Here is a 57671-nt window from a genome sequence, read left to right as displayed (position 1 = left end):
CTCTTTATAAAAGACCCGCAGCTTCTTAAACTTCAGTTCCGGGTTGTCCGGCCGGCCGAACTCGATGCGCTCATCGCCTACCTGCGAGTACATCGTGATGCTTGCCTTGCTGTCCATGTCGAGCTGAGCGATCTGGGCATTCCAAAACTCGTCTTCGCGGATCGTATTGATCAGCGCGATCAATTGCTTGCCCTCTTCTGTATCGTTAACGTTCTTTTGCTTCAGTAATTGCCGCACAAATCCGCCGCTGATCAGCACCACCCGGGAGGTAAACTTCTCCGACACCGGCATGATCGTACCGTCTTCGGCGATATAGCCATCAGGCCCATCGTTGCGGACAATACGTGCAATGGGCCTGCGAAGTTCCACGCGAATGACCATATTTCCCTTCAGATCGCTATAAAGTTCACCTTCTTTCACAAACGGCTCGCTCTTCACGCGCTGTTCGATCTCTTTCAGGTTGACTTCGTTCAGACCGGTACCCCGCAGGTTCTCGAGGTTCAGCTGCATGAGCTTCATCACATCCGCTTCGTCCAGGAAGTGGTTCTCCTGTTCGTTCTCGATCTTTACCGTAATGTCGCGTACGGCGATATCCCCCTGCCGGCGTTCCGTAAAGGCAATAAATATCCCGACCACGACAACCGCGGCGATGATCTTTACTTCGCGCTTCAGGTTAAACTTAAACTTCATACTTCGTTTCAACGAGCTTCTTGATAGGCTCAATAAAAGTATCTATATCGCCGGCACCCACCGTCACGACCACATCGAGGTCGAGCGACGCCAGCTTGTCCATCAAATCATTTTTGCTGCAGCGGATCTTGACCGGGCTGGTGATGTCTTTCATCAGCATGTCAGCATCCACCCCCGGTATCGGCAGCTCCCGTGCCGGGTAAATGTCCATCAGCAGCAGCTCGTCGGCCAGGCTCAGGCTGGTCGAAAAGCCTTCGGCGAAATCGCGCGTACGGCTGAAGAGGTGCGGCTGGAAGATGACCGTCAGCTTCCGCTCCGGGTACATCGACTTCATCGACCGGAGGAACGCCTCGATCTCCGTGGGGTGGTGGGCATAGTCGTCTACGTATACCACTTTCTTACCCTTCACGATATATTCAAAGCGGCGCTTCACGCCTTTGAACGAACCCAACGCCTCGACAATCGTCGCCGTCGGAACACCGCATAAATGCGCGGCCACCGAGGCGGCAATCGCATTTTCGATGTTATGAAAACCTGGGACACCGAGCCTTACGTGTTCGACCGAACCCAGTCCATGGAGGTCGAACTCAAAAAATCCGCTACTCGCGGTAATGTTGCCGGCAAAAAATTGTCCCCGGCTCATGCTGTATACATATTTGGTCACGTGATCCATACCCGCCGCCAGTTGATCGGCAACAGATTCATGGATGATCAGTGCACCGCCTGTGTTGATCTGTTTAATATAATCCCGGAACGACGTGATCAGGGCATTGTGGTCGCCGTAAATGTCCAGGTGGTCTGCATCGGCAGACGTAATGATCGCGATCTGCGGAAACAACCGCAGGAACGAACGGTCAAACTCGTCAGCCTCTACCACCACCGTCGTGTCGGGCGTTACGTCGCCCTGCATGATCAGGTTCGAGCGATAGTTGGTCGTGATCCCGCCCAGGAAGCCCACCATGTTGCGCCCTGCGGTATGCAAAATGTGCGACACCATGGACGACGTGGTGGTCTTACCGTGTGTACCGGCTACACCGATGGTCTTATACCCTTTGGTGATGAGCCCCAATACTTCCGAGCGTTTCAGGATGGTATATCCCTGCTCCTTCAGGTACGCATGCTCCCGGTGATCTTTGGGAATGGCGGGGGTAAATACCACCAGCGTTTTGTCTTTCTGGTTGCGTACTTCAGCCGGGATAGACGTCACGTTGTCATCGTAGTGGATCGCCATGCCTTCTGCTTCCAGCGCCGCCGTCAATGTGGTGGCCGTACGATCATACCCCGATACCTTCAGGCCTTTTTTCATAAACCACCGTGCCAGTGCGCTCATGCCGATGCCACCGATGCCGAGGAAATAAATATTATCGTATTGCTCTATCTTCACTTGATCAGCTTTTCAATTTGTTGTACGATGTTCGCCGTCGCGTCCGGCTTGGCCAGCCGGCTGATGTTTGCCCGCAAGCGGGCCGCCCGTTGTTCGTCGAAGAGCAGCTTCAACGCCGTCTCTACGAGTGTTGCACCCGCGTCCCGGTCGGTGATCAGGATGGCAGCATCCTGTTCCGACAACGCCAGTGCGTTTTTCGTCTGGTGGTCTTCCGCCACGTTGGGCGAAGGCACCAGGATACATGCTTTCCCGGCCACACACAGTTCGGAAACCGACAGCGCTCCCGACCGGGAGATCACCACGTCGGCGACCGCATACGCCAGGTCCATCTCGCGCAGAAAGTCGTGCACACGTATCTTGCGCAGATCGTACTTGCCCAGCTGGGCTTTGTACGTCTCGTAATATCCTTTGCCCGTTTGCCAGATCACCTGCACCCCTGCGTCGACTAATTTTTCGATGCCGTGCAAAATGCTCTCATTGATCGTACGGGCGCCGAGGCTCCCGCCGATGATCAACAGCGTGCGGATGTGTCCATCGAAGCCAAAATGGCTCAGGCCCTTGTCGCGTTTTGTCGCCACCGTCAGGATATCTTTCCGTACGGGGTTGCCGGTAAAGACGATCTTCTCTGCCGGGAAGTATTTTTCCATGCCGGCATATGCCACGCATACTTTCGACACTTTGCCTGCCACTTGCTTGTTGGCCAGGCCCGCATAGGAATTCTGTTCCTGAATGAGCGACGGTACGCCCAGGCGTGTAGCCGCCAGCATCACGGGGCTGCTCGCAAAACCACCCGTGCCGATCACCGCATGCGGCTGAAAGTCTTTTACCAGGCGGCGGGCTTTCACCAGGCTCACCAGCACTTTCAGCGGGAACAAGAGGTTCGACAATGTCAGCCGGCGCTGTAGCCCGCTGATCCAAAGACCGACGATCTTATAGCCTGCTTCCGGCACACGTGTCATCTCCATCTTGCCTTGCGCCCCCACGAACAGGATCTCCGCATCGGGATGCCGTTCGCGAAATGCGTTGGCAATCGCCACCGCCGGAAAGATATGGCCACCGGTGCCGCCGCCGCTGATGATGAGTCGATATGGTGTTGACTTCGTCTGCACTATTACTACATACTATCTTACGCCGCTTTCGCAGCCGGTACGTTTTTCGGTTGTTTATGTTGTTCGCGTTCTTCGCCGCCTTCTGTGTGTTGCTCCCAGTGGGCGTCTTTCTCACCGCGGCTTACGCTGAGCACAATACCCAGGGCAAGTCCCGTAAAGACCATCGATGTCCCCCCCATGGAGATGAGTGGCAACGGCTGCCCCGTGATCGGCCCGAGGCCCACCACCACGCCCATGTTCACCATCGCCTGACAGACCGTATCGAAGCATAGCCCCGCCGAGAGTAATCCGCCAAAGGCCCGCTCGCTGGCATACGACGCTTTCATGCCGCGATGCAGCAACAGCAGGTACAAGGCCAGTACAACGATGCCTCCTACCATGCCATATTCCTCGATGACGATGGCATAGATAAAGTCAGAGTACGGGTGCGGCAAAATGTTGCGCTGGTCGCTGTTACCCGGCCCCTTGCCCAGTATACCCCCGGTGGCCACCGCAATGCGGCCCTGTATGGCCTGGAACGGAAGGTGTGTGCCTTCGATATAGCTCTTGATCCGATTCTTGGCCGTTTCACCGCGTGAACCGAACTTGAGGGCTAATGCGCCGAACAGCAATCCCACAAACACCAGCATCGCCAGGTACTTGGTCGGCACGCGGCCGATAAACATGATCAGCATACAGGTCACCAGCAGCAGCACCGCCGTCGACAAGTTCGTCAAGGCGATCAAACCGCAGATCACGCCGCACCAGAACAGGATCGGAATGAGCGACTCTTTAATATCGTCGATGTTCTGCTGACGCTTCGACAGCATACTGGCCAGGTTTACGATCAATGCCAGCGACGCAAAATCAGAAGGCTGGAACGAGCCCACGATCGGAATATAGATCCAGCGCGCAGCGTCGTTCAGCGATACACCGTTGGTGAACGTATAGATCAACAGCGGGATACTGATCCACAGGGCAAACTTGGAGAGCTTGGAATAATACCGGTAGTCCACACGGTGCGCAAACCACATCGCCGCCAGGCCGATGAATACGTGCATGGTGTGCGTCAGCAGGATGCGCTCGGGCATGGTCGAATGTTTGTACGCCAGCGTACCGATGGAGCTATAGACCACCAGGATGCTGATAGCCGACAATGCAAATACAACCGCCCAGATGACCTTGTCACCTTCGAGGTTTTTGTCCGCCCACTCTTTAACCTTGATCATCATTACCCCTCCACTTCTTTTTTCAAATCCAATACAGCTTTTCTAAACTGATCACCCCGGTCCTCGTAGTTCCGGAAGAGATCAAAGCTTGCACACGCGGGAGACAGCAGCACCACGTCGCCGGGCTTTGCCTCCTGCAGGGCCATCTTCACCAGCTCGGGCACGCTCTGTGTCTCCTGTATGACAGGCACCACGTTGCCGAAAGCTTTCTTCAGCTTCTCATTGTCCTTGCCCAGACAGATCAGGGCACGAACCTTTTGCCTCACGGCATCTTCGATCAGGCCATAGTCGTTGCCTTTATCGACACCGCCAGCAATCCACACCAGCGGCTTGTCATAGCTGCCGAGCGCATATACGACAGAGTCCACGTTGGTGGCCTTCGAGTCGTTTACAAAATCAACCCCGTTGATCGTCGCCACCGCCTCGAGGCGATGCGGGGCGTTTTTAAAGGTTTTCAGTCCCGCGCGGATCGCCGGCACTGAAACACCCGCCAGGTAGGCTGCCGATACGGCGGCCATGGTGTTGATCAGGTTGTGCGGGCCCTTCAGGGTCGTGTCCTCCTGGGCAATGCTAAAGTGCTCGCCGAGATCAAAGCGCATCACCGAGCCGTCATAGTACGCCGGCGCCGCCTTGTCGCGCTGCAACGATACCGCCACCTGCTTGGCGGCGATCTCGCGTTTCTTCAGCTCGGCCGAAATGACCACGTCATCTGTATAGTAGATAAAGTGGTTCGGAACCTTCATGTTCCGGATCAGCTGGAATTTCGAGTCGACATACTTCTGCATGCTATACTCGTAGCGGTCCAGGTGGTCGGGAGTAATGTTCAGCAGCACACCGATGGCCGGTGAAAAATCACACGTACCGTCCAGCTGGTAGCTGCTCATTTCCAGTACATACCAGTCGAACTTCTCGGTTGTGATCTGGCGTGCCAGGCTAAAGCCTACATTGCCCGCCAGCGCAACCTTGTGGCCGGCACTTTGCAGCAAGTGATATGTCAGCAGCGTTGTTGTCGTCTTGCCGTTGGTACCCGTGATGGCGATGATCTTACCATCGATGTACCGCGAGGCAAACTCGATCTCGTCGATGATCGTGATGCCGGCCGCCTTGATCTTTTTGATGATCTCGGCCTTATCGGGAATACCGGGGCTTTTGATCACCAGGCTGGCCATACAAATCTGCTCTTCGGTGTGCTTGCCTTCTTCGAACGGAATACCGGCAGCCGTCAACTCAGCCTTGTACTTGTCTTTGATCGGACCCTGGTCTGACACGAAGACGTCGTACCCCTTCGCTTTCGCGAGTATGGCAGCACCCGTTCCGCTTTCTCCTGCACCTACAATGGCAATCCGTTCAATCATTTTTTGCTTTTTATACTCAAGCGTTCTTTCAATCTCTGTTAGCGGAGCTTCAGGGTGGCCAGCGTCAGGATGGCCAACAAGATGCCGCAGATCCAGAAGCGCGTCACGATCTTTGCTTCGTGAATGTTCTTCTTCTGGTAGTGGTGGTGCAGCGGCGACATCAAAAAGATGCGACGCCCCTCACCGTATTTCTTCTTGGTGTACTTGAAGTACGACACCTGAATGATCACCGACAGGTTCTCGATCAGGAAAATGCCGCACAACACGGGTATCAACAGCTCTTTGCGTACGGCCAGCGCCAGCACAGCAATGACACCGCCCAGCGTCAGGCTACCCGTGTCGCCCATGAATACCTGCGCGGGATATGCGTTGTACCACAGAAAACCCAAACATGCCCCCACGAACGCCGTACAGAAAATCACCAGCTCGGCCAGGTTCGGGATGTACATGATATTGAGATAGCTACTAAAGTCTATGCGTCCTGACAGATACGCCAGGATCGCCAGCGTGATCCCGATAATACCCGAGGTACCTGCGGCGAGGCCGTCGATCCCGTCGGTAATATTCGCACCGTTCGACACCGCCGTGATGATCAGGATCACCACCAGCACGTACAGCACCCAGGTGTACTGGCGCAGTGCCTCGGGCAGGATCTTACCATAGTCCAGCTCGTTGTTCTTGACAAACGGCACGGTGGTGATCGTCGTCTTTTTGTCTTTATAATGCACCTTGTCCGTGGTCGGTCCCGTCTCCCGCTGGAAGTCCTGTACCTCCCGCGTGGTGAGAGACGATGCATTGTCTATTTCGCGCACCACTACAAAGTCGTTGAAGTACAGCGTCAGGCCCACGATCAACCCCAGGCCCACCTGACCTACGATCTTGAAACGACCCGCCAGGCCCTCTTTGTTCTTGCGGAATACTTTAATATAGTCATCCAGGAAACCGATCAACCCCAACCAGCATGTGGCGATGATGAGCAGCACTACGTAGACGTTATCCAGCTTGGCGAACAACAGCGTGGGCACCAGGATGGCCGCGATGATGATTAGGCCGCCCATGGTGGGGGTGCCTTTCTTCTGCATCTGCCCTTCCAGGCCGAGGTCGCGAATGCTTTCGCCCACCTGTTTGCGGCGCAGGAAGTTGATCAGGTTCTTGCCGAAGGTGATCGTAATGAGCAATGACAGGAATGCCGCCATGCCCGCGCGGAATGAAATATACTGAAACACCCCCGCTCCCGGGAAGTTCAGCTCATTCAGATAATCAAATAAATAGTAAAGCATTCCTCGATCAGTATCGCTAGTGTGTCATCAGTTTTATCATACGGGCCACCACCTCGCGGTCGTCAAACGGGTACTTCACCCCTTTGATCTCCTGGTAGTCTTCGTGTCCTTTGCCGGCCACGAGTATAATGTCGTGGTCTTTGGCCATCATGCAAGCCGTTTTGATGGCCTCCTCGCGGTCGGACATCACCAGGGTCTTGCGTGTTTCTGTAGGCGTTACACCGGTCTGCATCTCGCGGATGATCTCCATGGGGTCTTCATCCCGCGGGTTATCCGACGTCAGCACAACCTTGTCGCTAAAGCGGCAAGCGATCGAAGCCATCAGCGGCCGCTTCGTCTTGTCGCGGTTGCCGCCACAGCCCACCACGGTAATAACCTGCTCGTTACCGGTGCGGAATTGCGCGATAGTTTCCAATACATTCTTCAATGCATCGGGCGTGTGGGCGTAGTCTACAATGGCGGTAAACTTCGAGCCGGGCATGACCAGCTCAAACCGGCCCGGGGCACCCTTCAGCGACGAAAGCTGTGTCAGCACCTCTTCGGAGTCCTCACCCAACAACACCGCCGCGCCATAGACGCCCAGCAGGTTGTAGGCGTTGAAATCGCCGATCATCTTAAACCATACATTCTTACCGCCGATCTCCAGCTCGAGTCCTTCGATGGAATTGGTAATGATCTTGCCTTTGAAGTCGACCATCTTTTTCAAGCCAAAGGTGTGCTTGGCCGCGCGCGTGTTCTGCAGCATGACCATGCCGCGTTTGTCGTCGGCATTGACCAGGGCAAACGCGTCGCTGTTCAGATCGTCGAAGTATTTCTTCTTGGCTTTGATATAGTTCTCGAACGTTTTGTGATAGTCCAGGTGATCGTGCGTGATGTTGGTAAAAATCGCGCCAGCGAATTTTAATCCGGCAATACGCTCCTGGTCCACCGCGTGCGAGCTCACTTCCATAAATACATGCGAACAGCCGGCCTCCACCATGCGCTGCAACAGTGCGTTGAGCTGAATGGGGTCCGGTGTAGTATGTGTTGATGGAACGATCGTGTCATTTATACGATTCTCAACCGTCGAGATCAGGCCTACGGCGTATCCCAGCTTGGTAAAGAGCTGGAACAATAACGTCGCCGTGGTTGTTTTACCATTGGTGCCCGTCACACCGGTGAGCTTGAGTTTATCCGAGGGGTTGTTGTGGAAGTTTGCAGCCATTACACCGAGTGCATGCGCGCTGTTTTTTACGGTTACATAGGTTACCGTCTCCGAGATCATCTCCGGCAGCTTCTCGCACACCACGGCCACGGCTCCTTGCGCTACGGCCTTTTCGATATACACATGTCCGTCAGACTGTGTGCCGCGTACCGCTACAAACAATGTTCCAGGCGTTACTTTGCGCGAGTCAAAGCAAAGATTCGATACTTCCACGTGCATATTGCCATAGCTGGAAGTCAGCGAAACTTTATAGACGATATCTTTGAGCTCTGCCACGTTTATAATCCGGTATATTTTTTTCTACGGTCTCTCCCGAAGTATACTTCTAAAGTTATCCACAATTTTTATTCACAATTCCACATTGAGAATATTTTACCCCAGGCGTATATAAATCCTGGCGCCTTTATTTACGCGTGCCCCGGCCGTGATCGACTGTTGTTGCACACGTCCTTTGCCCTCGTAAAACACATTTAAACCCGACTTCTCCAACAAGAAGATCGCATCGCGAAATGTCATGCCCATAACATCGGGCACCAGGTCGCGACCGCCTGCAGCCTTCTTCCAATTCACGCCGTCACCGGTGCGAGATGATCGTACCCACTCCTCTTCCGTCTGCGAGTGGTTTGAAATACCCAGTTCGTTGCAAAGCATGGTCAGCTCCTGCTGGTTACCCGCACGGATCACCGGCAGCACATCGGTCTTCGCAAACTTCCGCACATCCATCGGCTCGTGCAGGTTGATGTCACGGGCGTAGATGTTGTCGGCAATCTCTTTAAACACCGGCGCCGCCACGCTGCTACCGTATTGATACCACCCACGCGGATTTTTGATCAGCACGATGGCGCTATACTTCGGACTGTGTGCCGGAAAGTATCCCACGAACGACGTGATATACTTCCGCGTATAGCGGCCGTTCTCCAGGATTTGCGCTGTACCCGTCTTACCGGCAATGCGGTAGTGAGTCCCCCGGATGTTCTTGGCCGTGCCTTTTTCAACAACACCCTCCAGCAGCAGTTGCAGCTTATCGAGTGTTTTGCCCGAGCAGATCTGGCTGTTCAATACTTCTGTTTCAAACTTTTCCTCCTCTTCGTCGGCACGGCTCACCGAGCGCACAAACACCGGCTTGATCATCTTGCCGCCGTTTGCCACGGCATTGTACAGGGCCAGCGTGTGCAGCGGCGTGATCTCAAAACCATAACCATAGGCCATCCAGGGTAAGCTGATCCCGCTCCATCCTTTTTGTCCGGGGCGTTTGATCTTCGGCATCGGCTCGCCTACCAGTTGCACACCGAGAGGCTTCGACAGCTTGAGTCTATCTATATAGTCTACAAACTTCTGCGGCTTCAGGCCAAAGTGTTTGTCTACCAGCCTGGCCATCGCTACGTTGGAAGAATGCTCGAACGCCTGCTGAATAGAAACACGGCCCAGGCCGTTTTCTTCGTGGTCGCGTACCGTGCGGTTATAGAAGGTGTACTCACCGTTGCCTACGTCTATTGTGTCGCTCAGCTCGATGTTAGTGTCTTCCAGCAGGGCCATCATTGTTACCAGCTTGAAGGTCGATCCCGGTTCGAACAGGCCGCCGGCCGCAAAGTTGAACTTCTCGTAGAAGCTACCCTGGCCGTTGCTGCTCAGGTTGGACACGGCCTTGATCTCGCCTGTGCTTACTTCCATCACCGCCACCACGCCGTCGTCGGCATTGTGTGCTTTCATGGCCTTGAGCAGTGCCGTCTCGGCAACGTCCTGCAGGTTTATGTCCAGCGTAGTTTGCAGATCCAGACCGTTAACAGCCTTTACGTTGTTAGCATCCTGCACCGGCATCCATACACCACCGGCCAGTTTCTGGTAATAGGCATAACCATCGGTACCGCCGAGCTGCTTGTTAAAGCTGTATTCCAGGCCTGCGCCGACTTCGTCTTCATTGACATACCCAATGGTACGGTCGCTCAGGTTTGAGAACGGCCGGTAACGGCGATCGATCTTTTCGAAGATCGCGCCACCCCGCAAACGTCCTTCGCGGAAGATCGGCCAGGCCATCATCTCTTTTTTACCCTGGTAGTTGATCTGCCGGCGATTGAGGATCACGTATCGTTTGTTTCCCTTCCGGGCGTCGATCAGCATCCGGCGATAGTCTTCCGTCGACTTGTCTTTAAAGAACAACGACAGATGTCTTGCCAACGAATCGATACCTTTCTTAAAAACCTCTTCCTTCACCACGGTAGCATCAAACGCCACTTTATAGAAAGGCAACGATGTAGCCAGCAGGCTGCCGTTGTCGGAATAGATGTTGCCCCGCGTGGCTTTCACGCGCCGGTAGTCGAATGAAATGCGCTCGCCCATCTTCGCCCACTTCTCCCCCTCCACAAACTGAATATGTCCTGTTTTAATGACCACCGCAATGGCAAACAGGACGACAAACAGAAATGCGATCCGTACTCTTAATAATATGGACTTCTTAATATTCACCGTCTCTTACTACTATCTTATAGGGTGGAGTCAAGCTTTCTTCCAATCCATGGTCTTTTACTTTACGCGCTACCTCCGATTGTTTGCTGGCAAACATCAAGTCGGCCTTCAGCGTGGTGTAATCCGCGCGCAGATCCTCTACCTCCGCCTGTATGGCGTTGATGCCCCGCACGGTCTTTTCTGCATAGTGCGTGTTGCTGATATACAAGATGCCCAGCGCCAATACAAACAGGATCTTCGGCAGATACTGCACCGGGAAACCTTCTTCGAAGTAGGTTTCCAGTTTGATGCCGCGCTCCAGGGCAGCAAACAAACCACCACCACCGTTGCCGGCGGTTACGGACGGGTTCTTGCTGGGGCGGATCTTAAATTTGTTTTCGCTCATCGTATTACCGGGCGTATGCTTTTTCGTATTACTTCCTGTCTTCCAGTCTCTCGGCGATCCGCAGTTTTGCGCTGCGTGCCCGCCGGTTTTGTTCAGTTTCTTCTTCCGATGCTTCGATCGGCTTCCGGTTCACCGCCTCAAAGGGTTTCAGCTCGTGGCCGTAGAAGTCTTTCTCTACTTCGCCAAACACTTTTCCTTTGTTGATATAGTTCTTCACCATTCTGTCTTCCAGTGAGTGATAGGACATCACCACCAGCCGGCCTCCGGTATTCATGACTTCGCCACATTGGTGCAAAAAATCTTCAAGAGCTTTCATCTCTGTATTCACTTCGATGCGGAGCGCTTGAAACACCTGGGCGAAATATTTATTCTCCTTGCCGCGCGGGGCTATGCTTTGCAGCACCGCCTTTAGGTCTTCCGTTCGGACGAAGGGGCGATTGGCGCGTTGTTGGGTCACCAGCTTCGCGGCGGTCCGGGCGTTTTTGAGTTCGCCGTACATGCCGAAGAGCTTGTGCAGGTCTTGCTCTGTATATTCGTTCAACACCCGTGCTGCGGTAAGCGCCAGGTTCTGATCCATGCGCATATCGAGCGGGCCGTCAAAGCGGGTAGAGAAGCCACGTTCCGGTGCGTCGATCTGGTGTGAAGAAATGCCGAGATCGGCGAGAATGCCGTCAACCTTGGTAATACCGTTTAGCTTCAGGTACTTTTTCAAGTACATGAAGTTTGCCTGACAAAATGTAAAAGAACGATCCGTGATGCCGGCGGCTTCACGCTTGGCATCTTCATCCTGATCGAAGGCTACCAGCCGGCCGCCCTGGAGATTCTCCAGTATAACCTTACTGTGCCCCCCGCCACCGAACGTCACATCGACGTAGGTGCCTTCGGGTTGAATACGCAGCGCTTCGATACATTCGCGGAGCATGACAGGTTTGTGATAACCTTCTGTCATAGCTACTCGCCCAGGTACTTCTGCGCCAGAGTCGACAATTCACCTGGATCTTGAATCAGGTGCTTCTCGTAAAGGGCAGGATTCCATACCTCTACTTTGTTTCCCATACCGACCAGGATAATGTCCTTTTCGATCTGGGCGTGCGCCAGGTATTTCTTGGGGAGCAGGATCCGGCCGTTGTTGTCCATTTCGACCTCCGTGATCCCCGCGAAAAAACTGCGCTGCAGCGGTACAGCCTCTTTGTTAAACTCATTTAACCCCGAAATCTTCGAGAAGACCTTGTTGAACTCCACCATCGGGTAGATTATGAGGCAAGGATCGAGCGACTTACGGATCATCAGCACATTGCCGTCAGTCTCAGGCAATTGCGCCTTGATCCGCGCAGGCAGGACAAGTCTGCCCTTCGCGTCAAGTTTGCTCTCATATTCACTGGTGAAGAAAGTCATAGACGTGTAGTGGTTGTCTTTTTCTCCTAAGCAAACATAAGTATTTTCATACCACTTTCAACCACTTCCTACCACATTTTTGCATTTTTAACGAAAAAGCACCCGAAAACGCACTTCAAAAGTCATTTTAAGTGGCTAAACGACATGAAAGAAAGTGTATGGACCCTGCGTTTTTGGTTCAAACAGCGGGTTTCTGACAGGCAGAAATGCCAAAGTGGAGTAAAGTGGTTTAAAAAAAGCGCTTGATGCGATCACAAGGAGCAGCAAAGCTTGCTTCAGCCAGGGCCATAAAAAAAAGGCCGCCTCACCTTTTGTGAGACGGCCCCTACCTAACCCTCTGCCCCTTTCCCGAAGGGGCTCTAACCTAAAACCTAAAACTATTTAAAAGCGTTTGCGCGGTCTATGCATTATTGACGTTCCGCTTGCATGCGGGCTACGCCCTTGGACACAACCCAGGACGGTGTGCCGCCGGTAACAACACGCACTGCGGGACGGGCCGTGCGGCGAGTGCTCGCGGCCGCTACACCCTTCGATACGACGGGACCAGCAGCACCCGTAGTGACAACGGCAGGTGTATAGCCCGTTTCACGGAATTGCAATCGTTGTACATCTTTTGAAATCCACACCGGAGCGCTGTCTTTTTTCTCACCTGTCTGTGCCGACGCCGTAAACATCACACAGCCCGCAAAAAACATCATTAACCCTAGCTTTTTCATATGTATTGATCGTTTGTTTCCTCCCCCAATTTTACGGTACACACGCGGTAAACGATATTAGGATCCACTTATAACCCGATTAGAATTATATTAGGACATTAGAAATGCATTAGGATGTCAGTATTATCCCGCAACAACTCGCATTAAATTCCGAAACCGTTTATTATAGGGGTGTTATGAGAATATTGGTCGTCGAAGATGAAACAAAAGTCGCCGAAGTATTAAAGCGCGGCCTCGTAGAAGCCGGGTATGAAACCGACGTTGCCTACGATGGACAGATCGGATTGCGTCTGGCCAAGAGCGGCAGCTACGACCTCATCGTGCTTGATGTGAATTTACCGTTGCTAAATGGCCTGGAGCTCTGCAAACAATTGCGTGAGAAAGATGAGCTCACACCCGTGCTGATGTTGACCGCGCTGGGCATGAGCGATGACATCGTCGCCGGACTAGAGGCAGGCGCCGATGACTATTTGCCCAAACCTTTTCGCTTTAACGAGCTGTATGCACGCATCAAAGCGCTGACACGCCGCCGGCATGTACAGGCACCGCTGGCCGTGGCAACCGATAGCGTCACACCACCGGAAGAGAAGCTCATACTGGCCGACCTGGAAATCGATTTCGACGCGCGCGAGGTAAAACGCGCGGGTAAATTGTTACAGCTTACGGCAAAAGAATATGCCTTGCTGGAGTACCTGGCCCGCAACGCGGGGCGTGTGCGTTCGCGGCTGGAAATTGCCGAGGCCGTGTGGGGGCTGAACTTCGAGACAGGCACCAACTTTATCGATGTATACATCAACTACCTGCGCAATAAGATCGACAAACCGTTTACGCCCAAACTTATCCATACCATCACAGGCTTCGGCTACGTGCTAAAATTACCGGAGTTGTGAAAATAAGACAGCGCCTTGCCCTGCGTTTTATGATCGTGAGCGCACTTGTAACCGGTGCCATCCTGATCTTTATTTACCTCTTTACCCGTGGCTTTGTACATGCCGACTTTGTCGATCGCCTGACACAACAGTCCAGCCTGGAAGTATTACATTATGCCACACCGCATGTACGCGACGTGATGCCTGCTGGCTCGTTCAACCTGGTAAACCCATCCGTATCCATTTATACCCGCGACGGGAAGACGCTGTACAGCCGGGGCGAATACAACATTCCCCCTACCTGGCTCACCTTCCTGCAACAGAACGATGTCTTTAATGCCGAGCGTGGTGAGTATACCACCGCCGGACGCAAGCACGTAGTGAACGACGTCTTATATTTTGTTTTTGTCTCCGCCAAAGACTTGCCCGGCGAGCGCGAGCTGACGTTCCTGCGCAAAGCGACCGTTACGGGCTGGATCGTCAGCCTGGTCCTCTCCTATTTATCGGGAGTATATTTCTCCGGGAAAGCGTTGCAACCGGTAACACGCGTCGTAGAAGAAGTGAACCAAATCACGGAAGACAATCTGGGCCGGCGCCTGGAACCCGACCGCAAGGACGCGGCGGTAGACGAGATCGACGAACTGATCCTAACGTTCAACGCCCTGCTGGGGCGTATCGAGCGCGCCTTTGTCAATCAACGACGGTTTGTACAAAACGCCTCGCACGAGCTAAAGACACCCCTCACCGCCATCATGGCGGAAGTAGAGCTGGCACTTACCCGGCAGCGGCCACCTGAGGAATACCAACGCACCCTGCACGTAGTCTTGCAGGAAACCGAACGACTCGCTACGATCACGCAAGGGCTCCTGACGCTGGCACGCCTGGAAGAAGGACCGAAAACCGAAATGAACACCCTTGACGTGTCAGAGCTGGTAGACCGAACGCTGGCGGCCTTCAGCCTCCACCACCCCGAGCGCACGGTGATCCGTGAAGGGAAATTAGGCTCGGCGCCGCTGCAAGGCAACTTTCACCTGCTGCAGACCGCGTTGCTCAACATCCTGGACAATGCCTATAAATACTCCTCCGGCGACATCTCGGTCATCCTGAGCAGCACCGACCGCGACGTGACCATCGTGATCCAGGACTACGGCATCGGCATTCCGCCCGACGATCTGCAGCGGATACGCGTGCCGTTGTTCCGCGCCTCCAATGCATGGTCCATTCCGGGGGCAGGGCTTGGATTGTCCTTAGTCGACCGTATCGTGTGGGTACATCGCGGCACTTTTCAGATCGCCAGCGAAGAAGGCGAGGGCACACGCTGCACCGTGCGACTGCCCCTGACTTCGTAAACAAATCCGGCAATATATAGTAAAGCACTAGTCCCTTAGGGACGCAACATATCAGCCCAGGCTGAAGGCCTGGGTCTGTGATGCACGAATACGCAGCCCTGTAAGGGCGTAACAATTTTTTACTCCGCCGCCAATACCTCGGCCGGGTTCGTCACCGCGGCGCGAATGGACCGATAGCCGACCGTGAGCAGTGCAATGATCAGCGTGACAACGACCGCCAACAGGAACACCCACCACGGCATGTCGATGCGGTAGGCAAAACCTTGCAGCCAGTTGTCCATGAAGAAATAAGCCAGTGGGGCGGCCAACGCAAACGCTATCAGGATCAGCTTGATAAACTCGCGCGTAAAGAGCATGACGATGCTGGCCACCGACGCGCCCATGACCTTGCGGATGCCTACCTCCTTTAGCTTCTGATTCGCCATGAAGGAAATCAGGCCATATAATCCCAGACAACCGATAAAGATGGAGATGCCCGCAAAGATCTTGAAGAGCGTAAAGGTGCGCTCGTCCTGCCGGTATTGTCCGGCGACTTCCTCGTCGAGGAACGTATACTCGAAGTAGAAGTCGGGGTATACACTTTCCCAGGCCGTCCGGATGGCGGCAATGGTTTGCGATAGGTTCTGGCTGTTCACTTTGATGCCTGCATCATAATAGAACCTTGGAAAGTTCATCATGATCACGGGCACTATGGGTTCGTGCAGCGATGTGGTGTGATAGTCCGCCACGACGCCCGCGATCTCCGCTTCGATGCCATATACGCCGGTGATGATCGTTTGCCCGATGGCCGCCTGAGGATTTGGGAAGCCCAGCCGCCGGATCGCCGCTTCATTTAAGATATACACGTAATGCCGTTGCTCCAGGGGTAAATCCAGGCCGGTTTGTTTTTCGTCCGTATCGTTCAGCCAACGGCCGGCCAGCAGCTTGATGCCGTAGGTCTCCAGGTAATGCCAGTCGACGGGCTTGACGGTGGTGGTGTATCCTTCACTCGACTTTTCGTTCCGCTGAAAATTTGTCCGGAAGACATTGTCCGATGTGGGCGGTCCGAGGGAAAGCGATACATGCTGTACTTCGGGGATGGCTTCCAACCGGGTGCGCAACGACGCCTGCAACGATACGTCCGGTTTGGGCAGCGGCACGTTGATGATAGCCTCCTGGCTAAAACCGAGTGATTTGTCGCGGAAGTAGGTCATCTGCCCGGCAATCACCAGCGTACAGATGATCAGCACCTGGGCAATACCAAATTGAAATACCACCAGCACCTTTCGTACGCCGGCGCCCGACGTGCCTTGCGCTGTCACTTTACTTTTAAGGACTGTCGCAGGATTAAAGCCCGACAGGATAACGGCCGGGTAAAATCCCGAGAAGACAGTTGTAAAAAGAATCAGCACCAACAGAAAAACCAGCAGCATACCGTTCGACAGCAAGTTCACGCGCAGGCTTTTTTCAAGAAATCCATTCAACCAGGGCAACGTCCACTCAGTGATGCAGAGCGAGATCAATACGGCGATCAGCGTAATGAGGAACGTCTCTCCTAAGAAATACAACGTCAGCTGCCGGCGGCGTGCGCCGAGCGTTTTGCGTACGCCGATCTCCTTTGCTTTGCGCATAGCCAGCGCAGTGGCCAGGTTGATAAAGTTTACACATGCGATCATCAGGATAAAGATCCCCAGGATCCCCATCACCCACAGATTAGACGCGTCGATGGCTTTCGTCACCGTGGCATGATCCGTAAACTGCGTATCGAAATGTATCGTGCGCAGCGATTGCAGTTCGAACACACGATTACGATTATGCTCCTTTTCGTCCTTCTTGTAGTATTTGTCGATAAATCCTTCCAGTCCTTTTAAAACTGTCTCGGGCGTCATGTTATCCGGCAAGACAAAATACGTATAGCCGGCCGCCGTCATGTCCCACGAGTCGAGCGGAAACCCGCCGAAGATATCGCTCTTCAGGGAAGCCATGGAAATGACCATCGTGAACTGGATGTGCGACTCGGGCACGGGGTCCTCGATAATGCCCACCACCTCCAGATCTTCCACACCGTTGTACCGGATCGTGCCGTGATCCTGCCCCTTCAGCAATTTGTCAGCCGTGGACCGGGTCAGAAATACTTTGCCCGGTTCGCCCAGCTCAATTCTGGGGTTACCCGACAGTACCTTGAAATCAAATACCTCAAAGAATAACGAGTCGGCGTATACTATATCTTTCAACATCCGCTTGTCGTCGCCCACGGCCACCAGGCTTTCGTCCTGCACGTGGATCTGCGTGACCAGGGGGATTTGGGAAAAGTCGTTGCGAAATGCTTTGGCGACGGGGTACGGGGTCGCGGCATTCAGCTCTTCGCCTGACGACGAACGGGTACGCTGTGTAATGCGGTAGATGTTGTCATAGTGTTTGTGAAAGCGATCGAACCGCACCTCATACGAGATCAACAGGAAAATGATGATGCAGGCCGTCAGGCCGATAGTCAATCCCAGCACGTTAATGAGCGTATAGCTCCGGTTGCGGAGGACGTTTCGAAAGGCAAGCAGCAGATAATTCTTGATCATAAAGCCGAAAGTTAGTGATCCAGGTCATCCAAATGCAGTGCCACACTCGCAATTATCTATTCTCCAATCAATTACACATAAAGCACCATAAATTCACACAGTAAAGTGTATCACTTCCGATACACTCATTTGTTTGTTTCCGATACAATTCTCTACCTTTCCCGACGACAAAAACACGCGTATGACCACCGCCTCGGTATTGATTGTTGATGACGAACGGGACATCCTGGAAACCGCGCGGATGTTCCTGAAGCAAGAGCTGAGCACCGTACATATCGAAGGCGACCCCACACAGTTGCCGGCGCGGATGAAAACAACGGACTACGACGTGATCCTGCTCGACATGAATTTCACGCGCGGCGTGAACGACGGTGAAGAGGGATTTTACTGGCTCAGCGAAATTCTACGCCTCGATCCACAGGCGGTTGTCATTCTCATTACCGCCTACGGCGAAGTGGATCTGGCGGTAAAGGCGATGAAGAATGGCGCGACGGACTTTGTACTTAAACCATGGAAGAACCAGAAGCTGCTGGGCACCATCCTCTCGGCCTTGCAGCTACGCCGTTCGAAAAGGGAAGTTGTCCGGTTAAAAGAAACACAGGAAAAACTTAGCGGCGACCTCGATCATCACTATCATGAGTTCATCGGCACCTCACCCGCCATACAGCGCGTCCAAGAGCTTATTACACGGGTGGCCGCGACCGACGCAGACGTGTTGATCCTCGGTGAAAACGGCACGGGCAAGGAGTTGGTCGCGCGGGCCATTCACCGGCAGTCCGCACGGCGTGACCATGTATTTATCAGCGTAGACCTGGGGGCCATTAGCGAGACGCTTTTTGAGAGCGAGCTGTTCGGACATGCAAAGGGCGCCTTTACCGACGCACGCCACGACAAGGCCGGCCGCTTTGAGATCGCCGCGGGCGGCACCATCTTCCTGGACGAGATCGGCAACCTTTCCCTCGCCCTGCAAGCCAAATTGCTGACGGTGCTGCAACACCGCCGGATACAACGGGTGGGCTCGGCTAAAGAACTGGCGGTAGACTTCCGGCTGATCTGTGCCACGAACATGCCGCTGCACGAGATGGTCTTCGACAAGAGATTCCGGCAGGACCTGCTCTATCGCATCAACACCGTTGAGATTCGCGTGCCGTCGCTGCGCGAGCGGACCGACGACATCCCCCTGCTGGCCGAGCACTTCCTGGCGCGCTATGCACAGAAGTATAAGCGACCGGGTATGAAGTTCGATAAAGCCGTGTTAAGCCGTTTGAAGAAATATGCCTGGCCCGGCAACATTCGCGAACTGCAGCACGCGGTAGAACGCGCAGTGATCCTTACCGAAGGTAAAGTTATCGCCTCCGAAGGGCTGCTTACCGGCGGCGTCACGCGCCAGCCCGTTACGGCTGCTCCGCAGACGCTCGACGAAATGGAGAAACTGTTTATTCAGCAAGCGTTGGCCAACCACCAGGGCAACGTCAGTACCACGGCCCGGACATTGGGCCTTACACGCACTGCACTTTACCGCCGAATGAAACGCCATGGCATTTAATCAAAACTTTACGGTACAGATCGTGATACGCACGACACTGCTGCTCATGAGCATGGTAGCGTTTGCCTGGCTCTTGCAGTATCCTCACATGCGGTTTAACCAGCTTACCGTTGCCCTGCTCGTAGTGTTGCAAGCCGGCGGCCTGATCTGGTACGTGCAAAAGACCAACCGCGCGCTGGAGCGTTTTTTCCTTGGCATCCGTCACGGCGACCTGACCATGACCTTTCAGCAACCCTCCGGCGGCCGCAGCTTCCGCGCCCTGGAAGCAAGCATGCAACAGGTACTGGAAGCGTACCAGCAGGTAAAGGTCGAAAAGGAGGCGCAGTATCGTTTCCTGCAAATGCTCGTGGGCCAGTTGCCGATCGGCATTCTCACCCTGGCGGGTGACGAGCTGGTGCTCATGAATCAAACGGCCGCCAGCTTGCTCCAAGTCGACGACACCCGCGATTGGAAGCACCTGCAGGCACAGCACCCGCACCTGACAAAAGCACTCGAAAACCTCGGTGACCACGGGCGCACCCTGGTAGCGCCCGCGCAGGATGCCGGCACCGGGCACCTGGCCGTGGCCGTAAGTACGACCATCATCCTGGGCAAGCCACACCGGCTGATCAGCCTGCAAGACATTCGCACCGAGATCGAGCAGCAAGAGATTGAAGCCTGGCATAAGCTCATCCGTATTCTCACCCACGAGATCATGAACTCCGTTACGCCCATTGCGTCGCTGACGGAAACATTACAAGATATGCTCACCGATGCCTACGGGCAACCCAAGCCGTATACCACTGTAACAGCCGACAACCTGGACGATATCCGCTTCTCGCTCAACACCATTCACAAACGCAGTGAAGGCCTGCTGAGCTTTGTCGACAAGTATCGCACGTTGTCGCGCATACCCCGGCCTGCCATGGGCTCCATTCACCTCCCCACATTCTTCGACCATCTCAGCAACCTCCTCACACCCGATCTACAACGCCAGGGCATTACACTCACGACAACGGCAGACGATACAGCCTTGACGATTGCCGGCGATGCAGCGCTGATCGAGCAAGTCATTATTAATTTGGTGAGCAACAGTACGTATGCGCTACAGGCCACGCAACAGAAGCAGATCTCGCTCCGCGCCTATGCAGGCGACCGGCACACGATCCTGGAAGTGACCGACAACGGCAAGGGCATTCCGCCGAAAGAGATCAACGATATCTTTATACCGTTCTTCTCCACACGGAAGGAAGGTATGGGCATAGGGCTGAGCTTGTCGAAGCAGATCATGAGCCTGCATGGTGGAACGATTCGGGTACAGTCCGTACCCGGCCAGGGCGCATCCTTTCAGCTATACTTCAAGAAACAATCTTAGTTGGAGTGAGGCGTTAAAAGTAAAACCTACAACAACACATTATCCCGATGCAGCACCTTCAGCGTACTATTCTTGTAATTCCGTCCAATCGGTATCTCCAGACCCCCTACCCGCACCGAGTGCACCGTAAACGAAGACACATGGTCACACGCCACAATAAACGACCGGTGTATCCGCACAAACTTGCTCTCCGGCAGCTTCTGCTCCAGGCAACTGATCTTCTGGTAGGTAATGATCTGACGCTGCTCGGTTTTGATGCGAACGTAGTCGCGCAGACTTTCGATGTATAGTATATCTTTCAGAAAGACCTTGATCATTTCGCGATCCTCTTTTACATAGATATACGCACCGTCAAAAGATTGCACGCCGGGCAATACTTCTTCGGTCTGGGCAATGGGCTGACGGAGCTGGTATATCTTGCTGATGCTGCGCAGAAAGCGATCGAAAGAGATCGGCTTTAACAGGTAGTCTACGACATCCAGGTCGTAGGCTTCGAAGGCGTATTCACGGTAGGCAGTGGTGAGTATCACGCGGGGGCGCTGCTTGAGGGACTTGAGCAGCTCGATGCCGGTGATCTGGGGCATCTGTATATCCAGGAAGATCAGGTCTACGGGCCGGTTCTGGATAACGGTAAAGGCGTCGATGGAATTCTCTGCACTTTTTACCAGGGTCAGGCCGTTCACATTGGCGATGTAACGCTCCAGCAACTGCCGGGCCAGGGGTTCGTCATCCACGATCAGACATTTCATACGCTACGGGGCTAGGGTTCAATTCTGTATAGGAGTCTTCTTCTTTTTCTTCGAGGGTCAATCGCAATACGACCAGGTAGGAGTCTTCTTCGTCCAGCACGTCCAGGTGGTAACAGCCGGGGTACATCAGGTCGAGACGTTTTTTCAGATTATCCAGGCCAAAGCCCGAATGAAGGTTGGAGCGATAAGGGCGCTCACTTTCCGGGGGCTTGCTGTTCTCGACTTTAATGATCAGCACGCCGTCTTGAAAGCCGATGTCGATGCGGATCCACGCACCGGTCAGCTGGTGGCTGACGCCGTGCTTAAAACCATTCTCCACAAAGGGCAGCAGCACGAGCGGTGCAACTTTTAAGTGCCCTACATCATCGTATATATTAAAGGCCACCTCCAGGCGGGCATCGTAGCGGATCTGTTCGAGGGCAATGTAGTTGCGGATGTAGTGTATCTCCCGTTCGAGCGGTACTTCGGCGTGATTGCCTTCGTAGAGCATGTAACTCATGAGGCTGGAGAGCTTATACACGATCTCGGGTGTCTTCTCGGATTGCTGCAGGGCCAGCACGTATAAGTTGTTGAGAGTATTAAAAAGAAAGTGAGGATTGATCTGCGACTTGAGCAGCTTGAGCTCGGCTTCGAGCATTTCTTTCTGCAACTGCTGCCGCGCGTCTTCGAGCGCCCGCGTGGCCTGCTCGTGCCGGTACCACTGCCGCACCAGGTGAAAGGACGCCAGAATGCCCACCACGGAATAGATCGAGAAGATGGTGATCAGGATCTTGGGTGTAAAAAAGACGCCCACGCTCATCGCTTCCGGGTAATAAAGCGGATAGATAACATAATACCCCACAACACGGGAGATGATCCCAAAGACCGTCATCGACAACAGCAGCAGGAAGAGGAACCCAGCATACCGGCGCTGAATGAAGAAGCGGTCGATCAGTACATAGAGAGTATAGTACGCCGCCACCAGCTTGACCGGCAGATCGATCAGCGAGCACGCCAGGCGGCGCGCGTAGTCGCCATCGACGCGGCCCCAGACAATGCCCTCATAGAAGACGTAGGCCATCCAGAAGATCACGTGCAGCCAGATGCGGTAGCGATCTTGCCGGAGGTCAAAAAAGGACATTTTTCTATCCATGGCAGGCATTATCTCTCAGCATATACTGTGAATGTCTGAAATAGGTTATAGAACTGCATTCTTTTTAGACAAACGACACTACCGGCCATACAAACGACTTTAGTCGACCGCTGCGGGCTTTTGTGCGGCCCAGGCGGTATGTAACGTTGCGCACGTAACCTTGGTCTAATTGGGCAGTACTGTAAGAAACCCGTTGCTTTTCTTCGCAGTACAATGTCTCTAAAAACAAACTGTGTATGGCACCAACTCTTTACCGTCATGATTCCGGCAAGTGGCTCGCGGGGCTGCTGCTGATCGCTGTTCTCACACGCTGTGCACCGCAACATACGGACATCTCCCGGAAAGAAGAGGAATATTTTTCCTTTCGCATGGTCAACCGCATACCGGTAGTAAGCGGGCGTATCAATGGCAAACCTGCGTGGTTCATCATTGATACAGGCGCCTCCGTTTCGGTGCTGGACGCCCGTGAAGCCGAGCACTTCGGTTTTCAAGTAGCCAATACGGTGTACCACGAAGGGCTTTCGATCAATGGCCTGGGTGGGCGTACCAACGTATACCAGGTGTCAGGATGTGATCTTGCGATTGGGCGGCTACCGTTGAAATATGTCGCCTGGCACAGTCAGGACATGCACATGTTGTTCCGGACGATCCATGATCACGAAGAGATCCGCATCGCGGGCATCATCGGATCGGATGTGTTATCGAAATACCACATCGGCATTCACTACAACAAGCTCGCCCTGTCATACCGGCTACCACGTCGCGCCGTCCCCATTCCGATGACGACCGATACCCTCTCGATCGCACCGGCCCTGACCTCACTCGTCACACCCCACCTGCCATGAAGCCCACACCTGACAATACCGTCAAACACACGACGGACACGCTGGAGCAAAAGCTACAGAAAAAGAAGGCCCAGCTTCGCCTCGCACACACCCGGCTGAAGGCCGCCCGGCAAAAGCTCAAGAAGCTAAAGGCCGTTGTGTTTTACCAACGGCAGCGTATCCTGGAGCTATACCGTGAAAAAAACATCACCGACGACAAATAGGGGTTGCCGCCCGGGGGACGGGTTGGGTATTTGAACATAATTTCCCGTTCTTTACGCCAACCTGAAACTATGGCACAACCATCTTCACAAGGACAACTCGTCCGCTCGCTGGGGCTCTTTTCGGCCTTCATCCTGACCGTCAGCTCCGTTATCGGCTCAGGCGTATATAAGAAAGTAGCCCCCATGGCCACCGAGCTGCTCTCGGCCGACCTGGTCCTTCTGGCGTGGATCCTCGCCGGCCTCATTACGCTGTGCGGTGCGCTCAGCAACGCCGAAGTAGCGGGCTTGCTGGCCGACTCGGGTGGTGAGTTTGTATACTTCCGTAAGCTATACAATCGTTTTTTTGCATTCCTTTTTGGATGGACAACCTTTACCGTGATCCGCTCGGCGGCGGTAGCCTCCATTGCCTATGTCTTCTCGCAATCGTTCAATGCCCTCGTGCCTCTGCCCATGTTGCCGGCCGAGTGGGCCTCGATTTCCATCGGAGGTGTCTTTACTCCTTTCGACAACTTCGGTGTAAAAGTACTGACCGTCCTGCTGATCATGGCGTTGTCGTACAATAACTATATCGGTCTGAAATTTGGCGAAGGCCTGAGCAAGGCCGTGCTGATCATCGTGGTGTTCAGCATCTTTATGATCGTCATCCTCGGGCTCACCATCGGCGGCGGCAGCCTGGAAACATTCCAGACACCGTCCGTCAACTTCCAGCCACGCGACTGGATGAGCGCCTCGTTCATTCAAAGTATGTTTGCCGCCTTGCTCGGTGCCTTCTGGGCGTACGAAGGATGGAGCGCGACCGGCTATATCGGCGGTGAGATCAAGAATCCCAACCGCAACCTGCCGCTGGCCCTCGTGTTCGGGGTCATGTTTGTCATGGTGGTATACCTGTGCATCAACTTCACCTACCTGTACATCCTGCCGGTAGACCAGATCATCGCCTCCAAAACGTCGCAGAATACCATTGCCGCGGTAGCCGTGGTCCGCCACTTTCTCGGCGAGCCCGGGGCATTCTTCATTGCAATCCTTATTTTGCTCACCACCTTTGGCTGCACCAACACCACCCTGCTGGGCCCGCCACGGTTGTACTATGCGATGGCCAAAGAAGGAATGTTCTTCAAAGCCGCATCGTACATTCACCCGAAGTATAATACGCCCTCGAAGGCCATCTGGATCCAGGCCGTGTGGTCGTCCATTCTGGTGTTTTCCGGCAGCTTCGATCAGCTGACCGACATGCTCATCTTTGCCGCGTTTATCTTTTACGGTGCCACCACCCTGGGCGTATTTGTACTGCGCCACAAGATGCCCGACGTACCCCGGCCATACAAGGCATGGGGGTACCCCTTGGTGCCGGCCATCTTTATACTTTTCTGTATCGCATTGATTGTTATCACACTGATCGGCAAACCGCGCGAGGCGCTGATAGGATTGGCACTGATGTGCAGCGGTCTGCCCTTTTATTGGTATTGGAGCCGGCAGGAAAAGCAGCAGGCTTAAAAAACAGAAAGGGTGTCTTTCGACACCCTTTCTATTAACCTATAGACCTAAACCAACTACGACATATAAAGACAGAAGATTTTATAGCGTTTTGATGGGTCAAAGGTACACGTCATGACGGGAAAGGGTAAGAGGAGAAGTACCCATGCTAAAGGGGAAAATCACCCTTGAAGACAAGGGGCAGAATGCTCCATCTTTGTATCACGCAAAGAGAATCCCTCTCTCGAAAGCACAGGCCAAGGATTTTTGCAAACCCCACAGTTGCAAATCTTTGGCCTCGTTTTTTGTATAGCAGCACGAATCGTCCGACGATTTCTATGGCTTATGCAAGGGTTATAAGCTCTCCTAATTTCAGCCAGCCCTGTAAGGGCTATATAATGCCTATTCTACCTTATAAACCTTATTCTTAATAGCATAGATAACAAGCCCGACGCGGCTCTTGATCTGAAGCTTTTCAAAAAGCGCCTCACGGTACCCGTCGATAGTCTTTGGGCTCAGGAACATCTCCGCAGCGATCTCTTTATAGGTCTTCTCCGTGCAGACAAGCTTGAGGAACTCGATCTCGCGGTCCTTCAGGACCATTTCTTCTTCGGCCCGGTGCAGGGAGCTGAGGACCGTATTGGTGATCTTATCGGAGTAATAGAAGCCCTTTTCCAGCACGTCGCGGAAGGCATCCTGCAACACGGTGGGATTGATGTCTTTCAGCAGGTAGCCGTGGGCACCGGCCCGCAGCATGCGGATCACGGTGGTCTCTTCGTCGTCCATGGACAGGGCCAGGCCCTTGATACGGGGCTGGTGACGGGTGAGCCACTGCATGGTCTCGATGCCGTTCATCACAGGCATGTTGATGTCCAGGAGGCAAATATCGGGTACATTCTCGGGAATGCTCAGCTTTTCGATCAGCTCCTCGCCGTTCTTGACGTGATAAAGTACGGTGTACCTGTCAAATGTATTGATAAGGGTCTTTAAAGCCTGGGCGAAGAGTGCGTGGTCGTCGACAATTACAATAGAATACTGGTCAGGCATGCGCCGTTTTTTTAAAAGTGTACCCTAAAGATAGGTGAACGCCGCGATTTGGGGAAGTTTCAAGGTCATAAGTAGCACCAATGAGGGACGCCCGGCGCTGCATATTGTCCAGGCTGGAGGTGCCCGGCACCCCCCGGGTGCCATTGTGATAGGCGTCTATCAGCAGGCTATCAGCGTGGTAGCTCAGTGTCACCTGCAATTTGCTGGCGCCGGATTGCTTGACAACATACAGAAAAAACTCTTGCAGTATCCTGAATAAAATGATCTCTTCCTCCTGCTCCAGCGAGGTTTCCTCGCCGATAATGGTCATGTTGGCATCCAGGAACTTGAGCCGGTTAAAACGCTGAAGCTCGACATTGATGGATTTGATCAGACCCGCCGCGCCCAGGGCTTCGGGGCTCAGGGTCTTGGACAACAGGCGGATCTCCTTCAAACTGGCGCCGATCAGGTTGTTGACCTCCTCGACGTACTGGCTGTCTTCCTCCGACAGCCGGGGCTGCAGCATGCTGAGCTGTAACTTGGCAATGGACAGCAACTGGCCGACATGGTCGTACAGCTCCCACGACACGTTTTTCAGGCCCTGCTCGCGGATCTCCATTTTAGACTTCGCCAGCTCATCGGCCAGGCGCTTCTCGGCCTCGATACGGGCCAGGATGAATTGGTTCTTTTTACTCTGAAAAATCACAAAAAAGATAATGATGATGACCACCAGCGTGATCAATGTAAGGGTAGCTGCCAAAATTACTTCGCGTTCCATCATCGTTTCTCTCGTTAATCTCTCCTCAATCCCGCCCTAAAAAAATGTGCCGTGCCGCCTGTTTGGTTATGCCGCCCGTCGCATTAATCCGTATATGTGTTGGCTAACGCGAACCCGGTGATAAAGCAACTATACATCACCAGGTTCAGTGTAAAGAATATGATCGACAACATGTCCGAGCTCAGCAACAGCGGCATAAAGTTCACCCCTACCATAAACGGAATGATCCCCGTATAGAACAGGAACAACCCGATGCTGATCCAGAACATGAGGTAGCGCTTAAAATACAATACTTTCTCGGTATTCAATATTTCGGCAAAGAATAACCCAATCGTTACCATCAGCAGAATGGCTCCCAGGGTAAAGGTATAGGAATGAAACGGCGCCGTGAGCGTAAGCCGCTGCATCCACAAAAAATTGATCGTTACGGCTACTGGAAACGCTACCAGAAAGCCCGCCACGATTTTTTTGTACCGCTGGGTCTTCAACGTATAATAATACACGAAAAAGAAGTACACATATTGTACCGACGTCAGCAGGTTATACACAAAATTGTTCTGCACGACCACACCTTCATATAAATGCTTCACCTCAGCCATCGTAAATTCCACGACCGCCACACCCCACAATAAGTATACAAAATGCCGCAGGTGTGACGTGGCGTACTTGCGATAGTACAGCACCGCCACCAGGGCCGCCAGCAGCTCCAGGTATTTGATCAGTCCGAAGAGGCTCATGACCGCCTGTTACTCCGAGCAGTTTGGCTTACACATCTCGCCCATGTTCCCGACCGAGCCCGGCGCCACCGACATCAGCAGGCCTGCCTTGAGGAACATCGCTTCCTTGCTTTCGCCCTTTGTGATCAGATCGTGCACCGGTATAGGCTTTCCGTCTTTATCCAGGTACAGCGGGTCGAAGGCAATATGTTTATCCTGTTTTTTATCGTAATACGTGGGGAGGTATATAAAGGTCTGGTAGCCGCGCTGGTTTTCAGACTCGGCGTCGTCAGGATAAGCAACATAATACAGGCGCAGGCCGGAGACCTCCACACCGATCTTTTTACTCTCTTCTTCGAGGTAGGCAATGTATTCCTTGTAATAGTCCAGCGAGTGCCAGCCATAGCGGGCGTCTTCTTTGCCTTCGCGGAATTTCGTGACGGCGTCGAACCGCGGCTGGTAAGCCTGGTACATTTCGCGCGCGCGCTTTAAACTGATCAGCCCCGAGGGCTTGGGCGGGTGACCGTGGTCTTTCTGACAGCCGATAGACAACATGCAGAGCACGAGCACAAACGGGAGGGTCCCCGTAAAACGTCCAGTTTTCATGGTATAACCGTTAATGAGTTCGCTGTGTTTAACGACTAAACTATACAGAAAACCAGCACCAGAAAACTAAGGGTGCCCGAAAGGGTATTTTTCCCCCCTTCTCCCACTCATGAACACCCCGGAAACAGCGCTAATTCTTACAAATCGGGGTTTTCACGGATAACGACGGAATATTGATAGTATAGCGTTATCGAATGGAATTGATTATACGAGCCGGCCGTATCCTAGCCGAATTTATTCCGGCTGTCATACGCTAAGCCGAGCCCGACAGACGAAAGTTTGTTTTCATCCGCCAGCGCAGCATTGGGAAACAGGCGGCGAAATTCCGCTTGTACCCGCGGCACCTCCGTGGAGCCTCCCGTAAGGATCACCAGCTCGATCGCTTCAGCACCCACCCCGGCATCGTGGATACACTGCGTGGCAGCCTGCGCGATCTTTTCAATCTCGGTACGAATGGCCTCCTCAAAAAGTTGACGCGACACATCGATGAAAAAGCCGGACTCTATAAATTCAAATGGTGCCTGATAGGTGGCGGCCGATGTCAATGCGATCTTGGTTTCCTCCGCGGACGCCAGCAGCGCATGGCCGGTCTCCTGTTCCAGCACGGTGAGCAACCGGCCGAAGCGTTTTTTATCATGCGATTGGTATAACAGCTGACGCGTCTGCGCCACCGTCTTGGTGGTATAGAGAAAGTTCACCTTGCTCCACTCCGCCAGATCGTGATAGGGCTTGAGCGGCACCTCCAGATGTTTCTCGCCATAGGTGCTTCGGTAACCCAGCTCGGGCAGGATGAGCGACAAGCTCAGGTCCTTATCAAAGTCGTTCCCGCCGATGCGCACGCCCGTGTTGGCCAGGATGTCGCCCGTGCGGTCGGTCTTCTTTACGTAAGCGTTAGAGAGACGGATGACGGTGAAGTCGGACGTACCACCACCCAGGTCGGCCACGAGCGCCAGCTTCTCGCCCGCCAGGTTCACCTCGTGGGCAAACGCCGCGGCGATGGGCTCGAACTGAAAGTCTACATACCGAAAGCCCACAGCCTCGGCCATGGCCTTCAGCTCGGCCTGCGCGCGGCTGTCGGCGTCGGGGTCGTTATCGACAAAGTGTACGGGCCGCCCCATCACCACGTGCTGCAGGTCCAGGCCGCTGGCGGCATCGGCTTTGTCCTTGAGGTTTTTGAGGAAGGGCGTAATGATCTTTTCAAACTTCATCACCTTACCGTTGACCATGGTACCCTGCTTCATCAGCGAGGTACCCAGCACACGTTTTAAACTGCGCATAAAGCGCCCCGGGCGACGGGCAAAGAACATGGCCACGGCCTCGCGGCCATAGGTGGGAATGTTGTCTTTGGCGTGAAAGAACAACGCGCTGGGAATCGTCACGTACGTGCCTTCCACCGGCGCCAGCCGTATGCCCTCCGGCGTCGCCAGCGCAACGCTGGAGTTGGACGTTCCAAAATCGATTCCACAGGAAGCATTCATGAGGCAGGCCGTTTTTTGAGCCTGCAAGTATCTGTCAATTTTTCTTCCCCTCCTACTCCTTCCTTTCGCCGGGTAATATTTCCCGGCACAAAACAGTTTTCCGCGTGCCGGCGGCGCTAGCCGTGATGCTTCAGCGTATAGGTCCAGACAATGCGGTCGGTGTGATTGGCCACCGCTTCGGCCAGGCTGCCGTTGACGATGTGTGCCAGACCGGTGCGGCCGTGGGTACCCATGGCGATCAGCTCGGCATCCGTCTCCCGCACAAACTGGTTGATGCCCTCCTCGACGTCGGCATGGTTGTACACGTTCAGCGTGTAGTTGGCCAGCTGGTGCTGCTGCGCAAACCGGTTCAGCCGCTCGTGCGTTACCGAGTCGTCCAGAAAGTTGGCGGGCGTATTGATATATACCAGGTGGAGCGTGGCGCGAAAGAACTCCTGCAGCGCCTTTACTTTACGCATCAGGTCGTCTTGCAAGGTAGGCTCCAGCGTGTTGGGGAAAGCGATGTTGCGCACGTTCCCCAGGAACTTGTCTTTGATGACCATGACCGGCACGGCAGCATGGCGGATGATCTTCTCGGCCGTAGAACCGATCAGCAGCTCACGCAGGCCGCGGGCACCGTGCGAGCCCATGATCACCACGTCGATACCGGCGGCCTGAATATATTCCAGCAACGACGCTTCGGGCGCCCCATACGCCAGCCTGGCTTCAATGTGTATACCCGACGACCGGTGTTTATCGATGATCTTGCGAAACTCCTCTTCGGCTTTCGCTTCCAGCTCCGTATACACGGTGCTGTCAGGAGGTATCGCCGGCACAAAAGCGGCATCGTATACGGCGGGCACGTCGATGACGTGCACCAGGTGAATAACGGCTTCCGAGCGCTCTGCCACGTCGAGGGCAAAAGAAAATGCGTTGAGCGCAGTTTTGGAAAAATCGCAAGGCACCAATATGGTTTTCATAAAATTGTCGTTAAAAGGTTATACAGAGATGACCGGGGAGTATGTGGTCATTATCCGCTCCCTGACCAAAAGTATAGCGTGGCAACCGATAAAAATATGAACTACCTCAGGCAAGGGGGTGACTTTCGTCATTCCGGGCACGTGCTTTTACATATAATATTATTAGCTTTAGCGATCAGACGTACACACGCGTTTGTCGTGCGGCTACAGTGTAAACAGTTATTCCAGTGAAAACGTTTTGTATGAGCTCCCCCAGGCGGATGACAGGTTCGGAAAAGTTGGTGCGGTTATTTATCGTTCTATCGTTATTGTGCCGGTGAGATGGATCCGAACGAATTATTGCAATCGGGATTATTAGAGCTTTATGCGCTCGGTCAGCTGGAAGGCGACGAACACGACAAGGTGCGACACGCCATCGCACACCATCCTGCCGTTGCACGGGAATTCGAACAGATCGAACATGCATTATTCCTGCTGGCGAAAGCACACGCCATCGAGCCGCCGCCGACAGCCAAGCCCCTGCTCATGGCCAGGATCGATTTCCGCGAACGGGTCCGCGGGGGAGAAGTATTAGCACCCGTGCCCCTGTTGAGCCCACAATCGAAAATAGAAGACTTTTCGGCCTGGCTGGACCGCAAAGACCTCAACACTCCTGAAAACTTTGACACGATGTATCTGAAGATCATCGGCCACGATCGCCAGAAGACCACCGGCCTGCTGTGGCTGCGCTACGGTGCGCCCGATGAGACACACACCGACGAGTTCGAGCACTTTCTTATTCTCGAAGGCACGTGCGACATCACCGTGGGCACCGACGTGCACAGCTTCCGGCCCGGCGACTATTTTGCCATTCCCCTGCACATCAATCACCAGGTGCGCGTAACCTCCTCTACACCGTGCAAGGCGGTATTGCAACGTGTATTCGTTCAGCCCAAGGGGTGATCGTTCCGCCCCCCGCGATATCGTCGCTATACCGGCGACTTCGCCAGCTCTCTCTCCAACAGTTCGTCCAGCTTTTCATAGCCGTCGTTCACACCCCTTTCCATGCCCGATTGGATCATGCCATCGCGGTCGTCGACAGATTGAAATACAGAGTGTGTCGTCACGCGCGTACGATTGTTGGCCAGGATCTCGAAGCTGATGGAGTCCAGGCATACGTGGCCGGTTTCCGGCAAGCCTTCGAATTCGAATGTCTGAATGATGCGCACGGGATCCGACACTTCATGAAACGTACCGTGAAAAGCATACTCCTCTCCTTCCGGACCGATGTGAATATACCGGTAGGCACCGCCACTGCGCGCATCGAACTTGTCGATCCGCATATCATAGTCCCCCGGCGACAGCCATCGCGCCAACCAGGTGGCATCGACGTGTGCTTTAAAGACTAGTTCGCGCGGTGCGTCAAACTCGCGGATCATGGTAAGGTCATACTTGCCCGGTTCCGCGACGAGGGTGATTCCTTTTGTTGTAGTCATACGTGTTGTCGTTTAAGTAAGCCGTAATCGTATAGTGTACCAAAACTTCATGCCCGCGCCGGGAAGCATCCCAGGCGGTAAAGCATGTACCAAAGATAGCGGCCATCGACGCGCAGGCGAGGGAGAAAAGCGCCAACCTCGCGGGGCGATCGCGACAATTGATTACGCCTCGGCGACGCGGCTCGACGGCTTGTGGTAAATGGGGAACTTACACGAATTGGCAATGAAACAAAGACGATTCGCTTCGTGGTGCAAGGCGGTTGCCTTGGTGATCATGCTGGCATCGGCCACGGTTACCACGGGAAATAACGTCATCTCCGTGAAGTGGCCGCCGCCGTCCGCCGTTTCGGCCATAACGCCCGTAGCCTGATCATGATACGCCGTTACGACGACCCCCGCTTCGGCGCAGAGGTGCAGGTACCACAGCATGTGGCAGGAAGAGACCGACGCCAGGAAAAGCTCTTCGGGATTGTAGCGGGTGCGGTCGCCGCGAAAGCTTGGGTCAGATGAACCGGGTATAACCGGTTTGCCCGTTGCCGTCACCGTATGGCTTCGCTCATATGCACGATAATTGGAAGTCCCACTGCCGGTGTTGCCCGTCCAGGTAATTTCTACGTTGTAGTGATGTTCGTGCATAGCGATCGTAAGGCTAGATGCTGACTTTCACGAAATCCACCCGAAATGGTTGTGCATTTGCGCAAAAACCGAAATGCTCTACCTTTGACGTATTCCACTCCCAAAACTTCATCTATATGAAAACGACACTGTATATTCTTCTGGCGCTGTTCGCCGCCGGTGCCAGGGCACAACGCGTCCCGGCCGACGTCGTACAAACCTCGCAGGGCCCGCTCACCATCCAACCCCTGCAGCATGCTACGCTGGCCCTTACCTGGCAAGGAAAAACCCTCTACGCCGATCCCGACGGCGGCGATGCCGCGTTTCAAGGTATAGCACCGCCCGACCTCATCCTGATCACCGACATACACGGCGATCATTTTAATCCCAAAACGCTCGAAGCCATTCCCGCTACAAAAGCGATCATCATCGTTCCCCAGGCCGTCGCCGATAAGATGCCCGAGGCACTAAAAGCAAAATCTATTGTACTCAACAACGGCAAGGTCACCAGCCAGCTGGGCATCACGATCGAAGCCATCCCCATGTATAACCTCCCCGAAACAGCAGACTCCAAACATCCCAAAGGCCGCGGCAACGGCTACGTACTCACGTTCGGCGACAAGAAAGTATACCTGTCAGGCGACACCGCCGGCATTCCCGAGATGCGCAGCCTGAAGAATATAGATATAGCCTTCGTCTGCATGAACCTGCCCTATACCATGGATGTACCCGAAGCCGCCGCCGCCGTACTGGATTTCAAACCTAAAATTGTATACCCCTATCACTACCGCGGCGCGAATGGCCTGAGCGACACCAAGCAGTTCAGGAAACTGGTTCAGGCCAAGAATAAATCGATCGAAGTCCGCACCCGGAACTGGTATCCGAATACAACAACACACTAATAAGGACGCTATAAAACTGGCGCCGGTGTTAGCGCCTAGCGAAGCGCAGGCGCGCCACCGGTGCCTGGTATGGAGGCGGTCTCCTGACCGCCTTCGCCCCTGGCGCAGTCAACTCAGCTACTACCAACGACAAAGTATCTACTCCATAAAATTAAACATCCAGTTTATCCCAAACCGATCCGTAATAGTCCCGAAGTAGGCACCAAAGAACATATCCTGCAGCGGCATCGTAACGTTTCCACCTACAGCAAGAGCATCAAAGATGCGTTTCGTCTCCTCACGACTATCGGGCTCCACGCAGATATGCATGTTTGTACCCTGCACCAGCTCAAACCCCATCCCCTTCGGCGAATCAGTAGCCATCAGCAAGTGCCCGCCTGTAATCGGCAGCTCGACATGCAGCACCATCTTCTTTACACTATCGGCCACCGGCGGGTGGCTGCTGTCGGCTGGTATATCACCAAACCGCTTGATCCCTTCGCCGGAAAATTCCGTCTGGAACACCGACTTGTAAAACGTAAAAGCTTCCTCCGCTGTACCCGGGAAATTGAGATAGCTCGACACACGCGGCGGCTTGCCATAGGTACGAAGCTGCTTGCGGATCTTGAACTGTGCCTGGAGGTACTGATCCAGGTTGCCCAGGGCCAGGGTGAAGCCTTCTTCGAAGCCCATCTCCAGCATTTTCCGGAGCCCCGATTCCTCTGCCGCCGTAATGGTTATAACCACACGCGTGCCTGTAGCCGTCGGGTAAAATTCGTTATGCCAGTATGTCTCGGGGATCTCGTTATTCTTAGTACCCGTTTCATCACAGAAAAAATCGGTGGCTTCAAAGCTCTTCTGAGATACGATCTTACCGAAAACGGCAGCCGACCAGTGCCGCTCGTTGTTAGGCCCCACCATGGCGTATAACCATTGACCACCTTCGCGGAAGTCGAGGCTTTTGGTCTCGGTCCGCCAGGGCTTCGGAGCCCACCACTGGTCGAGCAATTCCGGTTCCGTCCACGTAAGCCATACCAACGCTACCTCCGCGTCGAAGTGCCGGGTGATGGTCATTGTTTTGTTTGCCAGGTCTTTGTCGAATTGTAATGCAGGATTACTTGCCATGAGGTTTTGTTTTGAGTTGTTTTAAAACTTTATCCAATTGATCAAACCGTTTTTCCCACAGTTGCCGGAACTGGTCCAGCCACGCGTCCACCTCCTTTAGTTTTGTGGGATTAAACGAGTAGTATATCTCCCGTCCGGAGTGTTCCTGTTGCACCAGCTCGCACTCGGTCAGGATGCGGATGTGTTTGGAGACCGCCTGCCGGCTGGTATCAAAGTGCTCGGCCAATGCGTTGGGCGTCATAGCCTGTATCGCAATGAGTGTTAAAATGGCCCGCCGCGTGGGGTCGGCGATCGCCTGAAATACGTCCCTTCTTTCAATCATACGCTTAATTTGAAACTATTTGGTTGCAATATATACGCAACTACGTGGTTTCGCAAATCTTTTTATAACCCCATGCAACCTTTCCCCCTTAGGAGGTATCTTCACACAGGTACCCCTATTCTCCACCGTAAACCCTTTCTGCATATGTTGAAGAATTTCCTCATCATTGCCTGGCGGTCGATGTCACGGCAGAAAATGTACACCGCCATCAATATCGGCGGCTTTGCGCTGGGACTTGCCACGTGCATGCTCATCTTCTTATTTATCCGGCACGAGCTGAGCCACGACCGGGCGTACCTCCACGGCAACCGCATTTATCGTCTCTATAATCACTTTACAAAAGACGGCGGCAGCTGGACCTCCATGCCCGCTTCCGTGGCTTCCATCGTTAAAGCCGATTATCCCGAAGTAGAGCTCTCGGCCCGCCTCATTCCCTTTAATTGGTTTAAAGCCGGCAGCAACCTGTTCCGCCGCGAAGAGCAGACCGAGAATACATTTGAAGAGGGCTTTGCGTATGCCGACCAGAACCTGCTTCAGATCCTGGAAATACCGATGGTGTATGGCAATCCGCTCCACGCACTGGACCGGCCCAACACCGTTGTCATCTCCAAAAGCAAAGCCGATAAATATTTTCCGGGCGAAGACCCCGTCGGTCGTACCATCGTCTTAAACGACGAACGCAAAACGCCCTATACCATCGGCGGCGTCATGCAGGATTTTCCCATTACATCGCATTTACACTTCGACTTTCTGATCACCCTGCAAGACGTTGAATTCTGGCCCGGCGAACAAACCAGCTGGTGCTGCTGGAACTACGATGTATACCTGCGCCTGCGTCCGGGAGCCGACCCACGAGTACTGGAGCCAAAGTTCGCCAGCATGCGCGATAAACACCTGCTGGGCTACATGAAGGAAGTGGGCGACCAGTCCCTGGAAGACGTCCGAAAACACCACCACTTCAGCCTGCAGCCCATCGGAAATATATACCTGGGGGCCGATGTCAACGATTCCCTGAAGCATGGTGACATGCGGTATGTCTGGCTGTTTGGCGCCGTTGCGTGTTTTATCCTCGCACTCGCCTGTATCAACTTTATAAATCTCTCCACCGCCCGATCGGCGAATCGCGCAAAGGAAGTAGGTTTGCGCAAAGTAGTCGGCTCGATGCGCATCCACCTGGTGAAGCAGTTCCTGATGGAATCCGTTGTCTATAGCCTCCTCTCTTTTGCGCTGGCGTTACTGCTGGTGTGGGTTGCGCTGCCGTCCTTCAACGCACTGGCGGGCCGTACACTCGCCATGCCGTGGACAGCCTGGTGGTTGTCGCCGCTGATGTTCGGGTGTGCCCTGTTGACCGGCATCGCGGCCGGTATATATCCATCGTTCTACTTGTCGGCCTTCAAACCCATCGACGTGCTGAAAGGCGGTATAAGCCGCAGCGGTCGCAGCGCCGGCCTTCGCAACGGTCTGGTGGTATTCCAGTTTACAACCTCGCTGGTGCTGATCATCGGCACGTTCATCATCTACCGCCAGATGAGCTATATGTTGCACACAAAGATCGGCTTCAGCAAAGACCAGGTCGTCATGATCCAGGGCACCAATACCCTAACCGATGAAGGTCTGAAAACACTGAAAGACGAGATCACGACCCTCTCCGGCGTGCAGCATGTAACGACAGGCAACTACTTGCCCGTAGCCGGATCGCACCGCGACCAGAACTCCTTCTGGAAAGAAGGGCGCAACAAGATCGACAAAGGCGTCTCCGCCCAGCGTTGGTTTGTAGACCCCGACTACCTGGCCGCCATGGATATGAAACTGTTACAGGGCCGGAACTTCGATAAACAGATCGCGTCCGACTCACAGGCCGTCATCATCAACCAGGCCATGGCCCGCGAGCTGGGCTTACAAGAACCCCTGGGCGAACGCATTCAAAACTGGGAGACATTTACCGTCATCGGCGTCGTGGAAGATTTCCACTTCGAATCCATGAAAAGCAAGATCAGCCCGCTGTGTATGACACTCGGCTCCGGCGGATCGGTCATGGCCGTAAAAACCCAAACCGCCGACATGCAAAGCATGTTGCAGGCCATTCAAACCAAATGGGATGTAGTCATGCCGAACCAACCCTTCCGGTATACATTCCTCGACGAGAGCTACGCAAAGTTGTACGAAGACGTACAACGCATGGGCAGCGTGTTTGCCAGCTTCGCGGTACTGGCCATCATCGTGGCGTGCCTGGGATTGTTTGCACTCTCATCCTTCATGGTCGAACAACGCAGCAAGGAGATCAGCATTCGGTTGGTATTAGGCGCGTCCTTCAATACGATCTTGCGATTATTGACGCAGAGCTTCGTACGCCTGGTATTGATCTCGTTTGTTCTGGCAGCACCACTGGCCTGGTACCTCATGCACCGCTGGCTGGACGACTACTCCTACCGCATCGAGCTTACCTGGGATGTCTTTGCCCTGGCGGGCACCGCGGCGCTGGCGATTGCCCTGCTAACGATCAGCTACCAATCCATCAAAGCGGCGCTGGCGAACCCGGCTACACGACTAAGGTCGGAATAAACAAGAAGGGTCCGTTAAAGACCCTTCTTAAAAGCGTTTACAATATAGTCCACTGGCTGGTATAGCAGCGTTTCATTGACCGTAAGCATCGTGTGGTTATTGCCATCTGGCCGGGGCATAAGGATCTTCGCTTCGCGCAGACTCGCCTGCAGCCTATTACCGTCGATCTTTTTGTCGAGCTCCAGGGTATAGATGTTTGTACCGCCGTCCAGCGGGCTGACCTTTACGCCCGGCAACTTGTTCAACGTAGCGAAGATTGATTTAGAGGCTTGGATAGCCTGCTGCAGGCGGGTCTCAAAACCTTCCATGCGGTGTAATGCCATGGCGGCGTTCAGCCAGTTGCCGTACATGGAGCCTCCGTGCACTTTCACCAGGTGCGTCATTTTATCCATCACTTCGCGGGGACCACAGAGTATGGCACCGGCCGCAGCCCCGAAGTATTTATACAGCGAGATGTACACCGTATCGAAATATGATGCATACTCTTTCACCGACACACCCGTCCAGCCCGAGGCTATAAAGAGGCGCGCACCGTCCAGGTGCAGGCCGATGTTGTTGCTGCGGCAATAGGCGCTGATCTTCTTAATTTCTTCGATCGGCACTACGCGCTCGTCGGCGCGGCGTACGGGGTTTTCGATCGACACCGCACCCACAGAAGTTTTAAACACCTCGCCTTGCTTCAAAGACTCTATACCTTCCTGTAACTGCTGCGCTGTAAAGTACGTGGCGTCCTTTGCCAGCGGCACCAGCCGTTTGCCAAAAACAGTCTGCGCCGCATCGCTCTCGTCGCGAAACACATGGCTCGTCTCCTGAACAATGACCTTCGTCTCCTCACCGCTCAGCACGGCGATCGCCAACTGGTTGGCCATTGTGCCGCTGGGCATAAAGACCGCTTTCTCCTTGCCGGTAATTTCCGTAAACCTTTTTTCCAATGCTTCGATTACACCACCCGTGCCATACCGGTCGCGCTCGATACCTTTTGCCGCCTGGTATTTTTGCAGCTCGGCCAGGTATTCCTGCGGCTCATACGACTCCCCGGCTCCGAAGAACTTGACAGTCGGCCCCGTTGGGGCATTTGATAGGTGCTGCCGGGTGCCCGTTGCCAGGACCGACGATACAGGGATCATGGCCGGCAGCAATGCGGTGCCGGACGTCTTCAGGAATTTTCTTCTGTCCAGGTTCATGGGTAGGTGTGTTACAACTGCGGGAAGATAGGCAAGCGCCCAGGTATACACAATATTTATTATGGCGGGAGCTATTCGCTGCGCAGCGCCTCCGCCGGATTGGACCGTGCCGCCCGCCAGGCTTGTATGCCGACGGTGAGGCACGCCACGGTCAATACGCCGAGTGCTGCGGCAGCAAAAAACCACAACGCAATGGTCGTGCGATACGCAAAGCTGCTCAGCCAGGTTTGCATCAGCCAATACGCCAGCGGCGAGGCCACGAGCACGCTGACCAGCACCAGGTAAACAAAATCTTTCGACAGCAATACCAACACGCTGCGCAGGCCGGCACCCAACACTTTGCGGATCCCCACCTCTTTGGTGCGCACCTCGGTATAAAATGTCACGAGGCCGAATAACCCCAGGCAGGCGATCACCAGCCCCACGGCGGTAAAGCCGCTAAAGATGTTGGCCAGGCGGTCCTCGGACTGGTATAACTGGTTAAAAGCATCCTCCAGGAAGTAATAGTCGAACGGCGACTGCGGCTGATGCTTGTGGAAGATGGCTTCCAGCGCAACAATCTTGTCACGCAGCTGTGCGGCCGGATCCAGGCGTATATAGATCACTCCTTCGGCAAGGCTTTTGGATGTATCCGCTCGTATCGAATACATCATAGGCCTGACCGCCTGGTGCAACGAAGAAAAATTAAAGTCCTTGATGACCGCTTTGATCACGGAGTTCTCCTCTACCAGGTGGAGCGGTTTACCAATGTCCTCTGCTGTGAGCCCCAGATCGTGAAGCGCCGTTTCATTGATAACATATTCGGCGGGAGCGCCGGCGAGCGAGTCGGCCGATTGATAATACCATTCTATGTCCAGCGTTTTGAAGAAACCCGGGTCGACGGGGGCGGCATTGACAAACAGCTCCTCGTCGTGCTTCGGCGTTTTGATAAAATAACCGCCGGTACCATATTTATAGAGCGGCAGCGACGACGATGCCACCTGCAGCACACCGGCCTGATCTCTGATCTCTTGTATCAATGCATGGGGGCTCCCCTTCGCCGCCGGGTCGAGACTTACCACCATTACCTGCTCTTTATTGAGCCCGATCTTTTTGGTCTGCATGAACTCGAGCTGCGACTGCACCACCAGGCTGCCGACGATCAGCGCCACCGAAGCCACAAACTGCAGTACGGTCAGCCCCTTCCGCACCCACTGGCCGGACGCCGCCATCCCGAACCGGCCTTTTAGCACGGCGGCAGGACTAAAACGCGTCAACAACAAGGCGGGGTAACTCCCCGCCAGTACAATACACGTAACGAGCAACGCCACCATCACGCCCACGAACGCCGGCGTCCAGATAAATCCGGCGTCGACATGCATGTGGAGCCATTGCACGAGCTGGGGCATACCCAGTTGGATCATCATCAGGGCTACGCCAAATGCCAACGTCGTGAGCATAGCCGACTCGATATAAAACTGCAAGATCAGCGAAGATCTCCGGGCACCCGTCACCTTCCGGATCCCCACCTCACGCGCGCGGATCCCGGCCCGGGCTGTGGTCAGGCTCACATAGTTGATCAGCGCCAATGCCAGAATGATCACGGCGATGCTGATAAACAACCCCAGGTACCGCGTGCCGGCCATATCAGACAAGTTGAAATGCACCGACACCAGGGGAACGAGCTGGAGCTGCCCGTCCACCGACTTCATGTCGGCCGCGTGCATCATGGACTGTTCAATGCCTGCCCGCGCGGTGGGATCGTCTATGCGGAAATACGTCGCGCACGAACCGAGGGCAGCCTTGGGGTAATCATACCCTTCCTTTTCGTCCGGGATAGACGCCAGGGTACTGATCGACGCAATAAAGTCGTACTGGAGAGAAGAGTTGGAGGGGAAATCGCGGGCCACGCCCACTACCTCCAACGGCACCGAGCGGTCGTAGAGCAACGTCTTGCCTACAGGATCCTCTGCACCAAAATATTTATGCGCCATGGCCTCTGTCAGGATCACGGTATGGGGGCGACCCAGTGCCCTATACTCACCCTGCAGCAAGGGGAATGAGAACATGCTGAAGAATGCACTGTCGGAAAAGACAAACCGGCTTTCATAGAACCGGTGCCCGGCATCCGTTTCCACCACGCGCTTACCGCGTTCGCGCACGCGTACATAGTTTTTGATCGAAGGGTTGTTTTCTTTTGTGATGGGCGCGAACTGTACGGACAGGGCCATGATATTGACCTGCTGCCCACCCCAGTTCAAGGCGCCGTTTGCTTTATAGATCTGCGGACCGTGCACATGAAACCGGTCGTACATAACCTCGTGCGACACATACAACAAGATCATCAGACTGACGGCAATCCCCACCGACAACCCCGCCAGGTTGATGACCGAATAGACGCCGAATTTCCTCAGGTTTCGCCAGGCGATGATGCAATAGTTCTTAATCATAGGCTCTAAAGTCTTATCTCGCTACCCAATATTCACGCCACGAATAAACCGCCCTACGGAGCGGCTAGAGGCTGTTATACACCGGCGGGCGCCCACCGTCGGACGAAAGTGTTCGCTGGCGGATAGTAGTAATCTAACATTAATATACAACAAACCGCTAAGTTCGCTATATTTAGACCTCCTACAGTATGTATGGTACAACCTACCCGTAATGCCCCGCCGCGGAACTTTGCGCACAGAGCGCTCCGCGCCCTTAGCTTTCAACGCTCCTGGTTTAAGAAACTCACAAAAGCCGTCTGGATCCTGCTCCTGAGCTTTGTCGTGGTGACACCTTTGTTTTTTTATGTGGTCAGCATCAACCTGTTTGGCCTTTTTGGAGGGATGCCCAGCCTGCGGGCCATTGAAAATCCAACAAATGACCTCTCGTCAGAGGTCATCTCCGCCGATGGTGTTTCACTGGGACGTTACTTTCGCTATAACAGAAGCCAGGTTTCATACGAACAGCTTTCGCCAGCTCTGGTCCAGACCCTTCTTGACTCGGAAGACCGTCGTTTTCGTGATCATTCTGGCATCGACGCACGGGCTTATCTACGGATAATTCTCGGGGCGTTGACGTTTACATATCAGGGTGGCGGCAGTACACTGACACAACAACTGGGCAAGAACCTGTATACGCTGGAGCTCGACGGACCGGCTGCAGACCTGGGAAAGCTGCCTCAGCGTCTTATTCAAAAAACAAAAGAACTGATCATTGCCATTCAGATCGAACGCAATTATACCAAAGACGAAATCTTGACGATGTACCTGAACACCGTCGAGTTCGGCAGCAACGCGTACGGCATTAAGGTCGCGAGCGAGACTTACTTCAATAAACCGCCCTCCATGCTTACCTGGCAGGAGGCGGCCGTGCTGATCGGGATGTGTCAGAACCCCAGTTACTTCAATCCTCATTTTTATGCTGAACGGTCTTTGAAAAAGCGAAATGAGGTACTTCATAAAGTAATGGAATACGGTCACATTTCACGCGTAACATACGACTCGCTGAAAGCGCTACCCCTTGGATTGAACTACTCGGTGCAAAACCAAAACAAAGGCATGGCCACCTATTTCCGAAACGTCATCCAACGCGAGCTCAACAAGTGGTGCACCGAGCACGGCTACGATCTGCGCGATGCCGGGCTAAAGATCTATACCACCATCGACAGCCGCCTGCAGCGCGATGCCGAAGACGCGGTCGCCAACCACATGGCCACCCTGCAACAACAATTTAACCGCGAGTGGCGCCAACGCGGCCTCAACCCCTGGGTAGACCCGCGCACGGGTCAGGAAATAAAGGGCTACCTCGATGCCAAGATCAAACGCACCGACGCCTATCGCAACCTGGTGAAACGCTACGGCGCCGACTCCGATTCCGTCGGCATCTTGCTCCGCGCCAAAAAGCCGATGACCATCTTTACCTACCGCGGCGAGCGCGATACGCTCTTCAGCTCCATGGACTCGCTGGCGTACTACAACCGGTTCTTACAGACCGGCCTCCTGTCGATGGACCCGCGCACGGGCGCCATCAAAGCATGGGTGGGCGGCATCTCGCACAAATACTTCAAGTACGACCACGTACGGCAGGGCACCCGGCAACCTGGCTCTACCTTCAAACCGTTTGTGTACGGCACCGCCATCGAAGCCGGCTATAGCCCATGCCAGGAATTTGCCGATATATCTCCCACGATCCGCCTGCCCGACGGCTCCACCTGGACGCCCCCCAACTCCTCGGGCTCCCAGGGCTCCGGCGAGATGGTGACGATGCGCCGGGCCATGGCGCTGTCGCTGAACTCCATTACCGCGCAGGTCATGCAAAAGGTCACACCGCAAAACGTCGTATCGTTTGCCCAGCGACTCGGCATCACGAGCAAGCTGGACGCCGTCCCCGCGCTTTGCCTCGGCACCAGCGATGTGACGCTGTACGAGATGGTCGCCGCATATTGCAGCTTCGTCAACCTCGGCATCTACACGCAGCCATACTATATCACGCGCATTGAAGACAAGAACGGCAACGTGCTGGAGAACTTCACACCCAAAACGCGCCAGGTAATGGACGAGCTGACAGCCTATAAAATGATCTACATGCTGCGCGGCGGCGTAGAAGAAGCCGGCGGTACCTCGGAAGGACTCAGCTACGATTTGAAAGACAACAACGAGATCGGCGGAAAAACGGGCACGACCGACAATGCCTCCGACGGCTGGTACATGGGCATCACCCATAACCTGGTCACCGGCGTATGGGTGGGCGGCGACGAGCGTAACATTCACTTCCCGTCCTGGAGCTTTGGTTCCGGCACGCGCACCGCACGCCCCATCTGGGACAAGTATATGACCCTGGTATACCGCGACCGTAACGATGGTTATGACAAAGGACCGTTCCGCAGACCATCGCAAAAGCTGGACACCGAACTGGATTGCGGCCAGTATTCGGCTTCGGCAGAAGGTGAAGAAACGTTTTGATTTCCGGAAACAGCGCGCATCAGGGTGTAAAACGACAATAGCCGTTCACTTCCTGTACGATCTTTTCAATATTGTCCTTGAGCGACAGGGACAAGGCCTCTATCAGTGCGGAGTTGAAATCGGCGCGCAGTAATTTCGGCGAGCTGTAAACCCGATCCGGCGTTTGCGGAGCGTGTTGGCTCTCAACAACGTCATCGATCAGGATCGTATCACCTTTCCGCAGGCGGTAACGACACCGCGCGTAGGCCATGGAACCTGCAATCCCTTCCTTCTGATCGTACGCATAGGCAAAAAACAGATAGATAAAATATCCCTTCTTAAAATATTGCCCCAGGGCGCCGACGCTGTCGATTTCGATCTCCAGCACCAGATCGCCTGTCGTACGGACACTGTCCGCGGTAAAGATCCCGCTGCGCGCGCTTTCGGTGATCAGCGCCGATTGGACAAACGAAGCGACATCCTGCTGAATCGAAGCACTGCCTAGCCTGTAATCAAATTGACTCCCCCATTCGGTATACACGATCACCGGAACGATGTACGAACGTGCCGTGCGGACGGATCCTGGCCGGATAAACGATGGATCTGTTACGACCGGCTTCGCGACCTGCACCTGGCACGCAGACACCTGTCGACTTGGGGGCGTATCGTGCAGGTATTGTAAGCTGGTTTTCCGACGGGTAACGTCGGTGTAGAAGCTGGCGGTAGAACCACAGGATGTTACACCCAGGACCACCGCGGTCAGGACAACCCATGATAGTGATACCTTAACGTTCATAGTTCACAAAGCGAAAACGGGTTTTGGCGATTGCTTTTATCGTCTCGTTCGACGTACAGTCAAACGCCTGCTGATAGCGGGCACGAACATCTACCGAGTCGGCCTTGAGCTTGTAAAGGCAGTCTGTTTTCAGGATCAGCGCCTGACAGTCCTGCCAGTCGTCAGGAATGTTTACCAGCATCTGATAAGAGGCCAGGTATTTTTTTTCGTTTAACAGCCGGATACATTGCAGCATCACCCGGGTGGGGCCGTCTTTTACCTGACCGATCTTAGCATTGAATTGCTCCCAGTGGCCTTTATTGACGTGGTTGATCAGCGTAGCGTCAGGCAATTTCTGCGCATCCACCAGAAAAAGTCTACTTTGTATGGGCCGATTCGCCGCCTCAGCGTACGTCTTAGCCGTGACAACCTGGTATTTAGACGACGACGCACACGCAGCGCACAGCCCGGTAACGACCAGGAACATCGCTGACTTTAACACACATCGATAGATCATCAGTACGATATAGTTTATACTAAAGATACAAAAACCATATCGCTACGAATATAAATGTACTATTTCTTTAAGAATCACCGATTTTTACCACGGCGTGTTGAACCGTTTCCAGACCGGCATCAGCACGATCAGGAAAAACAACGCCAGCCATACCAGCACAATGCCCTGTATGGTCCGGTGATTCGCCTCCGATCAATCGACGCGGCCTTACAATCAGGTGCTCAGATCATTACAACAGACTACTACCGCAAAAGCACGCATTTCAGCTCCGACTATGTGATCAGCTTCGATGGCGGCGGCTTCGCGCGGGAGAACCCCTTGTTCACCGGCAAACAGTAACTTTTTTTGCTTTTTTCACCCAGGTGAAAATTCTTGTGGCGGTAATCCGGCATGTTTGTGTCGTCAATACGACAACGACTTAACAAATCAAATATGAAACGTACTGCTACCGCCGTTTGGAACGGCAACATCAAAGAAGGCCAAGGCCAGATCTCTACCGAAAGCGCCGTCCTGAACAAAACATCCTATTCCGTTGCCAGCCGCTTCGAGAACGGTGTTCTGAAATACAACGGCCAGCCGTCCACCAACCCCGAGGAATTAATGGCCGCGGCCCACGCCGGATGTTTTACCATGAAGCTGAACCTGCTGCTGTCGACTGCCGGGTTCAACCCCACCACGCTGGAAACACAATGCAGCGTGACGCTCGACCCGAAAATTGTGGCCATTACCCAATCTGCGTTAAAGCTCAAGGCCCGGGTACCGGGCATCACCCCAGAACGGTTTAACGAGATCACGCAGGACGCAAAAGTCAACTGCCCCGTAAGCAAAGCGTACCAAAACAACATGGAGATCACGCTGGAAGCCGAGCTGCTCGCCTAAACGCCGCCGGCATACTACCAGATTCCAAGCGCCGGCTTATCTTTGTGTCGCATCCGCCAGCTTGCGGATACGACAGCAAACATGGATCAGAACAAAGCGTATCTTACCGAACGGCTAACGGCTTTTTCCGAGCTCACCGCGAACGACATCGCAGTGAGCTTGCCTCTTTGGAAAACCCGCAAGATCGGCAAAGGTGATTTTTTCAACATGCAGAATATCGTCTGCTCCGACCTGGGGCTGGTCATCAAGGGCATCTTTCGCATATACTATATCGATGCTAAGACGCAGGAAGAACGCAATGTGTTTTTCTTTTCCGAGAACCAGTTCATCGTTTCCTTCCGCAGCTTTCTGCACCGCATGCCCTGCTATTACTTTATTCAGGCCCTGGAAGATTCGGAGATCATCTCCATACAGCACCACGACCTGAACTACCTCTATAGCACCTACAAACCGTGGGAGCGTTTTGGCCGTCAGATCGCCGAATTGTTTTTTGAATATTCCCAGTCGAGCATCGAAGACCAGCTCTTCAGCTCTGTAGAAGATCGTTATGTCAAGCTGGTGCAGAACCACCCCCAGTTGGTGGAACGCATACCGCTCTACCACATCTCATCGTACCTCAACATCAAGAACCCTTCGCTGAGCCGCATCCGGAAGCGGCTCGAGGCACGCGACCGCGCCGCTGCGAAACCTCGGTAATGCCCGGCGTCCGCCAGACACTTCTGGTCACGCCCTGGCTATTGGTAAGTGTGACCGACGTTACGCCGGCCGGCACAGGCACCTGGCGCGTCGACGCCGACAGGTAGCCGCTGCCATGGTATAGCTCCTGCCGCTGGCGTTTACCCGAAGGCCACGCAAATTCAACCGCCACATCGAGCGACGCAGGCATGATCCACCCGGTCGGCGCGGCCGTTCGTGTAAAGACGCGCAGGCTGTCCTGGTTCGCCGTGGCCAGCCAATGCGATGTGCCGTTTATGCCTGCCAGCAACGCCAGGCTCTTGGCATCACGGTTCACAAAGAATCCCGAACGCGTTGTGGACACCGCGCAAAATCCGCCGCGCCCGTCGCCCAGCAGGCAGAGACCGATGCCGGCATCGTAGTGCCCCACCAAAGGATCGACGGCATAGCAGTTGCCGATGCCCAACAGATCCGCGTGACCGTCGTTATTGATATCCGTTGCTTGCAGACCGTTCAGGGGGGCGGTCTGCGCTTCTACAGGCAACGGACGTATACCAAACCGGCCACCGCCCAGGTTTTCGATATACGATGATGTCAGCGTCGTAGCCTGGTAGACCAACGCACCCTCCAGCTCTTCTGCCGGCAACAGGTCGGCACGCGTAGCCGCTCCGTAAAGACTGTACCGTGTCAGCTTGCGTTTATAGCGTACGATCTGGTCGGTCAGCGTCTCGCGTGGATGTATTAAATGTTCTGTGCCGTTGATATAGCGGGACATGAGCGGGTCGAAGGAGCCGCTGCCGTCAAAGTCTTTCGCGTAAACGGACACGGGCTCTTGCGCCGATGCGCGAAACAACGTATTCAAACCGACGTTGCCGGCGATGTAGTCCGTGTCGCCGTCGTGGTCAAAGTCGCCACCGGTAATACTGTTCCACCAGCCGGGCGCCTCGGCAAACACCGGCGCCAGCGCGCGGCCGTTGTCGTTGCGATAGAATGTGATCGGCATCCACTCTCCGACTACGGCCAGATCGGTCCAGCCATCGTTATCGAAGTCCGTCCACAACGCACCGGTAACCATACCCGCTTGCTTCAGCGCCGGGGCTACCGCACCGGTGATGTTCGTAAAGATCCCCTTGCCGTTGTTCTGCAGTACAAAGCTTTCCGGCGCGGAAGGATACTGCCGGGGCACGATGCGGCCACCGACGAACAGGTCCAGGTCGCCGTCGCGGTCAAAGTCACTCGCCACAACGCAACTGCCGCTGCTCGCTTCGCGGGGCAGGGCCGTTGTGTCGGCGCGCAGCATACCGCCTTCGTTGCGATAAAAACGATCCTGGTACAACGCGTGCCCCGCGCTGAACTCGGTGCTGCCGCTGACACAGTACAGGTCGTTATCACCGTCGCCGTCGGCATCGAATAATAACAGGCCGGCGTCTTCGTTCCCTTTTCCCGGCAAGGAGTCCGGGCGGAACGTGCCGTCGCGCTGCTGGCGAAAGATGCGGGCCGCACGACGGGCCGCACCACACAAGATCACATCGTCCAGGCCGTCGCCATCCACGTCGCCTACGGCCAGGGCCGGACCCGCCTGCGAGTATTGCATCGGCAATGTCGGCGTGGCTTTAAAATCGATATAGTTGTCTTCTTCGTGCCGATACTGCAACCGAAGCGATGCCGACATCTCCCGAAAGAGTCGAACTATTTTTTTATCGGGGAGCGGCTTTACCGGCACGGCGTTCTGTATATCGAGCGTCAGCACCTGGTTGGCCGGCACGGCCGTGAGTACCTGCTCGTAACCACCGGGCCACCACACGTGCACAGTGTCGACGACCGTAGCGCCGCCCAGGCCGAAATGTAAATATGGCTCTACGGTAGATTGATACCCGCGCTGGGGCGCGTACTCACGCACCTGCTGTTGAGCATGCTGATACAGTGTTACGCGCGCGCCCACACCATCGCGGTTGGCGACAGGGCCTTTCAGCCGTACGCGCAGATAATGGTGGTGCGCAGCATCGCGGTCAACGCTGGTATTCTGGTATATAAATGCCTTTTCGTTGATATTGTTTACCACCAGGTCCAGGTCGCCGTCATTGTCCAGGTCGGCATAGGCGGCGCCGTTGCCATAGGCCTCCTGTGTCATGCCCCAGGCCTGCGACGCGTTGGCAAACCGCAGGCCGCCCTCGTTGTGAAACAGCAGGTCGGGCTTGGGCACTCCCTCCAGCGCCTCGACGGCCTTCAACGCATGCTGAAGGCGAATGGCGTCGGTGCCGAACTTCGAGGCTTCTTTGCTATAGGCCGTGAAGTCCAGGTTGGTAATGTCTTTGCGATAACCGTTGGTGATCAGCATATCCTGCCGGCTGTCGTTGTCGAGATCGGCCAGCAGCGCGCTCCAGCTCCAGTCGGTAGCATACACGCCGGCCAGATAGCCGATGTCGCTATAGGTGCCGTTGCCGTTGTTGAGCTGCAGCACGTTGCGCACGTACTGCGGCTGGTAACGCATGCGTATGTTCTGTTGAAACCGGTCATAGCCCGTGGCAGAGAACATGGTCTTCTGCCGCAGGTTGTCTTCGGGCATCATGTCGACGACGAGTATATCTTGTAAACCGTCGTTGTTGATGTCGCCGATGTCGGCGCCCATGCCATTGTATTCCTGGTGCCGCAATGCGGCTGCGATGGTATTGGTAAACGTCCCGTCACCGTTGTTGGTGTACAAGTGGTCGTTGGACAAAAAGTCGTTGGCGACATAAATATCCGGACGACCGTCCAGGTTAACGTCGCTCACGACGATGCCCAGTCCCCACCCCTCCGTCAGAATGCCGGCCGCGGCAGATACATCCGTAAAACGCGGCAACGCGCCAGGCGTTCCATCGTTGCGGTATAGCTTGTCGACACTCTTGCCACCGCCGTCGGTGCGCTGGCCGATGGGGGCATTGCGGGTATAGTTCTCCAACGCGTTGGTGAGCAGGTACAGATCGAGGTCGCCGTCACCGTCGTAGTCCAGGAACGCCGCCTGCGTGCAGTAGCTGTGATCGGCCAGCCCTGCGCGGGCCGCTACCTCTTCAAAGATGGGGATGCCCCGGGCGTCGGGACCTTTGTTGTGGAAGAGCAGGTTGGGCGACGAACGCTTCGGGTCCGGATGCACGGTGGAAATATACACGTCCTGCCAGCCGTCCTGATCGATGTCAACCACGGCCACGCCCGTACACCACGATCGTGTAGTGATGCCCGAAGCAATCGTCACATCGCGAAAGCGAAGGGAGCCGTCGTTGAGGTACAACCGGCTGCTGACCATGTTGCCCGCCAGAAAAACATCCGACAGACCGTCGTTGTTAAAATCGCCGATGCCTACACCGCCGCCGTTGTAGATATACTCGAACGTCAGCACGTTGAGCGTATCGTTTTCGGTCAGGCGGTTCTCGAAGTCGATGCCGGTATACGTCGCCAGCAACAGCTCAAAACGTGCGGGCTGGCGGCAGCTGATCGCTGCCGCCATAGCCAGGCACGCTATCGTATAGACCTGTCGTCTCATGTCTAACACCGGAATGCATTCCGGTCAATAACCCAGGTTTTGATCGTCCTGGGTGATGTTGGGGTTGTTGTTCAATTCGTCCTGCGGCAAGGGCAGCAGCTCATACATCGGCGCGTAATATGAAATGGGCTCGGTCGTAAGCTTGTTGTCTTTCCGCCAGCGCAGTATATCGAAGTTACGAACCTCTTCGCCCGCCAGCTCGACACGGCGCTCGTGGATGATGGCACGCATGATCTCCGCCTGCGAGTTGACCGGGTATTCGGCCGTAGGGTACTCCGGCATGTTCACGCTCGGTCGGTTGCGGACCTCGTTGAGGTAATCAATGGCGGCATCGGGCGAGCCGATCTCGTTCTCGCACTCGGCCAGCATCAGCAATACGTCGGCATAGCGGTACATGCGGTAGTTGATGCCGATCTTATCCCAAAAGCCTCCCGGGTCGAGCTTATACATCACAGAATATTTCTTCCAGCTCACCTTCTGCTCTACGCCGTCAAACATGCTGTTGTTACCCTGTACCTTGTCTTCGGTGAGCTCCAGCGGCGCACCGGGGTCGCCATACGTATCGCCGATAAAGTAGAACGTATCTTTCAGACGCGGGTCGTTGGGCTCGTATTCGGCCAGTAATGTATTGCAGGGGATCAGGTTGCGCCAGCCTACCGCCGAATACTCCTGCGAGCGGATCCACGACTCGTTCACCTGCGTGGCATTGCCGTCGGCATCCCAGTTATAGTTACCTCCCGAGGTATACGACAGCTCGAAGATAGACTCCGCGTTGTATTCCGTCTCTTCGGTAAAGTTGTCGAAGTAGTTGTCCACGAGCGTATAGCCCAGGTCTTTGATGGCTTCCAGGCGCGTCTTGGCGTTGGCATGGTCGCCGTTGAAAAGATAGGCTTTGGCCAGCACCATCAGTGCCGCGCCGCGGCCCGCCCGGCCGAAGTCGTTTTTATTATACTCGGCGGGCAGGTCCGGCACAACGGCATTTAGCTCTGTATATACAAAATTCCAGATCTCGGCAGCCGTGCTGCGGGCCAGGGGTTCAGAGTCCTCGAATTGGATCGGCGTAGTGGTATAGAGCGGCACACCGCCCCAGAAACCGGCCAGCTGGTAATACGCCCAGGCACGCAGGAAGCGGGACTCCGCCACCAGGCGCTTCTTCAGCTCTTCATCGCCGGTAGCGTCGGGCGCATTCTGAATGATGGCGTTGGCGCGATGTACCAGGCGGAACAGGCCGTTATAGACGGACGTCATCACCGCATTCGTCGGGCCGTGCGAGCCGATCAGCAATTGGTTGCGGGGCGTCTCCAGCTGCCCGCCACCCGAGGCCACGTCGTCCGAGCGCAGGTCGTGCAGGAAGAAGTATTCCCGCCCGCCCAGGTTGTTGCTTTGTAAAATGGCGTAGGCGCCCGTTACCGCGCGCGAAAGCTCGTCCACCGTGCGGTAATAATTATCCACCTGTACATAGTTCTCACTCTTCTTGTCCAGGGCCGAATCGCCACAGGCGTTTGCCAGGAACGCCGCCGTGGCCGTAAGCAGTATGGTTGTGATGTTGATTCTCATGATGCTGTTTCTTTATCGATCCTTAAAAACCTAACTGGACACCCGCCATTACCGTGCGGGGTGACGGGAACTGACCGAAGTCGATACCGTTGATCAACGTGTTGCCGGTCGTATTCTGATAACGGTTGCCGATCTCGGGGTCGTAGCCCGTGTAGTCGGTGATCGTAAACAGGTTCTGCGCGGACACATACAGGCGAAGCTTTTTAAGCGTGCCCCGCGTCATGTCCTGTGCCAGCGCTCCCGGCAACGTATAGCCTATGCTGATATTTTTCATCCGCAGGAAAGAGCCGTCTTCCAGGAAGCGGTTCGACGTGCGCGAGTTCTGGTTCGGGTCGCCGTTCACCGCGCGGGGCACGTCGGTATTCCGGTTTGTTTCCGTCCAGGCATTTGTCACCGCCGTGCCGGCCCCAAACAACCGCAGCATACCCTGCTCCAATACCTTGGTGCCGTTATAGATCGAGTTGCCTTGTACACCCTGCAGGAAGATGGCCAGGTCGAAGTTGCGGTAGTTGGCCGAGAAGTTCAGACCATAGGTAAAGTCGGGCAGGTAGTTGCCGAGGCTCACCTGGTCGGAAGCATCGACCACACCGTCGCCGTTGATGTCCTTAAAGCGAATATCGCCGGGTGCCGCATTGTTCTGGTATTTTGTAGTCGGGTCGCCATCCGCGGCGTTGGCCGCCAGGATCTCTTCGGCGCTTTGGAAGATGCCGTCGGTCTGGTACCCGTAAAACTCCTGGATGGGCCGGCCGGCCACGGTGCGGGTAATATTAAACCCGCCAAAGTCGGCATTGTTGCCGCTGAACAGCGCGGCGTTGGGTGTATTGAGGCTCTTCACTTCGTTGCGGATAATACCCACGTTAGCCGACAGATTAAACGTCAGTCCGCCGACCGCCCGGGCATACCCTACCGAGAACTCGGTACCCCAGTTCTTCATCTTCGCCACGTTCATCTTCGTAGGCTGTGTAAAGCCCAGGGAAGGCGTTGCATTTACGTCGAGCAGCAGATCGTCCGTGTTGCGCACGAAGTATTCGACCGAGAACGTCAGCGCATTGGCAAACAAGCCCAGGTCGATACCGTAGTTGGTCATATCGGTTTTTTCCCACGTGAGGTTTGGATTCGACAGACGGTCGTAGTACGAACCAGGCGTCGCGGCATTGTTAAAGTCGTACGCCGTGTTGGAGCTGATGAACGATTGGTATTCATACGAGCCCACGCTGGCGATCGAACCCAGTGAGCCGTAGCTGGCGCGCACCTTCAATTCTGATATCGCGGGCGCAGACTGCAGGAAGGCTTCTTCGCTCAGGCGCCAGCCCACCGACACGCCGGGAAAACTCCCCCACCGGTGATCGGGTGAAAAGCCCGAGTAGCCGTCGCGACGGAGCGAAGCGCTCAGCAGATATTTGGATTTATACTCATAGTTGACGCGCCCGAGGAACGACAGCAGCACGTTCTCGTTCAGGTTGCCGCCTACGGCCGGGTTGGCCGTACCGTCCATCTGGCCGATGTCGTTCCGCGCGTGCTGTGCAGAACTGTTGAGGACCTGTATGGCGTTGTCCTGGCGCTCGGCAACTGCCACAACGTTGAGCGTATGCGCGCCGATGACCTTGTCGAATGTCAGCTGATTGGAATAGTATGGCGACAACGTCGTGGTGCGGTTGTCGACCAGGTTGTGCGTGGTGCGGCCGTTGAAGCTGTCGCTGTAAATGGGCAGGTCTTCGGTATGGCGCACGACAGAATAGTTCAGCCCCGCGGTAAACCGGTAGTGCAGCCCGTCGACAATGCGTGCATCGATATACGCACGACCGATCAGGTTCATGATATTGTCTTTGTTGATATCCATCGTCGCAATGCGCACGGGGTTCTCCGGGTCGGATCCATCGTTACCGCTCGGCGCGCGGAAGCCACCCGCCAGCGTCGGGTCGTGTATCGGGATATAGGGCACCGAGCGGATGAGGTGCTGCACCATGGTGCGGGCACCGCTCTCGGGCTGGTTCTGGACCGTCGCGGTCGAGATGCTCATGTTCTCGCCAAAGGTAAAGCGGTCGCTGATGCGCGCCTCGTAGTTCAGGCGTAAGCTATACCGGTCGAAGTCCGTACCCAGCATGATCCCCTCCTGCTGGAACCGGCTCACCGAGGTATATAACTTGGACTTCTCCGTGCCGGTCGACAGCGACACCTGCACTTGCGAGATCGGTGCCGTGCGGAACATCGCATCCTGCCAGTCGGTATCCGTCTGCCGGTAGGTTTGCGTAGCCCCCACATAAACCGGCTCGTCCAACGCCGAGAATCGTTTGGGCAATTCGCTGCCGGCGTTTGTCAGCAACGCCGTGCCGTAGTTGATATAGTCGGCGCTGCCCAGCAAGTCGAGCTGGCGCCAGGCCTTCTGCACGCCGTAGTAGGCGTCTACGTCGATGTGTACCTTGTTGTCGCGGGCACCGCTCTTGGTGGTAATAATGATGACGCCGTTGGCAGCACGTGATCCATAAATAGCCGAAGCCGCCGCATCTTTCAGCACTTCCACCGACTCGATGTCTTTGGTGTCGATGTTATTGAGGTTTCCGGCTTGCGGAAAGCCGTCGATGACATAAAGCGGTTGCGACGAACCGGTGATCGACCCGATGCCGCGGATCCGCACCGAGGGCGTTGTACCCGGGCTACCGTTGTTGGTCACCTGTACACCGGGCACGCGCCCCTGGATGGCGGCGTCCACGCCGGCCACGGGCAAGGCCGCAACTTCGTTCGACGATACGGTCGTCACAGCGCCGGTAACAGACGAGCGTCGCTGCGTGCCGTAGCCCACGACGACGATCTCACTCAGCTGCTGCACATCGGGTTGTAAGACGATGTTCAGGCTTGTCTGTGTGCCGACGGTGATCTCTTGTGACACATAGCCGATGAAGGTCACCACCAGCACCGCGCTGCCGTCGGGTACGGAAATGGTAAAGCGACCTTCGGTGTCGGTCGTTACACCCTGCGCCGTGCCCTTCAGCAGGATGTTCACACCGGGCAGCGGACTGCCCGCGTCATCCGACACGATACCCGTCACCTGGATGTCGGCAAAGGCCGGCGCCAGCGCATCCGCTGTGCGCAACGGTGCCGTTGTGGCCAGGAATATCGTGGCGTCGCTTTCAGCATCGGCTGGTGCCGGCTTCGTGTCCGACGCAGCACGCGTGCGGGTCTTCGGAAAAATGGAATACGTGCGATGGTTGATCTTTCTGAATTTTAATCCCAGGGGATCCAGTACATCGGAGAGCACGTGCTCCACTTTCGCCCGGTTCGGTATACTTCCGGTGAATTGTTTTCCTTCTACCGCGATGGGCTCGTATACAAACGTGATTTGAAATTGACCGCGGATCTCTTCCAGCACGTCGGACAACGGTCGGGTACCCGTTGTGCGTTCTGCCTGCGCCAGCATATCCTGCTGGGCCGGCAGCAACAGCGGTAGCAGGAGTAATACCAGCAACCCGCTAAACTTCCGTATAGCGTCGTCGTAATTGTAGCGATATAACATATTGGGTTTGGGTTTTGGGTTTATGATTGATTGAGTAGTATTCTTCTTTAAGGTGAGGAGATCGTCACCTGCTGTCCGTCCCGATCCACCTTCAGGTTGAAGGTTTCAGCGATGGCATATAACACGTCGTCTACTGTCGCCGACGAGATCTCGCCGGAGAGCTCGCGCGCCGCGAGATCGTCGCCGGCAAAAGTGACGTCTAGTCCATACGTATCGCGCAGCAGCATGGCCACTTCCGCCAGGGGCGTGCGGTCGAACACCAGCGTCTGGTGTAACCAGGATGTATAGCGGCGCTCTTCGACGCTATGCGTCGACACGGCGTTGCCGACGACAGTAGCCAGCTCGCCGGGATGCAGGTATACCGGCGCCTCCGTGCTGCTCTCGACTTCGAGCCGTACTTTTCCTTCCGTCAGCATCACCTCGGACCGCTCCGACCGGCTGCGCACATTAAACTTGGTGCCGAGCACTTCTACATTTAATTCGTTGGCAGCATGCACCACGAATTTGGCGTGGAGCTCGGTATGGCGTACTGCAAAGAAGGCCTCGCCGTCGATCCAGACCTCCCGTAACCCCTCTTTTTTCCAATCGGTTGCATACCGCAACGTCGAATTTCCGTTGAGCGTCACGTGCGACTTGTCGGGCAGTATAATACTGACCTGTTCACCGGGCGGGCTATAGATCGTGGTCATGCGACTTGCATTCCAATACAAGATGCCCCCCGCGACGATCAGCAATAACACCGCCGCCGCAACACGATAAGCCGCTGCAGTATATATCCACGGACGCGCAGGCTGCTCCAGTCGGGCAATTTGCCGGCGCGTTTCCGCGAACATGGTCTCTTTTAAAAGAGCCCGGTCTTCAGGCGACAGGTTGTCCAGGTAAGATGTATCTTCCATGGCGCGCTGCCAGAAATTTTCAAGCTGCCGGCGCTCGTGCGGCAATAGTGTTCCTGCCCGATGCCGCCGGATCAGGTCCCCGAGAGGGTAATAGTCCATTTTACTATAAGGTTTCTATCTGTATGAAGGTTGTCGGGGCCTCTTACCCTAAAACGATTGCAAATATTTTTACATCGATTACATTTTTTTCTAACTTCCCTACGCCAATACCTGACCCAATATGTTGCACGTCCGTAAGGAAGCTATGACCGATGTGGAGTTCGCGGAGATCTATGAAGTCTTCTGGGCGAAGCTTTATTCCGTTGCCTACAACTACTTCCGCGACCGGACCACGGCACAGGAACTGGTACAGGATGTTTTTGTACACCTCTGGTTAAAACGCGCCGAGCTCCTTCACGTACAGGACCTGCCAGCATACCTGTTCCGTTGTATGCGGAACCGCATCTACGATCAGTACGACTCCCTGGCCAGCCGCGAAAAGTTGATCCGTCATGCCACGCACAGCTACCGCGAAGAGGTATATGCCACCGACGAAACGTTGGCCTATGAAGAGACCCTCGACCTGCTGAACCAGGAGCTGGCCAAGCTCCCGGCCACCACCCAAACGATCTTCCGGCTGAGCCGCTTTGACCGGTATACCAACGAAGAGATCGCCAAGCGTATGCAGGTGTCGGCCAAAGCCGTGGAGTATCACATCACCGTCGCCCTGAAAAAACTCCGGATCAGACTGGACCGGATCGTCTATATCATCATCGTCATCCTGACATCCGGCAATTCGTGATGGGGGAATTTTTATAGTATAAAAAATTATACAGCAAGGGTACTTTCCCCCGTAAACGGGTAAATTATTTCCCTATCTTTGAAGTTGCGTTTGCCAACCAGAACGTCTATCCGCCCTGTATGAAAAGGTATATGCTCTTGCAAAAGGACCGGTGGGATGCCGTGTCCAATACCAATGATTCCCTGCGCCAGGAACTTACCGAGGCCATTAAATTCCTTGAATCCATTAAATCCGGCAACCTTCAGGCTATGTACGAGGGCGACCGGCAGTCTGAGTTCGGCCTGGCCCTGACCTCGCTGCGCGACCGCATGGTCGAGCTCAACCAGGAGGAAGAGCAACGGAACTGGATCAACCGCGGCCTGGCCACGTTCTCGGACATCCTGCGTCAACAGCAGGACGATATCCACCAGTTGTTTGACCAGGTGGTCTCCAAGCTGGTAAACTACCTCGGCGTAAACCAGGGTGCCATTTTCGTCCTCAACGACGACGATCCCGACGATGCCCACCTGGAGCTGATCAGCGCCTATGCCTATGAGAAAAAGAAACACGTCGACATGCGCGTGGGCCTGGGCGAAGGCCTCGTAGGCCAATGCTTCCTGGAAAAAGACCTGATCTACCTCAGCGACGTACCCCGCAGCTATATCCGCATTACGTCCGGCCTGGGC

49 protein-coding genes (1 of these 49 running past the window's edge) are annotated in these 57671 nt (G+C 54.8%); 16 read left to right on the top strand and 33 right to left on the bottom strand.

Annotated features, from left to right (window positions below; all coding sequences use genetic code 11):
* The 12 genes from KK078_RS14745 to KK078_RS14690 form a co-directional block, all read right to left on the bottom strand.
* Positions 1-690, bottom strand: the 5' portion of a protein-coding gene (locus KK078_RS14745; RefSeq protein ID WP_254091052.1) for a cell division protein FtsQ/DivIB. Its footprint begins 75 nt before the window's first position; the window shows 690 of its 765 coding nt (coding positions 1-690); it begins with the start codon at positions 688-690; its stop codon lies beyond the left edge, outside the window.
* Entirely contained in the window at positions 680-2074 is a 1395-nt protein-coding gene (murC, locus tag KK078_RS14740; protein ID WP_254091051.1) for a UDP-N-acetylmuramate--L-alanine ligase, read from the bottom strand. The genes KK078_RS14745 and murC overlap by 11 nt, the downstream gene beginning before the upstream one ends.
* The gene (gene murG / locus KK078_RS14735; protein WP_254091050.1) at positions 2071-3183 is read right to left on the bottom strand and encodes an undecaprenyldiphospho-muramoylpentapeptide beta-N-acetylglucosaminyltransferase; all 1113 of its coding nucleotides are present in this window, start codon (positions 3181-3183) and stop codon (positions 2071-2073) included. The genes murC and murG overlap by 4 nt, the downstream gene beginning before the upstream one ends.
* Before the next feature lie 17 nt (positions 3184-3200).
* Positions 3201-4391 (bottom strand): FtsW/RodA/SpoVE family cell cycle protein, encoded by a 1191-nt coding sequence (locus KK078_RS14730; RefSeq protein ID WP_254091110.1) that lies wholly within the window; start codon positions 4389-4391, stop codon positions 3201-3203.
* A gap of 2 nt (positions 4392-4393) precedes the next feature.
* Entirely contained in the window at positions 4394-5746 is a 1353-nt protein-coding gene (murD, locus tag KK078_RS14725; RefSeq protein WP_254091049.1) for a UDP-N-acetylmuramoyl-L-alanine--D-glutamate ligase, read from the bottom strand.
* Between the two features lie 38 nt (positions 5747-5784).
* Entirely contained in the window at positions 5785-7026 is a 1242-nt protein-coding gene (gene mraY, locus KK078_RS14720; protein WP_254091048.1) for a phospho-N-acetylmuramoyl-pentapeptide-transferase, read from the bottom strand.
* Between the two features lie 16 nt (positions 7027-7042).
* A complete protein-coding gene (locus KK078_RS14715; protein WP_254091047.1) occupies positions 7043-8506 on the bottom strand; it encodes a UDP-N-acetylmuramoyl-L-alanyl-D-glutamate--2,6-diaminopimelate ligase in 1464 nt (487 codons plus the stop codon).
* A gap of 96 nt (positions 8507-8602) precedes the next feature.
* Positions 8603-10693 (bottom strand): penicillin-binding protein, encoded by a 2091-nt coding sequence (locus KK078_RS14710; RefSeq protein ID WP_254091046.1) that lies wholly within the window; start codon positions 10691-10693, stop codon positions 8603-8605.
* Positions 10683-11078 (bottom strand): FtsL-like putative cell division protein, encoded by a 396-nt coding sequence (locus KK078_RS14705; protein ID WP_254091045.1) that lies wholly within the window; start codon positions 11076-11078, stop codon positions 10683-10685. Before KK078_RS14705 ends, KK078_RS14710 begins: the two co-directional genes overlap by 11 nt.
* 28 nt (positions 11079-11106) lie before the next feature.
* On the bottom strand, positions 11107-12027 hold the full coding sequence (rsmH, locus tag KK078_RS14700; RefSeq protein WP_254091044.1) for a 16S rRNA (cytosine(1402)-N(4))-methyltransferase RsmH: 921 nt from the start codon (positions 12025-12027) through the stop codon (positions 11107-11109).
* Positions 12028-12029: 2 nt separating this feature from the next.
* Positions 12030-12473 carry a division/cell wall cluster transcriptional repressor MraZ gene (mraZ, locus tag KK078_RS14695; RefSeq protein ID WP_254091043.1) on the bottom strand — a complete coding sequence of 148 codons (444 nt, stop codon included), beginning with the start codon at positions 12471-12473 and terminating at the stop codon, positions 12030-12032.
* A gap of 407 nt (positions 12474-12880) precedes the next feature.
* Positions 12881-13189: a hypothetical protein gene (locus KK078_RS14690; protein ID WP_254091042.1), complete on the bottom strand. Its 309-nt coding sequence runs from the start codon at positions 13187-13189 to the stop codon at positions 12881-12883.
* 176 nt (positions 13190-13365) lie between these two features.
* Here KK078_RS14690 and KK078_RS14685 point away from each other — a divergent pair, with 176 nt between their 5' ends.
* Entirely contained in the window at positions 13366-14079 is a 714-nt protein-coding gene (locus KK078_RS14685; protein ID WP_254091041.1) for a response regulator, read from the top strand.
* On the top strand, positions 14076-15407 hold the full coding sequence (locus KK078_RS14680; RefSeq protein ID WP_254091040.1) for a sensor histidine kinase: 1332 nt from the start codon (positions 14076-14078) through the stop codon (positions 15405-15407). Before KK078_RS14685 ends, KK078_RS14680 begins: the two co-directional genes overlap by 4 nt.
* Before the next feature lie 119 nt (positions 15408-15526).
* Here KK078_RS14680 and KK078_RS14675 read toward each other — a convergent pair whose 3' ends face one another.
* Positions 15527-17959, bottom strand: coding sequence for an ABC transporter permease (locus KK078_RS14675; protein WP_254091039.1), 2433 nt, complete (start codon positions 17957-17959; stop codon positions 15527-15529).
* A 181-nt stretch (positions 17960-18140) separates the two neighbouring features.
* On the opposite strand from KK078_RS14675, the gene KK078_RS14670 reads away from it, so the two are divergent.
* Complete coding sequence (locus KK078_RS14670; RefSeq protein ID WP_254091109.1) at positions 18141-19505, top strand: sigma-54-dependent transcriptional regulator; 1365 nt, start codon at positions 18141-18143, stop codon at positions 19503-19505.
* Entirely contained in the window at positions 19495-20859 is a 1365-nt protein-coding gene (locus tag KK078_RS14665; protein ID WP_254091038.1) for a sensor histidine kinase, read from the top strand. Before KK078_RS14670 ends, KK078_RS14665 begins: the two co-directional genes overlap by 11 nt.
* Before the next feature lie 26 nt (positions 20860-20885).
* Here the strand turns inward: KK078_RS14665 and KK078_RS14660 are convergent, their stop codons facing one another.
* Positions 20886-21608, bottom strand: a complete 723-nt coding sequence (locus KK078_RS14660) for a LytR/AlgR family response regulator transcription factor (RefSeq protein ID WP_254091037.1) — start codon at positions 21606-21608, stop codon at positions 20886-20888.
* Positions 21586-22740 carry a sensor histidine kinase gene (locus KK078_RS14655; protein ID WP_254091036.1) on the bottom strand — a complete coding sequence of 385 codons (1155 nt, stop codon included), beginning with the start codon at positions 22738-22740 and terminating at the stop codon, positions 21586-21588. Before KK078_RS14655 ends, KK078_RS14660 begins: the two co-directional genes overlap by 23 nt.
* A gap of 236 nt (positions 22741-22976) precedes the next feature.
* Between KK078_RS14655 and KK078_RS14650 the strand changes: the two genes are divergently transcribed.
* From KK078_RS14650 to KK078_RS14640, 3 genes are all read left to right on the top strand, one after another.
* A complete protein-coding gene (locus KK078_RS14650) occupies positions 22977-23585 on the top strand; it encodes a retropepsin-like aspartic protease (protein WP_254091035.1) in 609 nt (202 codons plus the stop codon).
* Positions 23582-23788 (top strand): hypothetical protein, encoded by a 207-nt coding sequence (locus tag KK078_RS14645; RefSeq protein WP_254091034.1) that lies wholly within the window; start codon positions 23582-23584, stop codon positions 23786-23788. The genes KK078_RS14650 and KK078_RS14645 overlap by 4 nt, the downstream gene beginning before the upstream one ends.
* A gap of 69 nt (positions 23789-23857) precedes the next feature.
* Positions 23858-25282 carry an APC family permease gene (locus KK078_RS14640; RefSeq protein WP_254091033.1) on the top strand — a complete coding sequence of 475 codons (1425 nt, stop codon included), beginning with the start codon at positions 23858-23860 and terminating at the stop codon, positions 25280-25282.
* A gap of 381 nt (positions 25283-25663) precedes the next feature.
* Here the strand turns inward: KK078_RS14640 and KK078_RS14635 are convergent, their stop codons facing one another.
* From KK078_RS14635 to KK078_RS14610, 6 genes are all read right to left on the bottom strand, one after another.
* Entirely contained in the window at positions 25664-26308 is a 645-nt protein-coding gene (locus tag KK078_RS14635; RefSeq protein WP_254091032.1) for a response regulator transcription factor, read from the bottom strand.
* Positions 26301-27068: a sensor histidine kinase gene (locus KK078_RS14630; protein WP_254091031.1), complete on the bottom strand. Its 768-nt coding sequence runs from the start codon at positions 27066-27068 to the stop codon at positions 26301-26303. The genes KK078_RS14635 and KK078_RS14630 overlap by 8 nt, the downstream gene beginning before the upstream one ends.
* 80 nt (positions 27069-27148) lie before the next feature.
* A complete protein-coding gene (locus KK078_RS14625) occupies positions 27149-27802 on the bottom strand; it encodes a hypothetical protein (RefSeq protein WP_254091030.1) in 654 nt (217 codons plus the stop codon).
* Positions 27803-27811: 9 nt separating this feature from the next.
* On the bottom strand, positions 27812-28387 hold the full coding sequence (locus KK078_RS14620; protein ID WP_254091029.1) for a hypothetical protein: 576 nt from the start codon (positions 28385-28387) through the stop codon (positions 27812-27814).
* A 224-nt stretch (positions 28388-28611) separates the two neighbouring features.
* On the bottom strand, positions 28612-29865 hold the full coding sequence (locus tag KK078_RS14615; RefSeq protein WP_254091028.1) for an Hsp70 family protein: 1254 nt from the start codon (positions 29863-29865) through the stop codon (positions 28612-28614).
* A 116-nt stretch (positions 29866-29981) separates the two neighbouring features.
* A complete protein-coding gene (locus tag KK078_RS14610) occupies positions 29982-30824 on the bottom strand; it encodes a universal stress protein (RefSeq protein ID WP_254091027.1) in 843 nt (280 codons plus the stop codon).
* A gap of 321 nt (positions 30825-31145) precedes the next feature.
* Between KK078_RS14610 and KK078_RS14605 the strand changes: the two genes are divergently transcribed.
* The gene (locus KK078_RS14605) at positions 31146-31766 is read left to right on the top strand and encodes a cupin domain-containing protein (RefSeq protein WP_254091026.1); all 621 of its coding nucleotides are present in this window, start codon (positions 31146-31148) and stop codon (positions 31764-31766) included.
* A gap of 26 nt (positions 31767-31792) precedes the next feature.
* On the opposite strand, the gene KK078_RS14600 is transcribed toward KK078_RS14605, so the two are convergent.
* Together KK078_RS14600 and KK078_RS14595 are read right to left on the bottom strand one after the other, a co-directional pair.
* Positions 31793-32299: an SRPBCC family protein gene (locus KK078_RS14600; RefSeq protein WP_254091025.1), complete on the bottom strand. Its 507-nt coding sequence runs from the start codon at positions 32297-32299 to the stop codon at positions 31793-31795.
* A gap of 162 nt (positions 32300-32461) precedes the next feature.
* A complete protein-coding gene (locus tag KK078_RS14595) occupies positions 32462-32935 on the bottom strand; it encodes an OsmC family protein (protein ID WP_254091024.1) in 474 nt (157 codons plus the stop codon).
* 116 nt (positions 32936-33051) lie between these two features.
* On the opposite strand from KK078_RS14595, the gene KK078_RS14590 reads away from it, so the two are divergent.
* Positions 33052-33816, top strand: coding sequence for an MBL fold metallo-hydrolase (locus tag KK078_RS14590; protein ID WP_254091023.1), 765 nt, complete (start codon positions 33052-33054; stop codon positions 33814-33816).
* 138 nt (positions 33817-33954) lie between these two features.
* Here KK078_RS14590 and KK078_RS14585 read toward each other — a convergent pair whose 3' ends face one another.
* Both KK078_RS14585 and KK078_RS14580 read right to left on the bottom strand, forming a co-directional pair.
* A complete protein-coding gene (locus tag KK078_RS14585; RefSeq protein ID WP_254091022.1) occupies positions 33955-34920 on the bottom strand; it encodes an SRPBCC domain-containing protein in 966 nt (321 codons plus the stop codon).
* The gene (locus KK078_RS14580; RefSeq protein ID WP_254091021.1) at positions 34910-35242 is read right to left on the bottom strand and encodes an ArsR/SmtB family transcription factor; all 333 of its coding nucleotides are present in this window, start codon (positions 35240-35242) and stop codon (positions 34910-34912) included. Before KK078_RS14580 ends, KK078_RS14585 begins: the two co-directional genes overlap by 11 nt.
* A gap of 144 nt (positions 35243-35386) precedes the next feature.
* On the opposite strand from KK078_RS14580, the gene KK078_RS14575 reads away from it, so the two are divergent.
* Entirely contained in the window at positions 35387-37804 is a 2418-nt protein-coding gene (locus tag KK078_RS14575) for an ABC transporter permease (protein ID WP_254091020.1), read from the top strand.
* A 14-nt stretch (positions 37805-37818) separates the two neighbouring features.
* On the opposite strand, the gene KK078_RS14570 is transcribed toward KK078_RS14575, so the two are convergent.
* Both KK078_RS14570 and KK078_RS14565 read right to left on the bottom strand, forming a co-directional pair.
* Positions 37819-38988 (bottom strand): threonine aldolase family protein, encoded by a 1170-nt coding sequence (locus tag KK078_RS14570; RefSeq protein WP_254091019.1) that lies wholly within the window; start codon positions 38986-38988, stop codon positions 37819-37821.
* 71 nt (positions 38989-39059) lie between these two features.
* The gene (locus tag KK078_RS14565; protein ID WP_254091018.1) at positions 39060-41417 is read right to left on the bottom strand and encodes an ABC transporter permease; all 2358 of its coding nucleotides are present in this window, start codon (positions 41415-41417) and stop codon (positions 39060-39062) included.
* A gap of 192 nt (positions 41418-41609) precedes the next feature.
* Here KK078_RS14565 and KK078_RS14560 point away from each other — a divergent pair, with 192 nt between their 5' ends.
* Positions 41610-43916, top strand: coding sequence for a transglycosylase domain-containing protein (locus KK078_RS14560; RefSeq protein ID WP_254091017.1), 2307 nt, complete (start codon positions 41610-41612; stop codon positions 43914-43916).
* A 19-nt stretch (positions 43917-43935) separates the two neighbouring features.
* Here the strand turns inward: KK078_RS14560 and KK078_RS14555 are convergent, their stop codons facing one another.
* Together KK078_RS14555 and KK078_RS14550 are read right to left on the bottom strand one after the other, a co-directional pair.
* The gene (locus KK078_RS14555) at positions 43936-44691 is read right to left on the bottom strand and encodes a hypothetical protein (RefSeq protein WP_254091016.1); all 756 of its coding nucleotides are present in this window, start codon (positions 44689-44691) and stop codon (positions 43936-43938) included.
* The gene (locus KK078_RS14550) at positions 44681-45187 is read right to left on the bottom strand and encodes a hypothetical protein (RefSeq protein WP_254091015.1); all 507 of its coding nucleotides are present in this window, start codon (positions 45185-45187) and stop codon (positions 44681-44683) included. The genes KK078_RS14555 and KK078_RS14550 overlap by 11 nt, the downstream gene beginning before the upstream one ends.
* 54 nt (positions 45188-45241) lie before the next feature.
* Between KK078_RS14550 and KK078_RS14545 the strand changes: the two genes are divergently transcribed.
* From KK078_RS14545 to KK078_RS14535, 3 genes are all read left to right on the top strand, one after another.
* The gene (locus tag KK078_RS14545) at positions 45242-45526 is read left to right on the top strand and encodes a Ca2+-dependent phosphoinositide-specific phospholipase C (protein WP_254091014.1); all 285 of its coding nucleotides are present in this window, start codon (positions 45242-45244) and stop codon (positions 45524-45526) included.
* A 93-nt stretch (positions 45527-45619) separates the two neighbouring features.
* On the top strand, positions 45620-46066 hold the full coding sequence (locus KK078_RS14540; RefSeq protein WP_254091013.1) for an OsmC family protein: 447 nt from the start codon (positions 45620-45622) through the stop codon (positions 46064-46066).
* Positions 46067-46147: 81 nt separating this feature from the next.
* Complete coding sequence (locus KK078_RS14535) at positions 46148-46762, top strand: Crp/Fnr family transcriptional regulator (RefSeq protein ID WP_254091012.1); 615 nt, start codon at positions 46148-46150, stop codon at positions 46760-46762.
* On the opposite strand, the gene KK078_RS14530 is transcribed toward KK078_RS14535, so the two are convergent.
* From KK078_RS14530 to KK078_RS14515, 4 genes are read right to left on the bottom strand one after another with little or no spacing between them, the layout of a single operon-like run.
* Complete coding sequence (locus KK078_RS14530; protein WP_254091011.1) at positions 46689-50261, bottom strand: VCBS repeat-containing protein; 3573 nt, start codon at positions 50259-50261, stop codon at positions 46689-46691. The genes KK078_RS14535 and KK078_RS14530 overlap by 74 nt on opposite strands.
* Positions 50262-50285: 24 nt before the next feature.
* Positions 50286-51818, bottom strand: a complete 1533-nt coding sequence (locus KK078_RS14525; RefSeq protein ID WP_254091010.1) for a RagB/SusD family nutrient uptake outer membrane protein — start codon at positions 51816-51818, stop codon at positions 50286-50288.
* A gap of 22 nt (positions 51819-51840) precedes the next feature.
* Positions 51841-55329, bottom strand: coding sequence for a SusC/RagA family TonB-linked outer membrane protein (locus KK078_RS14520; protein WP_254091009.1), 3489 nt, complete (start codon positions 55327-55329; stop codon positions 51841-51843).
* 47 nt (positions 55330-55376) lie between these two features.
* Positions 55377-56324, bottom strand: coding sequence for a FecR family protein (locus KK078_RS14515; protein WP_254091008.1), 948 nt, complete (start codon positions 56322-56324; stop codon positions 55377-55379).
* A gap of 121 nt (positions 56325-56445) precedes the next feature.
* Between KK078_RS14515 and KK078_RS14510 the strand changes: the two genes are divergently transcribed.
* Positions 56446-57006: an RNA polymerase sigma-70 factor gene (locus KK078_RS14510; RefSeq protein WP_254091007.1), complete on the top strand. Its 561-nt coding sequence runs from the start codon at positions 56446-56448 to the stop codon at positions 57004-57006.
* Between the two features lie 119 nt (positions 57007-57125).
* Positions 57126-57671: GAF domain-containing protein (locus KK078_RS14505; protein ID WP_254091006.1), on the top strand; the 546-nt coding region annotated here is incomplete at its 3' end.

The sequence above is a fragment of the Dawidia soli genome (assembly GCF_018598185.1).
In the GTDB taxonomy this organism is placed as follows: domain Bacteria; phylum Bacteroidota; class Bacteroidia; order Cytophagales; family Cyclobacteriaceae; genus Ohtaekwangia; species Ohtaekwangia soli.
The sequence above is the reverse complement of the archived record's forward strand: the minus strand, read 5'-3'. Positions and strand labels throughout refer to the sequence as shown.

Coding starts and splice junctions, on each gene's coding strand:
- KK078_RS14730 (WP_254091110.1), bottom strand. CDS start 4,391: ATGATCAAGGTTAAAGAGTGGGCGGACAAAAACCTCGAAGGTGACAAG.
- murD (WP_254091049.1), bottom strand. CDS start 5,746: ATGATTGAACGGATTGCCATTGTAGGTGCAGGAGAAAGCGGAACGGGT.
- mraY (WP_254091048.1), bottom strand. CDS start 7,026: ATGCTTTACTATTTATTTGATTATCTGAATGAGCTGAACTTCCCGGGA.
- KK078_RS14705 (WP_254091045.1), bottom strand. CDS start 11,078: ATGAGCGAAAACAAATTTAAGATCCGCCCCAGCAAGAACCCGTCCGTA.
- rsmH (WP_254091044.1), bottom strand. CDS start 12,027: ATGACAGAAGGTTATCACAAACCTGTCATGCTCCGCGAATGTATCGAA.
- mraZ (WP_254091043.1), bottom strand. CDS start 12,473: ATGACTTTCTTCACCAGTGAATATGAGAGCAAACTTGACGCGAAGGGC.
- KK078_RS14690 (WP_254091042.1), bottom strand. CDS start 13,189: ATGAAAAAGCTAGGGTTAATGATGTTTTTTGCGGGCTGTGTGATGTTT.
- KK078_RS14685 (WP_254091041.1), top strand. CDS start 13,366: ATGAGAATATTGGTCGTCGAAGATGAAACAAAAGTCGCCGAAGTATTA.
- KK078_RS14675 (WP_254091039.1), bottom strand. CDS start 17,959: ATGATCAAGAATTATCTGCTGCTTGCCTTTCGAAACGTCCTCCGCAAC.
- KK078_RS14670 (WP_254091109.1), top strand. CDS start 18,141: ATGACCACCGCCTCGGTATTGATTGTTGATGACGAACGGGACATCCTG.
- KK078_RS14665 (WP_254091038.1), top strand. CDS start 19,495: ATGGCATTTAATCAAAACTTTACGGTACAGATCGTGATACGCACGACA.
- KK078_RS14660 (WP_254091037.1), bottom strand. CDS start 21,608: ATGAAATGTCTGATCGTGGATGACGAACCCCTGGCCCGGCAGTTGCTG.
- KK078_RS14655 (WP_254091036.1), bottom strand. CDS start 22,740: ATGGATAGAAAAATGTCCTTTTTTGACCTCCGGCAAGATCGCTACCGC.
- KK078_RS14650 (WP_254091035.1), top strand. CDS start 22,977: ATGGCACCAACTCTTTACCGTCATGATTCCGGCAAGTGGCTCGCGGGG.
- KK078_RS14645 (WP_254091034.1), top strand. CDS start 23,582: ATGAAGCCCACACCTGACAATACCGTCAAACACACGACGGACACGCTG.
- KK078_RS14640 (WP_254091033.1), top strand. CDS start 23,858: ATGGCACAACCATCTTCACAAGGACAACTCGTCCGCTCGCTGGGGCTC.
- KK078_RS14635 (WP_254091032.1), bottom strand. CDS start 26,308: ATGCCTGACCAGTATTCTATTGTAATTGTCGACGACCACGCACTCTTC.
- KK078_RS14630 (WP_254091031.1), bottom strand. CDS start 27,068: ATGATGGAACGCGAAGTAATTTTGGCAGCTACCCTTACATTGATCACG.
- KK078_RS14625 (WP_254091030.1), bottom strand. CDS start 27,802: ATGAGCCTCTTCGGACTGATCAAATACCTGGAGCTGCTGGCGGCCCTG.
- KK078_RS14620 (WP_254091029.1), bottom strand. CDS start 28,387: ATGAAAACTGGACGTTTTACGGGGACCCTCCCGTTTGTGCTCGTGCTC.
- KK078_RS14615 (WP_254091028.1), bottom strand. CDS start 29,865: ATGAATGCTTCCTGTGGAATCGATTTTGGAACGTCCAACTCCAGCGTT.
- KK078_RS14610 (WP_254091027.1), bottom strand. CDS start 30,824: ATGAAAACCATATTGGTGCCTTGCGATTTTTCCAAAACTGCGCTCAAC.
- KK078_RS14605 (WP_254091026.1), top strand. CDS start 31,146: ATGGATCCGAACGAATTATTGCAATCGGGATTATTAGAGCTTTATGCG.
- KK078_RS14600 (WP_254091025.1), bottom strand. CDS start 32,299: ATGACTACAACAAAAGGAATCACCCTCGTCGCGGAACCGGGCAAGTAT.
- KK078_RS14595 (WP_254091024.1), bottom strand. CDS start 32,935: ATGCACGAACATCACTACAACGTAGAAATTACCTGGACGGGCAACACC.
- KK078_RS14590 (WP_254091023.1), top strand. CDS start 33,052: ATGAAAACGACACTGTATATTCTTCTGGCGCTGTTCGCCGCCGGTGCC.
- KK078_RS14585 (WP_254091022.1), bottom strand. CDS start 34,920: ATGGCAAGTAATCCTGCATTACAATTCGACAAAGACCTGGCAAACAAA.
- KK078_RS14580 (WP_254091021.1), bottom strand. CDS start 35,242: ATGATTGAAAGAAGGGACGTATTTCAGGCGATCGCCGACCCCACGCGG.
- KK078_RS14575 (WP_254091020.1), top strand. CDS start 35,387: ATGTTGAAGAATTTCCTCATCATTGCCTGGCGGTCGATGTCACGGCAG.
- KK078_RS14570 (WP_254091019.1), bottom strand. CDS start 38,988: ATGAACCTGGACAGAAGAAAATTCCTGAAGACGTCCGGCACCGCATTG.
- KK078_RS14565 (WP_254091018.1), bottom strand. CDS start 41,417: ATGATTAAGAACTATTGCATCATCGCCTGGCGAAACCTGAGGAAATTC.
- KK078_RS14560 (WP_254091017.1), top strand. CDS start 41,610: ATGGTACAACCTACCCGTAATGCCCCGCCGCGGAACTTTGCGCACAGA.
- KK078_RS14555 (WP_254091016.1), bottom strand. CDS start 44,691: ATGAACGTTAAGGTATCACTATCATGGGTTGTCCTGACCGCGGTGGTC.
- KK078_RS14550 (WP_254091015.1), bottom strand. CDS start 45,187: ATGATCTATCGATGTGTGTTAAAGTCAGCGATGTTCCTGGTCGTTACC.
- KK078_RS14545 (WP_254091014.1), top strand. CDS start 45,242: ATGTACTATTTCTTTAAGAATCACCGATTTTTACCACGGCGTGTTGAA.
- KK078_RS14540 (WP_254091013.1), top strand. CDS start 45,620: ATGAAACGTACTGCTACCGCCGTTTGGAACGGCAACATCAAAGAAGGC.
- KK078_RS14535 (WP_254091012.1), top strand. CDS start 46,148: ATGGATCAGAACAAAGCGTATCTTACCGAACGGCTAACGGCTTTTTCC.
- KK078_RS14530 (WP_254091011.1), bottom strand. CDS start 50,261: ATGAGACGACAGGTCTATACGATAGCGTGCCTGGCTATGGCGGCAGCG.
- KK078_RS14525 (WP_254091010.1), bottom strand. CDS start 51,818: ATGAGAATCAACATCACAACCATACTGCTTACGGCCACGGCGGCGTTC.
- KK078_RS14520 (WP_254091009.1), bottom strand. CDS start 55,329: ATGTTATATCGCTACAATTACGACGACGCTATACGGAAGTTTAGCGGG.
- KK078_RS14515 (WP_254091008.1), bottom strand. CDS start 56,324: ATGGACTATTACCCTCTCGGGGACCTGATCCGGCGGCATCGGGCAGGA.
- KK078_RS14510 (WP_254091007.1), top strand. CDS start 56,446: ATGTTGCACGTCCGTAAGGAAGCTATGACCGATGTGGAGTTCGCGGAG.